Source organism: Streptomyces liliifuscus (assembly GCF_016598615.1).
In the GTDB taxonomy this organism is placed as follows: domain Bacteria; phylum Actinomycetota; class Actinomycetes; order Streptomycetales; family Streptomycetaceae; genus Streptomyces; species Streptomyces liliifuscus.
Map to the genome: position 1 here is coordinate 7,277,395 of NZ_CP066831.1, position 57,488 is coordinate 7,334,882.

Consider the following 57,488-nt stretch of genomic DNA (forward strand, 5'->3'; position numbering starts at 1 on the left):
TCGGCCGGCTCGACGGCCTCGCCCGGACCGGCTACCGCGCCGGCGCCCGGCGGCGGCTCGGCGTCGAGCCCCTGGCGTGGGACGCGGGTCTGTACGTCGACATCACCCGCCGCGGCTTCGCGTGCGGGATGCTCGGCGAGGCCGACGCGTGGACCGCGCTGAAGAACATCGTGCCGGCGGTGGTGAGGTCGTACGCCTCCTGGAACGAGTACGCCGAGCACTATCTGCTCGGCAGGATGGTCTGGCGGGACAATCTTGTGGGCACCCCGGACGCACCCGCCCCGCAGGCCGTCTCGGACGCCCATCTGAAGTCCCTGCTGGACCCCGCGAACCGGGCCAGCCCCTGGAACATGGCGCCCTGGCACGCGATCAGCCACCCCGACCGCACCCGCTGACTCCGTACGCGAGAATGGGCCCATGAGCCTGTTCCGCGACGACGGCGTTGTCCTGCGCACCCAGAAGCTGGGTGAGGCGGACCGCATCATCACGCTGCTCACTCGCGGTCACGGGCGCGTGCGGGCCGTCGCTCGGGGCGTCCGGCGGACCAAGTCGAAGTTCGGGGCGCGGCTCGAACCCTTCTCCCACGTCGACGTGCAGTTCTTCGCACGCGGGAGCGAGCTGATCGGCCGCGGGCTGCCCCTGTGCACGCAGAGCGAGACGATCGCTCCGTACGGTGGCGGGATCGTCGCCGACTACGCGCGGTACACCGCCGGGACGGCCATGCTGGAGACCGCCGAGCGGTTCACCGACCACGAGGGCGAGCCGGCCGTGCAGCAGTATCTGCTGCTGGTGGGCGGGCTGCGGACGCTCGCGCAGGGCGAGCACGAGCCGCACCTCATCCTCGACGCCTTCCTGCTGCGCTCCCTCGCCGTCAACGGCTACGCGCCGAGCTTCAACGACTGCGCGAAGTGCGGCATGCCGGGACCGAATCGGTTCTTCTCGGTCGCCGCGGGAGGTTCCGTCTGCGTCGACTGCCGGGTGCCCGGCAGCGTCGTACCCTCGGCGGGGGCCCTCGAACTGCTCGGCGCACTGCTGACGGGGGACTGGGCGACCGCGGACGCCTGCGAGTCGCGGTACGTCCGGGAGGGCAGCGGTCTGGTGTCGGCCTATCTGCACTGGCACCTGGAGCGCGGACTGCGCTCGCTGCGGTACGTGGAGAAATAGGCAAGCAGAGAAGTACCAGCAGAGAAGTACCCGTAGGCACGTCACGCAAGAGGAGACGAGAAGCACATGGTGGTACGCGGGATCCTGGGGCGCCAGCGCCGCGAGTACAAGACGCCGGAGCCGCACCCGTCCGGCGCCCGCTCGCCCAAGCTGCCCGGCGAGCTGATCCCGAACCACGTGGCGTGCGTGATGGACGGGAACGGCCGCTGGGCCAAGGAGCGCGGGCTGCCGCGCACCGAGGGGCACCGGGTCGGAGAGGGCGTCGTCATGGACGTCCTCAAGGGGTGTCTGGAGCTGGGCGTCAAGAACCTCTCGCTGTACGCCTTCTCGACGGAGAACTGGAAGCGGTCGCCCGAGGAGGTCCGCTTCCTGATGAACTTCAACAAAGACGTCATCCGGCGCCGCCGCGACGAGATGGACGAGCTCGGCATCCGGATCCGCTGGGTCGGCCGCATGCCCAAGCTGTGGAAGTCCGTCGTCCAGGAACTCCAGATCGCCCAGGAGCAGACGCAGAAGAACGACGCGATGACGTTGTACTTCTGCGTCAACTACGGCGGTCGCGCCGAACTCGCCGACGCGGCGAAGGCGTTGGCCGCGGATGTCGCCGCCGGGAAGCTCGACCCGGACAAGGTCACCGAGAAGACCATCCAGAAGTACCTCTACTACCCGGACATGCCGGATGTCGATCTGTTCCTGCGCCCGAGCGGGGAGCAGCGCACCTCCAACTACCTGATCTGGCAGTCCAGTTATGCCGAGATGGTCTTCCAGGACGTCCTGTGGCCCGACTTCGACCGGCGCGATCTGTGGCGTGCGTGCGTGGAGTACGCGTCGCGGGACCGCCGCTTCGGCGGAGCCGTCCCGAACGAGGACCTTCTGGCGATGGAAGAGGGCATGCGGGGGCGCCCCGAAGGGGCCTGAGCGAGCCTGAGCGATTTGTTGAAGGTGCGGCCCGGTGGGGGTTGTTCGCGCAGTTCCCCGCGCCCCCAAAAGACTGCGCAGTTCCCCGCGCCCCTGAAGTCCGCGCCGTCCCTGCCGCGCCTCAAAGATTGCGCAGTTCCCCGCGCCCCTTTTGGGGGCGCGGGGAACTGCGCGAACAACCCCCACCGGCCGGCAGTCGAAAACCGGCCGGACTTACCCCTAGCCGCGCGCAGCGCACTCCGCGCAGGTTCCGAAGATCTCCACCGTGTGAGCCACGTTCACATAGCCGTGCTCCGAGGCGATGGCCTCCGCCCACTTCTCGACAGCGGGCCCCTCCACCTCGACAGCCTTGCCGCACACCCGGCACACCAGGTGGTGATGGTGGTCGCCGCTCGCACAGCGGCGGTACACGGACTCGCCGTCCGACGTGCGCAGAACATCGACCTCGCCCGCGTCGGCAAGGGACTGCAGCGTGCGGTACACCGTGGTCAGCCCGACGGAGTCGCCCTTGTGCTTGAGCATGTCGTGCAGGTCCTGGGCGCTGCGGAACTCGTCCACCTCGTCGAGCGCCGCCGCCACGGCGGCACGCTGCCGGGTGGAACGGCCCCGAACGGGCGGTCCAGCGGTCGTCACCGTTGCCTCCAAACGTCTGCGGCTTGCCGGGCCATTGTGCCAGCCCGGACAGGGCGCAGTCAGACGCCGACCTTTCCGGGGGGTGTGCGCGTGGCCGGAATCGCGCACTCCGCCGGATCGCCGGCCTCCTGGGCCGCGGCCTGCGCGGCGGCCCGCGCCCTGCGCCGGGCCAGTGGTGTCGCCAACGCCGTGAGCAGGATGAACACGCCGATGGTCAGCAGGACGATCGTCGCGCCGGGCGGCACGTCCTGGTAGTACGAGGTCGCCGTGCCGCCGATCGTCACGCTGACGCCGATGGCCACGGAGATCGCGAAGGTGGCGGCGAAACTGCGGCTGAGCTGCTGCGCGGCGGCCACCGGCACCACCATCAGCGCGGAGACCAGCAGCAGGCCGACGACCCGCATGGCAACCGTGACGGTGACCGCCGCGGTGACGGCCGTGAGCAGGTTCAGGGCGCGCACCGGCAGCCCGGTGACCCGCGCGAACTCCTCGTCCTGGCTCACCGCGAACAGCTGCCGCCGCAGCCCGACCGTCACGAGCACGACGAAGGCGGCCAGGAGGCAGATCGCCGTCACGTCCTCCTCCGACACCGTGGAGAGCGAGCCGAAGAGATACGAGGTCAGGTTGGCGTTGGAGCCGCCGGGCGCGAGGTTGATGAACATCACACCGCCCGCCATGCCCCCGTAGAAGAGCATCGCCAGCGCGATGTCGCCGCGCGTCTTCCCGTACCAGCGGATCAGTTCCATCAGGATCGCGCCGACCACGGAGACGGCCGTGGCCATCCACACCGGGGACCAGGAGAGCAGGAAGCCGAGGCCGACGCCGGTCATCGCGACATGGCCGATGCCGTCGCCCAGCAGGGCCTGGCGGCGCTGCACGAGGTAGATGCCGACGGCGGGCGCGGTGATGCCGACGAGGACCGCGGCGAGCAGGGCCCGCTGCATGAAGGCGTAATCGAGGATTTCGAGGTTCATGGCGATCAGCTCAGCAGTCCCGTCCGGATCGGTTCGGCGTCGTGAGCCGCGTGGGGATGTACGTGGTCGTGGCCGGGCAGCGCGTGCTGGCCGAGCGCCTGCGGGGGCGGGCCGTCGTGCATGACGCAGCCGTCGCGCAGCACGACCGCGCGGTTGATCAGCGGCTCCAGCGGTCCCAGTTCGTGCAGGACGAGCAGGACGGAGGTGCCCTGGGCGACCTGCTCGCGCAGGGTCTCCGCGAGAACCTCCTGGCTGGCCAGGTCCACGCCCGCCATCGGCTCGTCCATGATCAGCAGCTCGGGCCCGGCGGCGAGGGCACGGGCGATGAGTACGCGCTGGTGCTGCCCGCCGGACAGCGCGTTCACCGAGTCCTTGGCACGGTCCGCGAGGCCGACCAGGGCGATGGCCCGCTGGACCGCCTCGCGGTCGGCCTTGCGCAGGACACCGAAGCGGGCACGGGACAGCCGCCCGGAGGACACCACCTCGGTCACCGTCGCGGGCACCCCGCCGGCGGCGGTCGTGCGCTGCGGTACGTAACCCACGCGCGACCAGTCGCGGAAGCGGCGCCGCGGGGTGCCGAACAGCTCGACCTCACCGGCGGTCACCGGGACCTGACCGATGACCGTACGGACGGCCGTCGACTTGCCGGAGCCGTTGGCGCCGAGCAGCGCGACGACCTCACCGCGGTTCACGGTGAGGTCGATACCGCGCAGGACGGGGCGCGAGCCGAGCTCGGCCGTCACACCGCGCAGGGATATGACAGCCGACGCGCCGGGCTCGTCCCTCGTGCCGCCGTCCTTCATGCCGCCACCCTCCGGGGGTTGGTCACTTCGCGCCCAGTGCCGACTGCAGCGCCTTGAGGTTGGACTCCATCACCTGGAAGTAGTCGTCGCCGCGGGACTTCTTCGTGATGCCCTCGATCGGGTCGAGCACATCGGTCTTGAGGTCCGCGTCCGCGGCGATGGTCTTCGCGGTCTTGTCGCTGACGAGGGTCTCGTAGAAGACCGTGGAGACGCCGTCGGCCTTGGCCATCTTCTCAAGGTCCTTGACGCGGTTGGCGCTGGGCTCGCTCTCCGGGTCCAGGCCGTTGATGGCCTCCTCGGTGAGGCCGTAGCGCTCGGCGAGATAGCCGAAGGCGGCGTGCGTGGTGATGAAGACCTTCGTCCTGGTGTTCTTGAGGCCGTCCTCGAACTGTGTGTTGAGGCCGTCCAGCTTCTTCACCAGGGCCGCGGTGTTCTTCTTGTAGTCCGCCGCGTTGTCCGGGTCGGCCTTCTCGAAGGCCTTGCCCACACCCTCGGCGACCTCGGCGTACTTCACAGGGTCGAGCCAGATGTGCGGGTCCTCGCCGGCGCCTTCCTCGCCCTCGTGGTCGTCGTGCTCGGCCGCGTGGCCGCCGACCTCGTTGCCGTGCTTCTCCAGGCTGGTGAGGGTGGCCGCGTCGATCTTCGTCTTGATCTCGGACTGGGCGACCGCGTCGTCGACGGAGGGCTGGAGGTTCTTCAGATAGAGGGCCACGTCCGACTCCTGGAGCTGCGCGGTCTGCTTGGCGCTGATCTCCAGGTCGTGCGGCTCCTGGCCGGGCTCGGTCAGCGTGCTCACACTGACGTGGTCGCCGCCTATTCGCTCGGCTATGAACTGCAACGGGTAGAACGACGCCACGACGTCGAGCTTCCCGCTGTTGCCGTCGGCCGCGTTGGACTCGGACGAGCAGGCGGAGAGGAGCCCGAGACCCAGGGCGGTGGCCGCGGTGACCGCGGTGCCGGTTACAAGACGTCGTCGTACGTTCATGACACCCATTTTCAACAAGTCTGGAAACGGTTGTCAATAACGCGCCTTGTGATCTGGGCTTCATCCCGGTATGGGAGGGGTGTGACGGGGGAGGTGGGGACGGTGGGTGGCCAGGACCCCAACCGATTTGATCCGGGGGGCGGGGCCGCCGGTAATCTGAAGCATTCGCTCTGAAGCATCGCTGTGAAGCAACCGCCCGCCCGTCTCCCGACCACCACCCCTCATCGAGGCGCTTCGCGCCGCACCAGTCAATTTTCGCCCGTCGTCGTAATGAAGAGAGCACCGTGGCCGCCGACAAGATCGACACCATCGTCAGCCTGAGCAAGCGCCGTGGCTTCGTCTACCCGTGCAGTGAGATCTACGGCGGCCAGCGAGCCGCCTGGGACTACGGGCCGCTGGGTGTCGAGCTCAAGGAGAACATCAAGCGCCAGTGGTGGCGCTACATGGTGACGTCGCGCGAGGACGTCGTCGGTATCGACTCGTCCGTGATCCTGGCGACGGAGGTCTGGGTGGCCTCCGGTCACGTCGCCACCTTCACCGACCCGCTCACCGAGTGCACCTCGTGTCACAAGCGCTTCCGCGCCGACCACCTTGAAGAGGCGTACGAGGCCAAGCACGGCAAGCAGCCCGAGAACGGCCTCGCGGACGTCAACTGCCCGCACTGCGGCAACAAGGGCCAGTTCACCGAGCCCAAGCAGTTCTCCGGCCTGCTCTCCACGCACCTCGGCCCCACTCAGGACAGCGGCTCCGTCGCCTACCTGCGCCCCGAGACCGCGCAGGGTATTTTCACCAACTTCGCCCAGGTCCAGCAGACCTCGCGCAAGAAGCCGCCGTTCGGCATCGCGCAGATGGGCAAGTCCTTCCGCAACGAGATCACGCCCGGCAACTTCATCTTCCGCACCCGCGAGTTCGAGCAGATGGAGATGGAGTTCTTCGTCAAGCCGGGCGAGGACGAGAAGTGGCAGGAGTTCTGGATGCAGGAGCGCTGGAACTGGTACACCGGCCTGGGCCTCCGCGAGGAGAACATGCGCTGGTACGACCACCCGGCCGAGAAGCTCTCGCACTACTCCAAGCGCACCGCCGACATCGAGTACCGCTTCCAGTTCGGCGGCAACGAGTGGGGTGAGCTGGAGGGCGTCGCCAACCGCACGGACTACGACCTCTCCGCGCACTCCAAGGCCTCCGGCCAGGACCTCTCCTACTTCGACCAGGAGGCCGGCGAGCGCTGGACTCCGTACGTCATCGAGCCCGCGGCCGGTGTCGGCCGCGCGATGCTGGCGTTCCTCCTGGACGCCTACGTCGAGGACGAGGCGCCCAACGCCAAGGGCAAGATGGAGAAGCGGACCGTTCTGCGGCTCGACCCGCGCCTTTCGCCGGTGAAGGTCGCCGTGCTTCCGCTTTCGCGGAACCCCGAGCTGTCGCCGAAGGCGAAGGGGCTTGCCTCCGCGCTTCGTCAGAACTGGAACATCGACTTCGATGACGCCGGGGCCATCGGTCGTCGTTACCGGCGGCAGGACGAGATCGGTACGCCGTTCTGTGTGACGGTGGACTTCGACACGCTCGACGACAACGCGGTGACGGTTCGTGAGCGGGACTCGATGAAGCAGGAGCGCGTGTCGCTGGACCAGATCGAGGGGTACCTGGCCAGCCGCCTCATCGGTTGCTAGTTCGTTCGCGGGTGGGCGTCTGCGTGGCTGGTCCTGGCTGCCGGCTGCGGGTTCGTCGTGGCTTGTCGCGCAGTTCCCCGCGCCCCTGAAAGCCAAAGCAGGCGGTTCGCCCCGGGCCTGAAGCAATGGGGGCCCGCGTCTCCGGAGAAGAGGCGTGGGCCCCTCTCAAATGCCCCGGTTCTGTCACGTCCGTAACGGATGTAATGGAACCGGGGTTTTTGCAATCCGGGGGGCGGGGGGTTCCGAAGGAGGGGGCAGACGGTCCGCAGGGGGCGGGCCGGCACCTTCACGGGGGTACGGATGCGCAAGCAAGCAGTCATGGGCGTACTGGCGATGGCGGTGGCGCTCGGGACGGTCGGTGCCGTCGGTGCCGGGGCGCTCGGCGGGTCGGCGGAGAAGGGGGCCTCCGGGTCCGGGATCGAGGCCAAGGGTGGTGGGGGCTCTCTGCCGGAGGCGCTCGCGCCCAGCGGGCTGCGGGCCGTCGGGCTCACGGCGGACCAGCGGCTGGTTCTGTTCCGCGTCGACCGGCCCGGTGCCGCGGTGCCGCTCGGCAAGGTCGCCGGGCTCAAGGGCGACCGGACGCTGATCGGTATCGACTACCGCGTCCAGAACAACAAGCTGTACGCCGTCGGGGACCAGGGCGGCATCTACACGATCCGTGAGGCGGGCGCCCGCGCCACCAAGGTCTCGCAGCTCAGCGTGGCCCTCCAGGGCAAGGCCTTCGGCGTCGACTTCAACCCGGCCGCCAACCGGCTCCGGGTCATCAGCGACACCGGCCAGAACCTCCGCCACAACCTCGACGACCCGGCGGGCGCACCGGCTCCCGGCACCACGGCCGTCGACGGCAATCTCACCAACCCGCCGGTGCCGCCGAACCCGGGTGCCACCGCACTCGGTGTGACCGGGGCCGCGTACACGAACAACGACCTCGACGCGACGACGGCCACCACCCTGTTCGACCTCGACACCACGCTGGACCAGGTGTCGGTGCAGTCGCCCGCCAATGCGGGCAACCTCGCGCCGACGGGCAAGCTGGGCGTGGACGCGCCCCTGAACTCCGGGTTCGACATCTACAGTTCGGCGCGGAACGGGACCAACACTGGTTACGCGGTGACGGGCAACAAGTCGTTCCGGGTCAACCTGCTGACGGGGAAGCTGACTTCGCTGGGCGCGTTCCCGCACGGGCGTCAGGTGGTGGATGTGGCGCTGCCGTTGAACCAGGGGTGACGGCAGCAACTGGCTTGTGAAAGGCGGCAGTTGACGGGTGGTGGTCGGCGGACCGTGAGGTCCGTCGGCCGCCACCCGTTCTGTTCTGCCCGGTCAACTTCCTTCGGTGGCGGGCTGCTTGGTGAGTTCCGTGGGCTGGGAGGGGAGGGCGTTCCCGCCCTCGGTGACGGGTGTCGGGGCGCTCACCGCCGCCTTCCGCGGCTCCTCCTGCTCCTCCTCCACGAACGGGAGTTCGCCGTCGAGCACCTTCCTGGCACGTGCCGAGTCCAGGGCACCCTCCCAGCGGGAGACGGCGAAGACGGCGACGCAGTTGCCGAGCAGATTGGTGGCGACGCGCATCGAGTCCATGATGCGGTCCACGCCGAGGAGCAGGGCGACGGCTCCCACGGGGATGACCCCGAGCGCGGAGGCGGTCGCGGACAGGGCGAGGAACGCCGAACCCGGTACGCCCGCCATGCCCTTGCTGGTCAGCATCAGGATCAGTACGACGGTGATCTGCTGGCCCAGGGAGAGGTCCACGCCGACGGCCTGGGCGATGAAGAGGGTGCCGACGGAGAGGTAGATCGAGGCGCCGTCGAGGTTGAAGGAGTACCCGGTCGGCAGGACCAGGCCCACGGCGTCGTCGCGGCAGCCGGCGTGGCGGAGCTTCTGCATCATGCGGGGCATGACGGTCTCGCTGGACGCGGTGCCTAGTGCGAGCAGCATCTCCTCGCGGGTGTAGCGGACGAACTTCCACAGGCTGACACCGGCGACCGCCTTGAGGGCGACGGCGAGCAGCAGCAGGAAGATCAGCGCGGTCGCGTAACAGACGAGGATGAGCTTGCCGTACGTGGACATCACGCCGACCCCGTACTGACCGACCAGGTGGGCCGTGGCGCCGAAGACCGCGAGCGGGGCGAGCTTCATGACGAAGCCGACGATCGCGAAGACGATCTCCTGGGCCTGCTGGACGGCGGGCAGGATCGCGGGCACCTTGGTGTGGCCGAGGTGGAGCACCGCGGCACCGGTCAGACAGGCCAGCACCAGTACCTGCAGCAGCGAGTTCTCGGCGAAGGCGCCGACCGCGCTGTCGGGCAGGGAGTGCAGGATGAACTCGCTGGTCGAGGGCAGCGAGCCGCCACCGGTCTTCTCGTCGACCGCCGAGGCGTCCAGCTTCGACGGGTCGACGTTCATACCGGCGCCGGGCTGGACGAGGTTCCCGGCGACCAGCCCGAACAGCAGGGCGAACGTGGTCGCGACCTCGAACCAGATCAGGGCCTTGAGTCCGATCCGTCCGAACGCCTTGAGATCACCGGCCTTGGTGATGCCGACGACCACCACGCAGAACACCAGGGGCGAGATCACCGCCTTGATGAGCCGGATGAACCCGTCGCCGAGGGGCTGGGCGGCCGTGGCGATGTCCGGCCACAGCTTTCCGACGAGGATTCCGAGGACGAGTGCGCAGGCGACCTGCGCGAACAGCGAGGTCCGCAGCTTGCGGACGGCGCGTCGCGGCAGGGACGGTACAGACGGTGGCACGGTGTTCCTCCAAGCGACTTCTGTCATACGGAAAAGAACTTCCGCATGGTGACCGTCGTCACTATGCCCCGCTCGTGTGATCCACAGAAGAACCCGGCCGCGGATCGGGCCAAATCTTGGATGTTGCTCCAAAAAACGGAGAGCGCGGCACGGCGGGGGTCCGGGTGGACCCCCGCCGCGCCGCGCTGTGACCGTGCCGGCCGGTGCTCCCTCAGCCTTCCGACGGATCCACTGTCGCCTGATGCGCCTCCGCGAGATGCTCCTCGGCCTTCAGCCAGGGCAGGAACTGGGCGGCCTTCCGCCAGCCGCAGGTGTCGCATCTGATCGTCCGCTGCACGCCCGAGCGTTGGACTCGGACGATGTGCTCGCGGCCGTGCTGGTCCCAGCGGCTCACCTTGCTGGTGTTGATCTGCAGCATGACGCCTCCTGGTGGTCGCGCTTTGCTTGCGCGCGCTAAGGAGTGTGCAGCAAGAACAACATCAACAGGGACACAACTGTGGTGAGTTGTGTGCGAATTCCGCGCACTGTTCCGTGTGTTCACGCGATGGTGCGAGGCAGTCGCAGGCTCAGTCCGGTGGTCAGGGCGACCCCGGCGAGCTGGACGAGAAGCGTCGTGACCAGGGCGTCCCGCATGCCGTGGCCCGGGGTGAGGGTGAGGAAGAGGGTGCCGAGGGTGGCCACGCCCAGAGCAAGGGCGGACTGCTGGGCCGTGATCATGACGCCGCTGCCCACGCCGGCGCGGGCCGGGGGCACCTCGGAGAGGATCACGCGGAAAAGGATGGGCAGTTGGAGGGCCTGACCGGCACCCGCGATGACCACGCCGGGCCAGAGTTCGAGACCGCCGACGTGGGGCCAGGAGCTCCACACCGTGAGGGCGAGGACGGCCACGCCGACCGCCTGGACCAGGCCGCCCGCGGTCACCACGCGCGTGCCCCACCGGGCCACCAGCCGCGGGCCCAGGAGCGAGACCACGAAGAAGGACACCGCCATCGGCGCCAGGGTGAGGCCCGCGCGGACCGGACTCAGGGTGACTCCCTGCTGCAGCGCCACCGCGATGACGAACATGAAGCCGCTGAAGCCGATCGAGAAGGGGAGGATCATCACCAGGCCCCGGCGCAGGGGGAGGTTCGAGAACAGACTCGGCGGGACCAGCGGGGTGCGGCCCAGACGCTCCGCCCGCCGCTCGACGAGATAGAAGGCCGTCGCCGCGACCGGGAACACCGCCAAGGACACCCACGTCCACAGGGGCCAGCCCGACGCCCGGCCCTCGGTCAGCGGGGCGAGCAGGGACACCAGGGCGATGGCCAGCAGGACCGTACCGGGGCCGTCCACCGGCGCGGGGTGCTGCGAGCGGGTCTCGGGCACGGCCTTGGCGGCCAGGAAGAGGCCCACCAGCACGACCGGCACGTTCACCAGGAAGACCGCGCGCCAGCCGGTGCCCGCGATGTCCGCCGCCACCAGGACGCCACCGAGGATCTGCCCGGCCACCATGGAGAGCCCGGCCGTGGCGCCGTACAGGCCCATCGCCTTGGCGCGGCGCGGGCCCGCGGTCGCCGACTGGATGGTGGCGAGGACCTGCGGGAGCATCGCCGCCGACGCCGCGCCCTGTGCGACGCGCGCCGCGACGAGCGTCCACGCGCTCGGCGCGAGCCCGCACGCCAGCGAGGTCAGCCCGAAGGCGATCATGCCGCCGAGGAACAGCCGGCGTCGGCCGAACATGTCGCCGAGCCGGCCGCCGAGGACGAGGAGCACGGCGTACGCGACTCCGTATCCGGCGACGACGAGTTCCAGGACCGCGTCGCCCGCGGCCAGGTCGTGGCCGATCGTGGGCAGGGCGACATTCACGATGAAGAAGTCGATGAGGGGCAGCGCCGCGCCGAGCAGCACGGTGAACAGCCCGAGCCCGCCGAGCACGGGTGGGGCGACGGGCGAGCGGACGGTACGGGAGGAGAGGGTTTCGGTCACGCTGTCGAGCGTGCTCCCCCTCTCAGACTGGTACCAGAGTCTCCTTATCCTGTTACAAGGAGTACCTGGAAACAGGGTCCGGGCGGCGGCACGCTGGAGGCATGACGACCATGACCGAGGAAACGGCGGTACGGGGGAACGGGGCGACCGGGTCCACCGGGGTGCGGGGGCGCGAGGCCCAGGCTCAGGGCGCGCCCGCGCGTGAGCCCGAGAGCGTGCGTGAGTCGGAGAGCGGGGCCTCGCGCGAGTCGGACATCCGGCGTCATGAGCTCGCCGCCTTCCTGCGGCACCGTCGCGAGCACCTCACGCCCGAGCAGGTGGGCCTGCCGCGCGGCCGCCGTCGGCGCACGCCGGGTCTGCGCCGGGAGGAGGTCGCACACCTCTCCGCGGTCGGCGTCACCTGGTACACGTGGCTCGAACAGGCCCGGGACATCCAGGTCTCCGTGCAGGTCCTCGACGCCCTCGCCCGCACGCTGATGCTCGACCAGAACGAGCGCGCCCACCTCTTCCAGCTGGCCGGTGCCGTCGATCCCACCCCGGCCTCGCGCTGCCCGACGATCACTCCGGCGCTGTTGCAGACGCTGGAGCAGCTGGAGCCTCTGCCGGCCTGCATCCAGAACAGCCGGTACGACGTCCTCGCGTACAACCGCACGTACGGGCGTCTGCTCTGCGACCTCGACGAGGTGCCGGCCGAGGACCGCAACTGCATGGTCCTCATCACGACGAACGAGCAGTGGCGTTCGTCGATCGTGATGCTCGACGAGTCGATCCGGCTGATGGCCGCCAAGTTCCGGGCCTCGATGGCCGGGCATCTCGCCGACCCCGCCTGGAAGATGCTGCTCAAGCGGCTGCGGGCGGAGTCGGAGGAGTTCCGTGAGGTGTGGGAGCGGCATGAGGTCGTCGGCTCGCGCAGCAAGACCAAGTTCTTCGACAACCAGTACGTGGGGCGGTTGACCCTGGTCCACACCGATCTGTGGCTCGGTCCGGGGGAGGGGCCGCGGATGGTCACGTACGCACCGGCGGACGAGGAGTCGCGGGAGCGGCTGGAGAAGCTGCATGCGATTGCTGTGGAGCGGGGTTGAGTGATTGTGGCGCGGGTTGAGTGTCTGCTGCGGGTGCGTGGGGGTTGCTCGCGCAGTTCCCCGCGCCCCTAAAAGCGGGCTGCGCCCCTGGCTTTTATCTTTTAGGGGCGCGGGGAACTGCGCGCTCAACCCCCACGGGCCGCACGTTCACACGACCCCTGCCGACTCCTTGATCTCCGGCGACTCCAGTCGCAAAGCCGTGCGCTCGGCCGTGCGCCGGGCCCAGGCCCCACTGGTGAGGGCGCCAAGCACCAGCACCGCCAGACCGCACGCGGCGATGATCCACCAGGCGGGGCGGGCCGCGGAGACGAACGTGTCCCGGTAGGAGGAGGAACCGACGCCGGAGGCGAGGACCGCGCCGATCACGGCGACGCCCAGCGTCTGGCCGATCTGACGGCTCGTGGAGGCGACGGCCGCGGCCACCCCGGCCTGGGCGCGCGGCATGCCGGAGACGGCGGTGTTGGTGATCGGGGCGTTGACGAAACCGAAGCCCAGACCGAAGAGGAAGTACCCGATGACGAGGGTCACGTTCTCCGTCTCGGCCTCGAAACCGGCGAAGAGCACACCGCTCGCGGTCATCGCCGTCCCCGCGATGAGAAGTGACAGGCGGGGGCCGCGGTTGCCGACCAGCCGCCCGGACAGGGGCGCGCAGACGAAGGTCATGACCGCCATCGGCAGCATCCACAGGCCCGCGTGGAGGGCGTCCAGGCCGCGGACGTTCTGGAGGTAGAGCGTCGAGAGGAAGAGGAAGCCGCCGAGTGCCGCGAACGCGCTGACCGCCACGACCGTGGCCCCGCTGAAGGGCGCCGAGCGGAAGAAGCGCAGATCGATGAGGGGTTCGTCGCGGCGGGGCTCGTACCAGAGAAGGGTGACGAGCGCGGTCAGCGCGATACCGCCGAAGGCGAGGGTCTGGCCGACGGCGGAGGAGGGCGCCTCGATGATCGCGTACGTGAGGGAGGCGAGCAGCGCGATCACCAGGAACTGGCCGACCGGGTCCGGGCGGCGGGCCTTCGGGGCGCGGGACTCGGGCACGTACCGGAGTGTGAGCAGAAGCGCGGTCAGGCCCACCGGCAGGTTGATCCAGAAGATCGAGCGCCAGCCGACCGAGTCCACGAGGAGGCCGCCGACCAGCGGGCCCGCGGCCATGGATATGCCGACCACGCCGCCCCAGACCCCGATCGCGCGGGCACGCTCGCGCGGGTCCGTGAAGGTGTTGGTGATGATCGACATCGCGACCGGGTTGAGCATCGAGCCGCCGACCGCCTGGATCATGCGGAAGACGACGAGCGATTCGAGGTTGGGCGCGAGCGAGCAGAGGACCGAGCCGATCGTGAAGACGACCACGCCGGCCATGAAGACCCTCTTGCGGCCGATACGGTCCGCCGTCGAACCGGCGAGCATCAGCAGCGCGGCGAGCACCAGGGTGTAGGCGTCGATCGTCCACTGCATGCCCGCCAGGCTCGCGTCCAGGTCCTTCTGCATGGCGGGCAGGGCGACATTGAGGATGGTGACGTCGAGGCTCACGATCAGCAGGCTCATACAGCAGATCGCGAGCACCAGCATGCGACGACGGTGGCTGAGCTCGGGCATGCCGACCAGGATACGCCCGCTTCGGTAGTGTGCCTAACTAATGAACGGAGCCGGTGGACCGGGCCGGCCGACCGCGGGCACGGGTGGCTTTCGTGGCACCGGTCGGCGTACGGGACAATGGGGGAATGTCCACGCCCACATCCACGCTGAACTCCGCCCTGCGGATCGGTCCGCACACCGTCCAGCCGCCCGTCGTCCTCGCGCCCATGGCCGGGATCACGAACGCGCCGTTCCGCACGCTGTGCAGGGAGTTCAGCGGGGGCAAGGGCCTGTTCGTCAGCGAGATGATCACGACTCGGGCGCTGGTCGAGCGCAACGAGAAGACGATGCAGCTGATCCACTTCGACGCGTCGGAGACCCCGCGCTCGATCCAGTTGTACGGGGTCGACCCCGCGACCGTCGGCAAGGCCGTCCGCATGATCGCGGAGGAGGGCCTCGCCGACCACATCGACCTGAACTTCGGCTGCCCGGTCCCGAAGGTCACGCGCAAGGGCGGCGGGTCCGCGCTGCCGTACAAGCGGCACCTGCTGCGGGCGATCCTCCGCGAGGCGGTGTCCGGGGCGGGCGACCTCCCCGTCACGATGAAGATGCGCAAGGGCATCGACGACGACCACATCACGTACCTCGACGCCGGGCGGATCGCCGTCGAGGAGGGCGTGACCTCGATCGCCCTGCACGGCCGCACCGCCGCCCAGCACTACGGCGGCACCGCCGACTGGGAGGCCATCGCCCGGCTCAAGGAGCATGTGCCGGAGATTCCCGTGCTCGGCAACGGCGACATCTGGTCCGCCGACGACGCGCTGCGGATGGTCCGGGAGACCGGCTGCGACGGGGTGGTCGTCGGGCGGGGGTGCCTGGGGCGTCCGTGGCTCTTCGGCGATCTGGTGGCCGCGTTCGAGGGGCGCGGGGGTGAGTACGCGCGTCCGACCCTCCGGGAGGTGGCGGGCGTGATGGTCCGCCACGCGACCCTCCTCGGGGAGTGGATCGGTGACGAGGCGCGCGGAGTCATCGACTTCCGCAAGCACGTGGCCTGGTACCTGAAGGGTTTCGCGGTCGGCTCCGAGATGCGCAAGCGCCTTGCGATCACGTCGTCACTGGCCGAACTCTCCGAGGGGCTGGAGGAGTTGGAGTTGGACCAGCCGTGGCCGACCGGCGCCGACGGGCCCCGTGGCCGCACGTCCGGCAACAACAGGGTTGTCCTGCCGGACGGTTGGCTCAAGGACCCTTACGACTGCGCCGGCATCAGCGAGGACGCGGAGCTGGACACGTCCGGGGGTTGAGGGTTCGGTGCGGGTGCGTGGGGGTTGCTCGCGCAGTTCCCCGCGCCCCTAAAAGCGGGGCTGCGCCCCTGGCTTTTGTCTTTTAAGGGGCGCGGGGAACTGCGCGACCAGCCCCCACCGGGCCCGCGCCCGAAGTCCGACCTCACGCACCCCCCACCGCGGTGAGCAACGCCAACGGAGCCGCCGCGGACCGGGATTCGCGGACGCACGCGTGCGGATACGGCACCGGCTCCGCATGCGTATCCCGCCCGTACCCCGCAAGAACCTCCGGCAGCCGATGCCCGGCCGCCGTCGCCGCGTCGACCAACGCATGGGCGACCGTACGAGCCTCGTCATGGAGCCCGTACCGCGCCAACCCCAACGTGATCAGCGCGTTGTCGTGGGGCCACACCGACCCCCGGTGGTAGGACAGCGGATGGTACGCGGGCTGGCCCGAGGCAACCGTGCGGACACCCCACCCGGAGAAGAAGTCCGGCTCCAGCAACCGCCGCCCCACCAGCTCCCCGTACTCCTTGTCCAGCAGCCCGGACCAGAGCAGATGCCCCGCGTCGGACGCCAGCGCGTCGACGTGGTTGCCGTCGCCGTCGAGGGCGAGTGCCGGGAAGGAGTGGTCCGGCATCCAGAAGTCCCGCTGGAACCGGTCACGGAGATCCCCCGCGGCCTGCTCCAGGAGCGCCGCGTACACCTCGTCGTCCCATACCGTCCGGGCCAGCTGCGCGGTCCGGCGCAACGCGTCGTACGCGTACCCCTGCGCGCCCGCGGCCATCACGGGGCCGGTCGGCCGCGAGCCGTCGCCGGAGCAGATGGCGCCGGGGGAGTCCTTCCAGTTCTGGTTGGCGAGGCCGCCCTCGTCCGCGCGGTAGACGAGATACCCGCGCGAGGTCAGCCCGCCGTGGTCCAGCATCCAGCCGATCGCCGCCCGGGCGTTGGGCTCAAGGCGGCGGGCGAGTGCCGTGTCACCCGTCTGTTCGACGTACGCGCCGAGGAGGACCAGGAAGAGCGGGGTCGCGTCGACCGAGCCGTAGTAACGCCCGTACGGCACCTGCCCGAAGTGGGCCAGCTCCCCGTGCCGCATCTCGTGCACGATCTTGCCGGGCTGGGCGACCGTGCCCACGCCGACCTCGGTCGCCTGGGCGGCGGCGAGCGCGGGCAGGGTGGCCGCGGCCAGCTGGGGGCGGTAGGGGAGCGCGAAGAGCGAGGTGAGGAGGGCGTCGCGGCCCAACAGGGTGAGGAACCAGGGGACTCCGGCCGCCGGGACACGAAGTTCCTCTCCGTCGGGGCCCGTTGCGGGCACCTGGAGCACGGCCAGGTCGGACAGGCCCCGCGCACAGGCCGCGGCCAGCTCGGGCCAGCCCGTCGGGAAGGGCACGCCCTCCGCGAACTCCCCTTCCAGCGAGAGGAGTCGGGCGTTGACGGCGGCCGGGGAGGGGGGCACCTCCGGGTGCGGCATACCGTGCGGGCGCGCCGCCACCCGGAGGGCCAGCTCGGCCGATTCGTGCGGCTGGAGTTCGAAGGTCCACACAAGGCGGCGCGCACCCGTGCCGGTCTCCTCCACGCCGTCCGGCGCGGGCTCGGAGGTCACGGTCGTACAGGACCGCCACTCCCCGCGCTGGTAGGTGAACTCCACGCCGTCGTCGAGGACTTGGCGGGAGCGGACCACACCGATCTTCGTGTACGTACGGTGGTCGGAGCGCAGCTCGAACTGGTCCGTGAAGTCGGCGTCAGCGGTGACCGCGATCCGGACCGTCGTCGGCGCAGGACGGTTGCTGGTGACGCGCAGCGACTCGACGAACGCCCCGTCCGCCACGGCCTGTTCACGGAAGATCGTGTACGCGGGCGGCTCCTGTCGGCCGCCACGCGGGACGAGCACACAGCGGGCCGTGTCGCCGTCCGCGACCGGCGTCAGCGCCTCGGGCACCGCCCCGTCGACGGTCAGCTGCCAGCGGCTCAGATGCCGGGCGTCGCGCACGAACAGCCCGTGGGGCGAACTGGCACCGCGCACCCCGTTGATGTCCCCGCCGTCGCCCACGGCCGCGAACGTCCCACCGTGCACGAGCAGATGATGCCGGTCCGTCATCGCCGGTCCCCTCCCTTGGCGCCCTTGCCGAACTCTTCCGTCGTGCTGTGCACCGCTTCGGGTGCCTCGTGCAGCAGGTCCAGCGTCAGCGCCGCGGTCCAGCTGAAACCGAGTGCTCCGCAGGCCTCGCCGGTGTACGGATCCACGTACTCCGCGAACCCGGACGTGTCCGCCGTCTCCAGCAGCGCGCCCCGCAGTTTCTCCGCGCGCGCGTGTTCCCCGTGCAGCCTGAGCCCGCGCTCCACCAGCCAGTTGGTGTTGAACCAGGCCGGACCGCGCCAGTACCGGTGCGGGTCGAAGGCGTGCCCGGTCAGGTCGTAGCTCGGGACGAGCCGGGTCGATCCGCCGAGCCCGAAGTGCGGCCCGTACAGCGTCCGTACGAGCGTGGCGGCCGTGTCGCGGGGGAGCGTGGGGAGCAGCAGCGGGACGAGTCCCGAGACGCCGCGCTCGGGGATCAGCTCGTCCGTGCGCACGTCCCGGCAGAAGAACATGCCCTCGGCCGGGTCCCACAGCCGCTCGACGAGCGCCGCGGTCAGCCGCTCCGCGCGCGCGTGCCGGGCCGTGCCCGTCGCGCCCAGCTCCCGCGCGATCCGCGCCAGGGCGTGCTCGGAGGCGATCAGCAGCGCGTTGAAGGCCGGGTCCTCCACCGCGAAGCCCGCGGTGCCGTCCGTGCCGTCGGCGTACCCGCCGTCCCGGTAGTCCGTCGCCAGCCGCACGTACCGTCCGTAGTCCAGGTCCGTCGGCCGGTCCTCCGCGGCGCCGTGGTCGAGGTCCGCGCGCCGGAAGGAGCGGGCCGGGGCGGGCGTCACACGGGACAGCGGGGCGTCCCAGCTCGGCGCGTTGTCCATGCCCTGCTCCCAGGGGTGGACCACCGAGGCGATGCCCCCGCCGCCCAGGTCCCGGCGGTGCAGCAGATAGCGGTGCCAGGCCGCAAGCCGCGGGTAGATCCGGGACAGGAAGGACCGCGCCCGGGACAGACCCGGGTCGGACACGTGCACCAGCCAGGCCGCGAGCGCGTGCACCGGTGGCTGCACGATGCCCGACGTCTGTACGGTGCGCGGGGCGCCCGCAGCGCGCCCCGCGGTCGAGGAGCGCCAGAAGTCGGGGCTCGGGAAGTACGCGTCGAGGGGGACGGAGGGGTTGAACACGATGTGCGGAATCCGGCCGTCGCCCCACTGCGCGTCGAGCAGGGTCTCCAGCTCGATCTGGGCCCGCAGCGGCGACAGATGGCGCAGGCCGATCGCGATGAACGCGGAGTCCCAGGACCACTGGTGCGGGTACAGACCGCGCGAGGGCACCGTGGACGTGCCGGTCCAGTTGCCGTGCAGTACCTCGGCCGCCCTGAGGTGCAGCGATCCCGCCGGGCGGACCGGATCGTATACGGCCACCCTGGAAGGGCCGATCTCACCGTGGCCGGAAAACGGCGGTGAGGTCGCGGTGCGTACGGGATCCGCGGTCCCGGTGCGACGGGCGGTGAGCTGGGTTGTGCGGTCCACTCAGGTCTCCCCGAAGACATGCGGCCGACCAGTTCGGCAGTAGCTACCGTAGGGTTACGTCTATTTAACACGCAAAACTCAATATGTAATGCAGAGTTGGTGAGCGCAAGGGGTTCGCATCACCGGAACCACAGGGAGTAGCGGAATGGCCACACGCGCCGGGAAGACCGGGAGCCAGGCGAGCTCCGGCGACCTGCTGGAGCTGGTGCGCAGCGGGCGCGCGACCACGCGCGGGGCCTTGCAGCAGGTCACCGGGCTGTCGCGGGCCACGGTCGGGCAGCGGCTCGACCGGCTCTTCCGGGCCGGCTGGCTGCGTGAGGGCGCCGCGGGCCCGGTGGACTCACCGCTCGGCGGCCGTCCCTCGGTCCGGCTGGAGTTCGACGACGCCCATGCCGTCGTCCTCGCCGCCGACCTCGACACCCGGCACGCCCGCGCCGCCGTGCTGTCCCTGACCGGCGAACTGCTGGCCGAGCACACGGGGGCGCTGCTGATCGAGGAGGGCCCGGACGCGGTCCTCGGCGAGCTGGGCCGCTGGTTCGCGGAGCTCCTGGAGAAGGCCGGACACCGGGCGCACGAGGTGTGCGGCATAGGGCTCGCCGTGCCGGGTCCCGTGGACAGCCAGACCGGCCGGGTCGTCCAGCCGCCGATCATGCCCGGCTGGGACGGCTTCGACATAAGGGGCCGCCTCACCCGCGCCTTCGCCGAGCACACGGGCGCCGGCGCCGTCCCGGTCCTCGTCGACAACGACGCCAACCTGATGGCGTACGGGGAACAGCGCACCGGCCACCCCGACTGCTCGGCGTTCGTGCTGGTGAAGGTCTCCACCGGTATCGGGGCCGGAGTGGTCGTCGGCGGTGAGATCTACCGGGGCATCGACGGCGGCGCCGGGGACATCGGGCACATCCGGGTCCCGGAGGGTGCCGACGCGCTGTGCAGATGCGGGTCGTTCGGGTGCCTCGCGGCCGTCGCGAGCGGTGGCGCGGTCGCCCGCAGGCTGGCGGAGACGGGTGTTCCGGCGGCGTCCGGCTCAGATGTGCGCGATCTGCTGGCCTCCGGGCACCCCGGCGCGGCCGCGCTCGCGAGGGAGGCCGGCCGGCATGTCGGTGACGTACTGGCGACCGTGGTGACGCTGCTCAATCCCGGCGTCCTGATGGTCGCCGGGGACCTGGCCGGGACCGCGTTCCTGACCGGCGTCCGCGAGCTCCTCTACCAGCGGGCCCTGCCCCGCTCCACCGCCCACCTGGACGTCGTCACCTCGCGGCTCGGCGAGCGGGCGGGTCTGGTCGGGGCGGGCGCGATGGTCGTGGAGCATCTGTACGCACCCGAGCGGGTCGAGGAGCGGCTGCTCGCCATGGGCGTGTGACGGTGACTCGCCGGTCGCTCGCGGTCACTCGCCGTCAGTCGCCATGGGCGTGTGACGGTCACGTTTCCGTCTCCGTACCGGTCCGCATGGTGAAATCCGGGCGCCGGAATCTGCGTGATTCTCGCCACGCCTGATCGGGGTTTCGCTCAGATGAGCGGATCTTGGGCGGCTGCACTTCTCAAAGGATGGCACTGAGTGCCACCCGTTGATCATTTACGGCGTGAACTCAGGCGTGCTGAGGGCCGCTCAGGTGAGCGATATTCCGGGTCTGGAGGTGTTGACTCGTTCAAGAAGTGAACGCGGTCGGGTCGTCCGGCTTGCCTCTCCTTGACTTTCGATCTGCTGGCGGACGAGTGGTTACAGCCGTATGACGCGCAAGTGGACGTACCCAGGCGCCTTCGATCTGGGTATGTTCCCCGTCGTCAGGGCAGCCACCGCGTCCTCGAGGAGTCGAGACCCGTGTCGGAAAACAAAGATCCCCACGTAGCTGAGAGCGGCGACAGCGGCGTCGCGGACGTGAAGTTCGTTTACGACTTCACCGAGGGCAACAAGGACCTCAAGGATCTCCTTGGTGGCAAGGGTGCCAACCTCGCCGAGATGACCAACCTCGGCCTTCCCGTGCCTCCCGGCTTCACCATCACCACCGAGGCCTGCAAGACCTACCTCGACAGTGGCGACGAGCCGGCGGCACTGCGTGACGAGGTGAGTGCGCACCTCGACGCCCTCGAAGCGAAGATGGGCAAGAAGCTCGGCCAGGCCGACGACCCCCTCCTCGTCTCGGTCCGTTCCGGGGCGAAGTTCTCCATGCCGGGCATGATGGACACCGTCCTGAACATCGGCCTCTCCGACAAGTCGGTGCAGGGCCTCGCCAAGCAGGCCGGTGACGACCGCTTCGCGTGGGACTCGTACCGCCGGCTGATCCAGATGTTCGGCAAGACGGTCCTCGGCGTCGAGGGAGAGCTCTTCGAGGACGCGCTGGAGGCGGCCAAGGACGCCAAGAAGGTCACCGTCGACACGGACCTCGAAGCGGCAGACCTCAAGAAGCTCGTCACCAAGTTCAAGAAGATCGTCAAGACCGAGGCCGGGCGGGACTTCCCGCAGGACGCGCGCGAGCAGATGGACCTCGCCATCCACGCGGTCTTCGACTCCTGGAACACCGACCGGGCCAAGCTCTACCGCCGCCAGGAGCGCATCCCGGGCGACCTCGGCACGGCCGTCAACGTCTGCTCGATGGTCTTCGGCAACCTCGGCCCCGACTCCGGCACGGGCGTCGCCTTCACCCGCGACCCGGCTTCCGGCCACCAGGGCGTCTACGGCGACTACCTGCAGAACGCGCAGGGCGAGGACGTGGTCGCGGGCATCCGCAACACGGTCCCGCTCGCCGAGCTGGAGCAGATCGACAAGAAGTCGTACGACCAGCTCATGCAGATCATGGCGACCCTGGAGAACCACTACAAGGATCTCTGCGACATCGAGTTCACCATCGAGCGCGGGCAGCTGTGGATGCTCCAGACGCGGGTGGGCAAGCGGACGGCGGGTGCGGCCTTCCGTATCGCCACGCAGCTCGTGGACCAGGGCCTGATCGACGAGGCCGAGGCGCTCCAGCGCGTCAACGGCGCCCAGCTCGCCCAGCTGATGTTCCCGCGCTTCGACGACGAGGCGAAGGTGTCGCAGATCGGCCGGGGCATCGCGGCCTCGCCGGGCGCGGCGGTCGGCAAGGCGGTCTTCGACTCGTACACGGCCGTGAAGTGGTCGCGTTCGGGCGAGAAGGTCATCCTGGTCCGCCGGGAGACCAACCCCGACGACCTGGACGGCATGATCGCGGCCGAGGGCATCCTGACCTCCCGCGGCGGCAAGACCTCCCACGCGGCCGTGGTCGCGCGCGGCATGGGCAAGACCTGTGTGTGCGGCGCGGAGGAGCTTGAGGTCGACACCAAGCGGCGCCGGATGACGGTGCCGGGCGGGCACGTGGTCGAAGAGGGCGACGTGATCTCGATCGACGGTTCGAGCGGCAAGGTGTACCTCGGCGAGGTCCCGGTCGTGCCGTCCCCCGTCGTGGAGTACTTCGAGGGCCGGATGCACGCGGGCGCCAACGACGCCGACGAGCTGGTCGAGGCCGTGCACCGGATCATGGCGTTCGCCGACCGCAAGCGCCGCCTGCGGGTGCGCGCCAACGCGGACAACGCCGAGGACGCGCTGCGCGCCCGCCGCTTCGGCGCCCAGGGCATCGGCCTGTGCCGTACGGAGCACATGTTCCTCGGCGACCGTCGGGAGCTGGTCGAGCGGCTGATCCTCGCGGACACGGAGGCCGAGCGCGAGGAGTCGCTGAAGGCGCTCCTGCCGCTCCAGAAGCAGGACTTCGTGGAGCTGTTCTCGGCGATGGACGGCCTTCCGGTGACCATCCGTCTCCTGGACCCGCCGCTGCACGAGTTCCTGCCGGACATCACCGAGCTGTCGGTCCGCGTCGCGCTCGCCGAGTCCCGCAAGGACTCCAACGAGAACGACCTGCGGCTCCTCCAGGCCGTGCACCGTCTGCACGAGCAGAACCCGATGCTCGGCCTGCGCGGTGTACGCCTGGGTCTGGTGATCCCCGGTCTGTTCACCATGCAGGTACGGGCGATCGCCGAGGCCGTCGCCGAGCGGAAGGCCGCCAAGGGCGACCCGCGCGCGGAGATCATGATCCCGCTGGTGGGCACGGTCCAGGAGCTGGAGATCGTGCGCGAGGAGGCCGACCAGGTCATCGCGGAGGTCCAGGCGGCGACCGGTACGGATCTGAAGCTGTCCATCGGCACGATGATCGAGCTGCCGCGAGCCGCGCTGACCGCCGGTCAGATCGCGGAGGCGGCGGAGTTCTTCTCCTTCGGCACGAACGACCTGACCCAGACGGTGTGGGGCTTCAGCCGGGACGACGTGGAGGCCTCGTTCTTCACCGCCTACCTGGAGAAGGGCATCTTCGGCGTCAGCCCCTTCGAGACGATCGACCGCGACGGCGTGGGCTCCCTGGTCAAGTCCGCGGTGAAGGCCGGCCGCGAGACCCGCCCCGACCTCAAGCTCGGCGTCTGCGGCGAACACGGCGGCGACCCGGAGTCCGTCCACTTCTTCCACGAGGTGGGCCTCGACTACGTCTCCTGCTCCCCGTTCCGAATCCCGGTGGCACGACTGGAGGCGGGGCGGGCGGCGTCGTCTTCACAGGGGAGCGACCACCGCTAGCGCGGGCTGCAGAACCCCGGCCCACCTTTGGGCCGGACTCGCGGAACCCCGGCCCAAAGGTGGGCCGGGCCCGCAGTACCCCGGGGCCGTCGTCCGCCATCCCACCCTCACCGACGGATCGCGGCTCCGGTGCACGAAAGACGAAGGGGCGGCGCCTTGTGCGGAGGTGCCGTCCCTTCGTGCATGCGCCCCACGCATCCAACTCCACGTAAATTCAAGGGACTTGAGCATTGGTCCGTCGTCGGTAACTGGGGGTTCTCCCCCCATGTGCCCCCACCGCTCCGCTCCTAGGGTCGATCACGGCAAGACCAGCCCGTGTTCATCAGGGGGAAGAGGAGGGGCATTGAAGACCTCAATGCGCAGAGCGGTACAAGCCGGTGTGACGACCATGGTTCTGGGTGCGGCGACGGTGCTGTCGGCCGGACAGGCGCACGCGGCGACCGGTGTGAGTGTGAGCACCGTTCGCATTTTCGTCACCGCCGTGGCGGGGAAGGCGAACGATCTTTCCATCACCCGGTCGCTCGACACCGTCACCATCAGCGACGCGGGCGACACCGTCACCGCGGGATCCGGCTGCACCCAGGTCGACGTCGACACGGTCCGCTGCCCGTACGGCGGCCGCACCCTTACCCTCGAAAGCGGGGACCTCGGTGACATCGTCACCGTGACGGGCGGTGTGCCCGCCATCATCAACGGTGGCACGGGCAACGACATCATCTCGATCGATTCCGCCGCCACCGCGGGGACCACCCTGAACGGTCAGGGCGGGCACGACACGATCTTCGGCGGGGGAGGGGTCGACTCCATCACCGGTGGCGCCGGAGACGACGTCATGTTCGGCAGAAACGGCAACGACCGCCTGGATGCCCTCGACTCCACGCAGGCCAACGACCGCTCCTTCGGGGACGCCGGCACCGACACCTGCACGGGGGACCTCAACGACCTGAAGGACAGCTGCGAGCGCTGAGCCCTTCGCCTCTCGGGCCCCCTGGGCAGAAGACGCGGCGGGGACCCTGTGGAGGGTCCCCGCCGCGTCCTCTGCGTCCGCCGACGCAACAGCGGACGTGCCGTCCGACGTGTCAGCGGGCGTCGCGGCGCTTGCGTGCCGCGAGCAGCATCCCGCCTCCCGCCAGGAGGACCACCGCACCGCCACCCGCGACGTACGGCGTGGCGCCGCTGCCGCCCGTCTCCGCCAGGTCGGTGTTCTTCCCCCCTGTGTTGGAGGCGGTGTTCTCGGTGCTCTCGTCGTCCTTGCCCTGGTCGTCCGCCGGGACGAAGTCCGAGGGCGGCTGGTCGCAGCCGACGCCGTCCTGGTCGCGGTCCAGGTCGTTGTCGTAGTGCTCGTCGCCCCTGGCGATGTCGGAGTACCCGTTCTCGTACGCCTCGGTGCAGTTCTTGAACGGGTGGTTGCCGTCGTGGGCCTGGGCGGTGGTGGCCGACAGGGCGGTGAGCGCCAGCGCGGCGACGGCAACGGCGGCGGGCTTGCGGAGCAACTTCACGAGAGCACCTCAGGTTTGGGTCGATATCCGTATGCATGATCACGGAGGGGCGATCAGTCGGATTTGAGGTGACGAAAGTATTAGGGGGCTGATGGTGCGGTGGCGGAATGACGGACCCGTGATGCGAACGTGACGTGACCGGACGGTAGCTCTCCGCTCATGGGTCCGTCATCTGTAAACCCGGTCCGGGTGCGTGCTGGTGCCCCGGGAGTGGCGGCTACGAGCGGAACGGGCCCCTCACCTCGTACGTGATGCCGCCGGACGAACTGCCGCTGGTGCCGCGCTGGCTGGAGAAGTACAGGCGGGTTCCGTCGGGGGAGAAGGCGGGGCCGGTGATCTCCGAGCCGGACTGGCCGTCGATGCGCAGGAACGGGGCGATCACGTCGTTCGGCGTGATGACGCAGATCTCCATGTTGCCGCCGTCCTCCGCGACGAACAGGTCGCCCGAGGAACTGCCGGTGATGTTGTCGACGCCGGTCAGCGGGGCCGTACCGGAGGTCACGAGCGAGTCGTCGTACGCCAACTCGTATGTGCTCGCGGCCAGGTTGAGCTGCCAGACGCGGTTGTCGCCCTTGGTGGTGAACCAGACCGTGTCGTCGGCGTAGTGGCAGCCCTCGCCGCCGTTGAACTTCTTCGAGCCGGAGACCTGCGTACGGGTCGTGGTGGGGGAGCCGTCCGGGTCGGGCACGTTCGCCCAGGTGAAGGAGCCGGAGGTGGCGGTCCCGGCGACCATGACCTGAAGGGTGCCGGCGGACAGGTTGCCCCAGGTGGTGGGGACGAAGCGGTAGAGGCAGCCGTTGGTCTCGTCCTCCGTCAGATACACCACCCTGCGCACCGGGTCGGCGGCCGCCGCCTCGTGCTTGAAGCGGCCCATCGCGTCCCGGCGGGTGCTCGCGTTCACGCCCCACGGGTCGGTCTCGTACACGTACCCGAGGGACACCTCCTCACAGGAGAGCCACGTGTTCCACGGCGTCTTCCCGCCCGCGCAGTTCTGCCTTGTGCCGGACAGGATGCGGTACGCGCCGGTGATCGCGCCCGCCGACGAGAACTTCACCGCGCTCGCGCCGCCCGAGGGGTTGATCTCCGAGTTGGAGACGTAGATCCAGCCGCTGCCGTCGGTGTAACAGGCCCCGCCGTCAGGGGCGTTGTGCCAGGTGTACGACGTGCCGGTGACCGTCTGGCCGGACCTGGCTATCACCCGGCTGGTGAAGCCGCTCGGCAGCCTGACGCCGTTCGCGTCCGCCGCGCCGAGTGCCCCGTACGGGCCGACGCCGGGCTGGGCGGGTGCGGCGTACGCGGCGCCGCGCCACAGGGTTCCGCCGAAGACGGCGGACGAACCGCCGAGTACGGCCGCGCGCAGGAGGGTACGACGTTCCACTGTCGCTCCAAGGGGGTGCTGTGACCGCCCCGTCCGCCGGTCGGCGACGGGGTCGCGCACCGCCGGAGCCTAGGAGTGCGGGGTGGACGCGCCATGGCCAGGCGGTGACGTGTACGCGTCACTGCCTGTTGTGCCCCGTACGCCTGTGCGTCATGCCTATCGCGGGCTGCGGGCTGCGGGCCGCACTAATCCGCCCGCGTCACACCTTCAGCGCGTCGTACGTGACACCCGTCAGCCGCTCCGACTCCTCCCAAAGCCGTTGCCCCGCCCGGTCGTTGAGGGTCCACCTGGCGCGCCGCGACTTCGCAGGGGAGCCACGGAAGCCGAGGATCGAGGGACCGGTGAAGGAGTCCGGGCGTACGCCGGGTGCCGTCGCCGCGTACAGGGTGGGGAGTGCACCGGCCTCCGCGGACTGGGCGACGAAGCGGCTGCCGATCTCCATGAACCGTTCGGAGTTCCTGCGGCCCTCCATCCTCGGGGCCACGGTCATGAGGTTGGTGGCGGCGTAGCCGGGATGCGCGGCCGCCGCCACGACATCGGAGCCGATGGCGGCGAGCCGGCGCGCCAACTCGTGCACGAACAGCAGGTTGGCCGTCTTCGAGCGCCCGTACGCGGTCCAACGCCCGTACTTCCGCTCGCTGTTGAGGTCGTTGATGTCGATGTTGGCCAGCGCGTGCATGAAGCTGGACACGCTCACCACGCGGGCGCCGGGCGCGGCGAGCAGCGCCGGCAGCAACAGCCCGGTGAGCGCGAAGTGCCCGAGGTGGTTGACCCCGAACTGCGTCTCGAACCCGTCCGCCGTGCGCCCCTGCGGCAACGCCATCACGCCGGCGTTGTCGACCAGCACGTCCAGCCGGTCGTACTTCCGCCCGTACGCCGCCGCGAACTCCCGTACGGAGTCCAGGTCCCCGAGATCGAGAGGCGCGAACTCCGCCTCCGCGTCCGGCACTTCGATGGCCAGCCGGTCGGCAGCCTCGACACCACGGCTCTCGCTCCGGCACGCGAGAACGACCCGGGCACCCCGCCGGGCCAGTTCCCGGGCAGTGACATACCCGATCCCACTGTTCGCCCCGGTGACAACGACGATACGACCACCCTGATCGGGAATGTCGTCCGTGTTCCAGCCGCTCATGGCTTTGGCTCCCTCCGCGTACGGGTGACTTCACAACGTAAGCACGCCCGAGGGGAAGCGGCCCCTTTAGGGGCGCGGGGAACTGCGCGACCAGCCACAACGAACCCGCACGTACGAACAACCCGAGCGGAGCTCACCGAGAGGCGTACTCCTCAGGCATGGGCCGCGTATCGAGATAGAACCACTCGGCGGTGGGCCCGGGCCCCTGTGCCGGCCCCGGGGCCGTGGGCGCGTACGGACGCCGGGGCAGCCCACTCCCGGTCGGCCGAGCCTGCTCACCAGCCAAGTCCACTACAGGCGTCGGCGCGCCAACCGGCTTCGCCGGACCGGGCATCAGCAGCTCCACCCGCAGCCCGAACCCCCGTTGCTGGGTGACGAACTCCTCCACCTGGTTGCGGCAGGCGTGGTCCAGGTGGGTCACGCCGGTCAGGTCGAGTCGGATGCGTGGCTTGCCCGCCTCCGCGGCGGCCTCCAGGGCCTCGATCAGCTGCGGCAGCCGCAGGAACGTGGCGTTGCCCGCCATGACGACCTTGGCGGTGTCCTCCTCCAGGTGCTGCTTGATGACGGTCTGCGACATGCGCAGCGCGGCCAGTACGATCCCGGCGGCGAGGCCGAAGAGGACCCCTTCGAGGAGCGCGGTCGCCACGATGACCAGCGTGGTGAGGGTCATGACCGCGAACTCGCCGCGGTCCTGGCGCCACATCTTCGGGAACTCCTCGGGGGCGAAGAGCTTCCAGCCGCTGTGCACGAGGACGCCCGCGAGGACGGCGATCGGGATCAGGGCGAGGACCTGGGGCAGGAGCAGTGCGAAGGCCAGCAGCCACAGGCCGTGCAGCGTGCGGGACAGCCGGGTCTTGGCGCCCGCCTGGACGTTCGCGGAGCTGCGGGCCACGACCGCCGTGATGGGCAGCGCGCCGAGGATGCCCGCCACGGTGTTTCCGGCGCCCTGGGCGATGAGTTCGGGGTTGTAGCGGGTGCGCGGGCCGCTGTGCATACGGTCCACCGCGGCGGCTGTGAAGAGGCTCTCCGCCGAGGCGATCACCGTGAAGGTGAGGATCGCCGTGATGATCCCGACGTCGGCCAGTCCCGCGAACTCGTTGGGGCCGGGGACGTTCACGGAGGCGAGCAGATTGCCCACCTGGAGCGTCTTCACGTCCACGCCCGGCAGTGAGGCGACCCCGATACCGATCCCGACGGCCACGAGCGCGGCCGGGATCTTCTTGACCGGGCCCGGCATCTTCTTCCACAGGAAGCTGAGGACGATGGTGACGACGCCGAGTCCCGCGGCGATCAGCGCCTGCGGGTTGGCCACGGTGTCGGCGATCAGACCGGGGATGCCCGCCATGTTCTCGATCGGGGTGCCCGGGGCCTTGGAGTCGGACATCGGGTACAACTGGCTGAACATCAGCGGCAGTCCGATGCCCGCGAGCATGCCCTGGACGACGGCCAGGGAGATCGCCTGGAAGATCCGGCCGAGACGGACCAGGCCCAGGACGATCTGCAGGATGCCCGAGCCGAGGACGATCACACCGAGCATGGCGACGCCGTGTTCGAGGACCGTCTCCGCCACGAGGGCCGCCAACCCGGCCGCAGGGCCGCTGACTTGGAGCGTACTGCCGCGTGCCGCGCCGACCACCAGGCCCCCGATGACGCCGGAGATGATGCCCAGCTCGGCGGGGACACCGGAGGCTACGGCCACGCCGATGCACAGGGGGAGCGCGACGAGGAAGACGACGAGGGACGCGGTGATCTCGGTGGCGAGGTCGGCCTTCGGCCCCTTGGCGGTCTTGCCCGCCCTGGCCGTCCTGTTCACCTCGTCCGTCCCGTTCGACTCGTCCGTCCTGGCCGTCGCGGCCGTCTTGTCCATCCGGGAGGTGGCCGGCGGTGTGATGTCCGGGGCGTGCGTGGGGGAGTGGGCGGGGGCGTTCGGCGCGGGGAAGTCCGGGACGGGCGGGGCGTCCGGGATCCTGGCGTGCGCCGGTACGCGTCCGCGTGCGTGCATCCCGCTCATACGGTGTGCACCCGGAAGCTGCCGTCCTCGTCCAGCTCGTGGACCTGGCCGGTGTCGACCTCGTAGTACCAGCCGTGCAGGCGCAGCCGTCCCGAGTCGAGCCGTGGCTTGGTCACCGGGTAACTCCGCAGCGCCGCAAGCTGGTTGACGACGTTGAGCTGGGCCACGGCCGGCATCGACGGGTCCTCGAAGGCCCCGTCGAGCAGCGGCGCGAGCTCCGGGCGGGCGAGGTCCAGCCAGGCGTCCACCCCGGGCAGCGCGGACAGGTCGTCGCCCGACTTCAGGGCGCCCATCGCACCGCAGTGGGAATGGCCACACACGACGATGTCCTGAACGCCGAGCACCTCCAGTGCGTACTCGATGGTGGCGGCCTCACCGGACGCGCCCTGACGTCCGTGCGGTGGAACGATATTGCCTGCGTTCCGCAGCTCGAATATCTCTCCGGGCCGTGCGCCTGTGATCAGGGCGGGTATGACCCGCGAGTCCGAGCAGGTAATGAACAATGCCTCCGGATATTGGCCTTCGGCCAGCTTCCGGTATTCGCCGCTCTCGAAATCGACGCGCCTCTTGAACGAGCGGGCGCGGTCCAGCAGTGCCTTCACGGTTCCTCCCGGCAGGGGGTTCGACCAGGGCTTTCCCGTCGTGCTCCCACCGTAGAGGGGCGACTGCCAGGCGAAGGTTAAGGGAACACTAGAGCGCGACCAGGAATGGCACATATTTCGTCCCGGGCAGCCCTCCACAGGCTCTGAATCAACGTCAACGAGCCATCCAGAGACGGTTTTTGAGCAGCCGGTCACATTACCTCGGGTATAGGCGACGTGCCCATGACGGCTCTTGTAGCGTGTCCCCTCCACGGCACGGAATTCGTGCTGTCCGGATTCATGGGGAGACAGGACCTATGGGCGTACGAGTGCTGCTCATCGAGGACGACGAGACGATCGCCGAGCCGCTCGCCGAGGGTCTGGGTCACTTCGGGCTGACGGTCGACCACGTCTCGACCGGGGCCGCCGGGCTGAGAGGGCCGTACGGCGATGTCGTCCTGCTCGACCTGGGGCTGCCCGACATGGACGGCATCGACGTCTGCCGGGGGATCCGGCAGTACTCCGACGTGCCCGTCATCATCCTCAGCGCGCGCGGCGAGGAGGCCGACCGCGTTCTGGGTCTGGAACTCGGCGCCGACGATTATCTGGCGAAACCTTTCAGCCTGCGCGAGCTGGTGGCCCGGATACGGGCGGTCACCCGGCGCACCCAGCAGGGCCGCGGTCTCCAACAGGGCCTGACCGAGGGCGAGTTCATGGCGACACCGCCGGGCGGGACGCCTGTGGTGGGCCCGTTCGGCACGGGAACACCGGGCACGGGCCCGCTCGGATCGGGTCCGGTCGGCACGGGGACCCTCGGGGCGGGGGTGCGGGTGGCGGGCCTGCTCGGCGACGGGCCGACTGCCGCCGCCGCAGGGACGCGTGGCGCCGGGTCTCCGGATGCCGGGTCCTCGGTTGTCGGGTCTTCCGATGCCGGGTTCCTGGGTGCCGGGTTTTCGGGTTCGGGGTCTCCGGGTCAGGGGTCTTCGGACGTCGGCTCGTCCGACTGGGCGTCCCGTTCCGAGGGGGCGTACGAGTCGGGGTTCTCCGCGAGTCACGGGGCCTCCGGCGAACGGCCCCGGGATGCGGAACCGCGGGCCGCGGAGTCGCGGGACGAGAAGCCGTTCAGGGGCGAGTCGTTCGGCGGTGAGCCGTTCGCGGGTGAGTCGTTCTCGGCGGGGCCGGCCGTCGAGGGGGCGGAAGCCGCATCGGCCCCGCGGTCCTCGTACGACCGGAATGACGACACAGTCACCGGCACAGGCACAGGCACAGGCACCGGCACCGGTACGCGTTCCTCGTGGGATCAGTCGGACGGCACCGGCACGCGCTCCTCGTACGGATCCGCCGGAGGCACCCGTGCCGCGGACCCGTACGACCTGCCGTCCGGCGGCGCCGCCCGGTCCTCGGACGCGTACGACCCGGACGATCGCTACGGCCGTCACGGCCGCTACGGCGGCCAAGACCAGTCGCCCGGTGTCGGGCGGCGCTTCGACGACTCGTCGCGCTCCTTCGAGGCCGGGACGGGCTTCGAGTTCGCGCCGCCGGTCCCGGCCGGGCGGCCGCGACGGGGGGCGTCGACGGGGCCCGTCGAAGGAGCATTCCGTGACGAGCCGGAGACGGATCCGGAGCCGGTCGCCGAGACGGCGCCCGCGCCCGGCCCCCTCGTCGTCGACCGCCGTACGCGGCAGGTCTGGGTCGGGGACTCGCCGGTCTCGCTGACGCCGAAGGAGTTCGAACTGCTCGCGCTGCTCACCGAGGACCCGGGGGCGGTCTACTCGCGGCAGCAGATCCTGGACCGGGTGTGGGACCCGCACTACCAGGGCCCGACCAAGACGCTGGACGTCCATGTCGCCACGCTGCGACGGAAGTTGGGCAACTCGGCGTGGATCCAGACCCTGCGCGGGGTCGGCTTCAGACTCGCCGTGCAGAACCGGCCGCCCTCGGCGGGCGGGGCCTCGGGCGGAACCCTGGGCGGGGCGACGGGCGGCGCGTACGGGGAGCAGCCCGGCAGACGGAACGGCTCGTACGGCTCGTACGGCGCTTCCGGTTCGAACGCTTCGACCGGTTCGACCGGTTCGTTTGAGTCTTTTGAGTCGTTCGGGTCGAGCGGCGCGTACGACGATCTCCCGGACGGTGGATCCCATGAAGCCCGGCCGGCGGCCTTCCGGTGACGCGTCGCCTGCTGCTCAGTTATCTGACTCTCGCCGTGCTGCTCCTGCTCTGCCTGGAGATCCCGCTGGGCTTCGTCTACTCCAGGGGCGAGCGGGAGCGGGTCACCAACATGGCGAAGGACGAGGCGGAGTCGGTCTCCGCGTACGCCTCGCTGGCCCTCTCCATGGGCGGCCGCGCGGAGCGGGACCTGCCGGGCAGGGTGAGCCGCTGTGCCGAGCGCATCGGCGGCAAGGTCGTGATCGTCGACCGGTCCGGCGCGCTGGTCACCAGCTCGCACACGCTGTCGGCGACGGAGACCCAGGGCCTCGCAGCCCGTCCCGGGATCGCGGCGGCGCTGCGGGGAACCGCCACGCAGGACGTCCGCACCTCCACCATCGGAGGCGTCCAGTACCTGTCCGTCGCGGCGCCGATCGCGCACGGCTCGTACAAACAGGGTGCCGTGTGGATCACGCTGCCCACGCAGATGGTGCACGCCCGGGTGCACCACGTGTGGCTGCTGCTGGCCCTCGGCGGGCTCGCGGCCCTCACCGCCGTCGCGGTCATCGGCTTCGCCATCGCCCGCTGGACCGGTCGCCCCATCCGTGAACTGGAGCTCGCCACCCACGAGTTGGCCGACGGTGGCCCCTCGACGCCGGTGGCGATCACCAAGGGACCGCCGGAGGTACGAAGTCTCGCGGCCACCTTCAACCGTACGGCCGCCCGTCTCGAACACCTCCTCGCCTCCCAGCGCGCCTTCGCGGGCGAGGCCTCGCACCAGCTCAAGACGCCCCTCGCCGCGCTGCGGCTGCGCCTGGAGAACCTGGAGTCCGACATCGCCCTGCACGCCCGGGGCAACCTGACCGCCGCGATGACCGAGACCGACCGGCTCGCCAGGATGGTCGAGGGGCTGCTGGCGATGGCCCGGCTCGACGAGAGCGCCGCCGTGCGCGAGCAGGTGGACCTGGACCGGGTCTGTGCGGAGCGGCACCGGGCCTGGGCGCCGATGTTCGAGCAGCACGGGGTGCAACTCGTGCTGCTCGGCGACTACGGCGGGCCGGTCCTCGCCCTGCCCGGCGCGGTCGAGCAGATCCTGGACAACCTGCTGTCCAACTCGCTGCGGGTGGCGCCCCGTCACTCCACCGTCTCCATCGACCTGCGCAGGCCCGAGACCCATGAACGCCGCTTCGGTCACCGGCCCGCGGGGCCGGCCCGTGTCGAACTCCATGTCATGGACGAGGGTCCCGGTATGACCGAGGAACAGCGGCGGCGCGCCTTCGACCGCTTCTGGCGCGCTCCCGACGCGCCGAAGGGTGGTACGGGGTTGGGGCTGGCCCTTGTCCAGCGGTTGGCGCACGCGAGCGGTGGGGATGTGTTGCTGCGTCCCGGTGCGCGGGGTGGGCTCGACGCGGTGGTTCGGCTGCCGTGGGGCGGGGGCGGGGGCCGGCGGTAGCGGCTGCGGGGGCCAGGTCGTTGGAGAGTGTGCCTCAGCGGGTGTCGTGAGTGTGCGGGCCGGTGGGGGCTTGTCGCGCAGTTCCCCGCGCCCCTTAAAGGCAGGGGCGCGGGGAACTGCGCGATCAGCCCCCACCGGCCCGCACACGACGTCATCGCCCGTCCCCCACTACAGCGACGCACCCCCGTCGATCACCAGGTCGGTGCCGACCATCGATGCCGCCGCGTCGGAGGCCAGGTAGAGAACGGCCGCGGCCACCTCCTCCGTCGAGGAGACACGGCCGAGCGGTGACTCCTCCTTCATCCGCGCGGCCCGGTCGGTCTCGGTCTCGCCGGGCCGCAGGGACATGGCGGTCGCGGCGGGACCGGGGCTCACGGCGTTGACGCGGATGCCGTCGGAGATGTGGTCGAGCGCGGCGCCGGCGGTGAGCGCGGACACGGCGGCCTTGGAGGCGGCGTACGCGGTGGTGCCGGGCCACTGCTTGTGCGCGCCCAGGTTGGAGGAGACGTTGACGATCGCCCCGCCGCCCGACTGGGTCCGCATCTGCCGGACCTCGGCCTGCAGGGCGAGGAGCACCCCGGTGACGTTGATGTCGAGCAGGGTCCGCCAGTCCTCCTCGGGGAGGTCGGCGACGGGCTGTCCGCCCCGGAAGACGCCCGCGTTGTTCACGGCGACGTCGAGAGAGCCGAAGCGGTCGACGGCCGTGCGGACGAGGGCCTCCACGTCCGCGGCGCGTGCCACGTCGGCGACCTGTGCGACCGCGGTGCCACCGGCCCGTTCGGCGAGGGCGACGGTCTCGTCGAGCGCCGCCCGGCTGCGGCCCGCCACGACGACGGAGGCGCCCTCGGCGGCGAACGCGAGCGCGACGGCCCGCCCGATTCCGGTTCCGCCCCCGGTGACGAGGACGGTGCGGTGCGAGAAGCGGGTGCGGTTCATGAGTGACTCCCTTTCGGACATGGTGAGTTGGGGAACGAGAATCCGAGGTTCGGAGGTGCGTGAGGAATCAGCGGCCGACGTGGGATCGGGCGGGGGATCAGGCGCGGGCGAGTCGCAGGGCCAGGGCCGCGGTGCCGAAGAGGGCCGCGGTCACCGCGAGACTCGCCGTGTCGCCGCCCACGCCGAGCACCAGGGCGAAGACGACGGTCGGCCCGGTCTCCATCGCCGTGTTGTGCACTCCGCCCGCGAGCCCGGTCCGTTCCGCCGGCACCCGGTCGGTGGCCAGCACGGCGGCCCCGGCGAAGGAGGCGGCGACCCCGGCCGCCAGCAGGACGAACCCGGGGAGAAGCCCGTACGCGTACGGGACCGTGTCGTTCATTCCGGGCAGCGCGAGGAGTACGAGTCCCGCGGCGCCGACGGCCAGCCCGGCACCGGTGACGGCGGGTGCCCCCCGCCGGCCGATGAGCCGCCCCGCCACCCGGCTCGACGCGAGGAGCGCCACGGCGAACGGCACGAACGCTGTCGACGTCCGCAGCGCCGACCAGCCGCGTTCGTCCTGGAGATGGAGCGAGAACAGCACGAAGACGGTGGCGGTCCCGGCCGCGGTCAGTGCGGTCGCGGCGAGCCCGAGCGCGCGCCGCCGGTCGAGCAGGAAGCGGGGCGGGAGCAGCGGATCGGGCGCCCGCCGCTCGACCCCGACGAACAGGACCAGCAGTACGACTCCGGCGACCAGCGGCCCCAGCACCCGGCCGGACGTCCAGGGCCACGCGTCGGTGAGCACGAGCCCGTAACTGGCGGAGGCCAGCCCGGCCGTGGCCAAGAGGGCGCCGGGCAGGTCGAGACGGGGCCGGGCGGGATGCCCGGGGCCGTTCCCGGCGGAGTGCGGTTCGACCGCCGGTGGCAGCACCCGGGGTGCCAGCGCGAGCGCCGCCACCGTCACGGCGAGCGGTACGGCGAAGGCCCAACGCCAGGACAGGAGCGCGGAGATGACCCCGGAGAGCAGATTGCCCGCCGTGGCGCCGAGGATGGACAGACCTCCCCAGGTGGCCATCGCACCGCCGTACGCGGCGGAGGAGGGGAACACCGTCCGCAGCACCGCCATGGCGGCCGGCGCGATCACGGCCGCGCCGGCACCCTGGGCGAACCGGGCCGCGAGCAGCGCGTCGTACCCGGGAGCGAGCGGGGCGGCGGCCGACGCGACCCCGAAGACCAACAGTCCGGCGGTGAGCGCCCGACGCCCGCCGTACCGGTCGGCGAGCCGCCCCCCGAACAGCAACAGCCCGGCGAAGGTCAGCCCGTACGCCGCACTGAGCAGGATCAACTCCTCGCGCCGCACCCCGAATTCCACCCCGATCCCCGGCAAGGGGACGGCGACAGCGGCCAACGTGAAGATCAGGGTGACCTGCACCCCACCGAGCAACACGAACGCGGCTCGACTGGAGCGAGGAGGCGCCATTGTCACGGCCACAAGTTCCCCCTAATTAGACCGATCGTTTCAATATAAGAGCAAGCAAAACGAGCCCCTTCAGGGGCGCGGGGAACTGCGCAATCTTTTGGGGGCGCGAGGAACTGCGCGACCAGCCCCCACTCACCCGCACACACCGAACGACCCGGGCCGAACCGAATCAATCCAGCAAGGTCAGAGCCTGCTCCGCCGCATCCCGAACCCGCCCGGGATCGGCCGACGCCTTGCCGACCACCCGAAGCCCCTGCATCAACACCAGCAACATCCGAGCCAATGCCCGAGGATCCCGATCCTCCGCAAGCTCCCCCTGCGCCTGCGCCCGCACGAGCGCCGAGTGCATCAGCGTCTCGACGTGATCCCAGCTGTGCTCCACGCGAAGGGCCGCCGCGGCATCGTGAGGCGCGAGCTCGGCCGCCGTGTTGGTGACGAAGCAGCCCGCCGCCCGGCGGGCGTCGTCCGCGGCCTCGGCGGCGAACCGCCGCACCAGCGCCCGTACGGCGGGCAACGCGGCCCCCGCCTGCGACAGCTCGTACAGCATCAGCGCGTCGCGCGACTCCCCGTACCGGTCCAGCGCCTTCAGGTACAGCGCGTGCTTGTTGCCGAAGGTCGCGTAGATGCTGGCGCGCCCGATGCCGAGATGCTCGACGAGATCCGCCATCGACGTCGCCTCGTAGCCGCGCCGCCAGAACAGCTCCAGGGCCGACTGCAGCGCGGCGTCCGGATCGAACTCCTTGGTCCTGGCCACGTACCGCAGCCTAGACCTTTCTGAAACGATCGGTCAATATCAAACCCGCCGCCTCGCCGGGCAAGCCCTAGAGCGCCCGCACCTCGTACGTCGCCACCCGCACCGTCTCGTCGTCCAGGCACTGCCCCGACTCCAGGTCGAACCGCTGCTTGAGGAGCGGCGAGGCGACGAACGGGCGCCCCTGATGCGTGCCCGTCAGCCCGCGGGAGAGAACGGCCGCGCCGGAGAACGGGTCGCGGTTGTCGATCGCGTACATGCGGCCCGTGCGGTCCAGGAAGAGCGCGACCTGGTGGCCGTCCGGGAGCAGTGCCGCCACCCCGCGGCCGGGCATCAGCAGGGACAGGTCGCAGACCGTGAACCAGCCGTCCGTCAGCTGGAGTTGGACCGTGGTGGCGGTCGTCGTGGTCGTCTCGGGGGCGAGGGTCATCGCTGGGCGCTTCCTTCCAGGGGGCGCGTGCCGATGGTCAGCAGCGGCAGGTCGGGCTTGATCTGGTCGCGCTCGGGGACGAAGCCCACGACCGGGTCGGGGGTGTCCGGCGCGTTCACGAAGGAGACGAAGCGGGAGAGCTTCTCCGGGTCGTTGATGGTCTCGGCCCACTCGTCGCGGTAGGCCGCGACATGCGCCGTCATCAGGGACTCCAGCTCCTCGCAGATGCCCAGTGAGTCCTCCACGACCACCTCGCGGATGTGGTCGAGGCCGCCCGGGATCCGCTCCAGCCAGGTCGAGGTGCGCTCAAGACGGTCGGCCGTGCGGATGTAGAACATCAGGAAACGGTCGATCAGGCGGATCAGTTCGGCGTCGGAGAGGTCCTGGGCGAGCAGGTCGGCGTGGCGCGGGGTGGCGCCGCCGTTGCCGCCGACGTACAGGTTCCAGCCGTTCGCCGTGGCGATGATGCCGAAGTCCTTCGACTGGGCCTCGGCGCACTCGCGGGCGCAGCCGGAGACCGCCGACTTGAGCTTGTGCGGGGAGCGCAGACCCCGGTAGCGCAGCTCCAGGTCGATCGCCATCCGCACCGAGTCCTGGACGCCGTACCGGCACCAGGTCTGCCCGACACAGGACTTGACCGTCCGCAGCGACTTTCCGTACGCGTGCCCGGACTCGAAGCCCGCGTCCACCAACCGGGCCCAGATCAGCGGCAGTTGCTCGACGCGCGCGCCGAACATGTCGATCCGCTGACCGCCGGTGATCTTCGTGTAGAGGCCGAAGTCCCGGGCCACCTCGCCGATCACGATGAGCTTCTCGGGGGTGATCTCGCCGCCGGGGATGCGCGGCACGATCGAATAGGAGCCGTTCTTCTGGAGGTTGGCGAGGAAGTGGTCGTTGGTGTCCTGGAGCGAGGCCTGCTCGCCGTCCAGGACATAGCCGTCGGCGCCGATCGTGGGCGCCAGCGAGGCGATGATCGAGCCGACCGCGGGCTTGCAGACCTCGCAGCCGTCGCCGCCCCGGGCGCCCTCACGCCCGTACCGGTCAAGGAGCTGCCGGTACGAGGTGATGCGCAGGGCGAGGACGATCTCGTACAGCTCCTCGCGGGTCTGGGAGAAGCAGCCGCACAGGCCCTTGTCGACCTCGACGCCGCTCGCCTCCAGTTCGGAGGTGACCAGCTGGCCGAGGACCTTGACGCAACTGCCGCAGCCCGTACCGGCTTTGGTGCACTTCTTGACCTCGGGCACGGTCGTGCACTCGTGGTCGGTGACCGCTCCGCGGATCGCGCCCTTGGTGACGTTGTGGCAGGAGCAGATGATCGCCTCGTCCGGCAGCGAGGACGGGCCGAGCTGGACGGGCGCGCCGGCGCCGGCCGGGAGGACGAGCTGTTCCGGGGAGATCGGCGGGACCGAGCCGGTGAACGCGCGCAGCGTGCCGTACGCCTCCGCGTCGCCGACCAGGATGCCGCCGAGCAGTTCGCCGTTGCGGCCGATGACCAGCTTCTTGTACGTGCCGGAGCGGGAGTCGGAGTAGACGACGTCGAGGCAGTCCTCGGCCGTGCCGTGCGCGTCGCCGAAGGACGCCACGTCCACGCCGAGCAGCTTCAGCTTGGTGGACAGGTCGGCGCCGGTGAAGGACGCCTCGTCGGTGGCGATGGTCGCGGCGGCCGTCTCGGCCTGCTCGTAGCCGGGCGCGACCAGGCCGTACACCCGGCCGTCCGCCGCGAGCGCGCACTCGCCGATCGCGAACACATGCGGGTCGTTCACGGTCCGGCACTGCTCGTCGACCGTGATGCCGCCGCGCTCGCCGACCGTCAGACCGCAGTCGCGGGCGAGCTGGTCTCGGGGGCGGACACCGGCCGAGAACACCACCAGGTCGGTGGCGAGTTCGGAGCCGTCGGACAGCTTCATACCGGTCACGGCGCCCGAGGCGTCCGTGACGATCTCCTGCGTACCCACCCCGGTGTGGACGCTCAGGCCCATGTCCTCGATGGTGCGCAGCAGGGCCGCGCCACCCCCGTCGTCGACCTGTACGGGCATCAGGCGCGGCGCGAACTCCACGATGTGGGAGGTGAGTCCGAGCCTCTTCAGGGCGCCCGCCGCCTCCAGGCCGAGCAGACCGCCGCCGACCACGGCACCGGTCGTCGCCCTCGACTTCGCGTACTCCTCGATCGCGAGGAGGTCCTCGATCGTGCGGTAGACGAAGCAGCCCTCGGCGTCCTTGTTCGGCACCGGCGGCACGAAGGGGTAGGAGCCGGTGGCGAGGACGAGCGTGTCGTAGTCGACCGCCAGGCCGGAGCGGGCCGTCACCCTCTTCGCGGCCCGGTCGACCGTCTCGGCCGGGTCGCCGATGTGCAGCTCGATCCCGTGGTCCTTGATGAACTCCATGTCCGTCATGGACAGTTCCTCGGGAGTGGTCCCCGAGAAGTACGAGGTCAGCTGCACGCGGTCGTACGCGGGGCGTGGCTCCTCGCACAGCACGACCACGCGGTGCGTGGCGGTCAGGCCGCGCTCGGCGAGCGCTTCGAGGAAGCGCTGGCCGACCATGCCGTGGCCGACGAGCACGATCGTGGGGGTGGCCTCCGTGGCCTCCGGGGTGGCGGTCATCAGGAGCCTCCATCGTTGGTGAGCAGGTGGAGCAGGGGGCCGCCGTCGGAGGGCAGCGGCTCTGCTCCCTCCCAGGCGCGGGCGAGCGCGCCGACGGTGCCGAGCTCGCCGACGAGCACCCCGCCGACCAGGCGGTCGTCGCGGACGACGACCTTGCGGTAGGTGCCGCGGGTGGCGTCGGTGAGCTGGATGACGTCGTCGCCGGGAAGCGGGGTGTGCTCCCCGAAGGCGGCGAGGTCGAGAGGGGTGCCGGAGGCGAGGGCGGGGCGGGCGAGGGTGAGACGGGTGAGGGCGCGGGTGCCGGTGTAGCCCGCGGGGGCCCCGGCCGAGCCCGCACCCGGGGCCGCGTCCCTGTCCGCGTCCGGGTCCGCCGTGGCCAGCAGCTCGGCCAGGACATCGGCCTGTTCGAGGGCGGGCGCGGCGAGACCGTAGACGTTTCCGTCGTGCTGCGCGCAGTCGCCGATCGCCCGGATGCGCGGGTCGGAGGTGCGCAGCTCGTCGTCGACGATGACGCCCTTGTGCACGGCGAGCCCCGCGTCCTGGGCGAGGCCCACCCTCGGGTGCACCCCGCAGGCCAGTACCACCAGGTCGGCGTCGAGCGCGTACCCGTCGGCCATCTCGACCGAGCGGACCGCTCCGCCGACACAGCGCACATCGCGCACCCGGCACTCGGTGTGCACCTCGACGCCGAGGTCCTTGAGGTGCCGGAGCACCAACTTGGACGCGGACGGGTCGAGCTGACGCTCCATCAGCCGCTCGGACTGCTGGGCCAGCACCACCTGCGCACCACGCTCGGCGAGCGCGCGGGCCGCCGAGACACCGAGCAGTCCGCCGCCGATGACGACGGCCCGGGTGTCCGGCCGTACGGCCTTGGACAGGCCGAGGCAGTCGTCCATCGTGCGGAACGCGTGGACGCCTTCCGGCAGTTCGTGCCGGTCGGGACCGAACAGGCCGCGCAGGGGCGGAAGTACCGGGTTGGAACCGGTGGCCAGAACCAGCGTGTCGTATGCGATCACCGAGCCGTCGGCGAAGTGCACCAGCCGCTCCGCGCGGTCGATGTGCACCGCCCGGCCGCGGGTCAGCCGCTCGGGCGTCGGCAGCGCGATGACCTCGGGGGCGTACCGCCCGGCCAGGACCTCCGCGAGCAGGACCCGGTTGTACGGGGTGTGCTCCTCGTCGCCGACGAGCACGGCGGACATGCCGAGCTCTCCGAGCCTGCGGGCGAGCCGTACGCCCGCGAGGCCGGCGCCGATCACCACCACACGCGTATTCGAGGTCATGCATCGCAGCGTGCGGTGCCGGTGTTACCCGGTCGCATCACCACTGTTTCCCGCGGGGAACGCTGCCCTCAGCGGGGCCGGGGCGCGGATGTGAGGGTTCTCGACGGGCGGGGCGGGGGCACGGTGAGGTCGCCCGGCACGGGCCCGGGGGTGCGGGTATCCCCACCCCCGGGCTCCGTGCGAGCACCATCGACCTCCGGCTCCGGCCGCGGCAGCCTTGAGAGGCCCGACCCCGGGTCGATGTGATGGCCGACCGTAGGTTGACGACATGCGCAGACCGACCGCCGCGCTCGCGCTCGACGTCCTGAGGCGTCCGGCCGCCGCCTTCGCCCCGAAGGCCCTCGCCGTACTCCTCCACGCCCTGATCGCGCTCCCGCTCGCCCTCGTCGGCTTCGTGCTCACGCTCGTGGGGCTGGTCGTCGGCGGAGCCCTGTCCGTAACCACGCTGGGCCTGTGGCTGCTGGCGCTGACCGTGCGGGGGGCGCTCGCGCTCGGTTCGGTCCAACGGGCCCTGGCGCGAAGCCTGTTGGGGCTGGACATCGAGGAGCCGCCGACTCCTCCCGCGCGGGGCGTACTCGGCAGACGGCGGGCCCTGCTCCTGGGCCGGGCCGGCTGGCGGGCCGTCGGCTGCGCGCTGGCCACACCCTTCACGGCCGTCCTCGGGTTCGCCGCGGTCCTCGGCGCGTACGCGTACGGAGCCCAGACCGCCCTGCACCCGCTGCTCAAGCGCTGGAACCACCACACCGTGCGCGACGGCGACTCCGTACGGCACGTGTCGATCGAAGTCCTCGGCGTCCAACTCGACTCCTGGCCCCGGTGGTTGATCCCGATGGTGGCCGGACTCGCCCTCCTGGCCGCCGCCCCCTGGCTGCTGCGGCACGCCCTCGCCCCGCACCGCGCGCTGCTCGCCGCCACGCTCGGCCCGAGCGACGCCGAGCGTCGCATCCGCACACTGGAGGAGACACGCGCCCAGGCCGTGGACGACGCGGCGGCGACCCTCCGCCGTATCGAGCGCGACCTGCACGACGGCACACAGGCCCGGCTCGTCGGGCTCGCGATGCATCTGACGATGATCCGGGAACTGGTCGGAGCGGACGCCGACCGCGAACGGCTCCTCGCCGTCGTCGACACCGCGCAGGGCAACGCCAAGCAGGCCATCGCCGACCTGCGCCACCTCGTCAAGGGCATCCACCCTCCCGTACTGGACCAGGGCCTGGACACGGCCCTCGCCACCCTCGCCGCCGACAGCGCCCTGCCCGTCGAGGTCGTCACGGACATCGAGGCCCGCCCCGCGCCCGCCGTCGAGTCCATCGCCTACTTCTGCGCCGCGGAACTCCTCGCCAACACGGCGAAACACAGCGGGGCGGCCGGCGCCACGGTCACGGTGACCGCCCGCGCCGGGCTGCTGCGGCTCACCGTCCACGACGGCGGACGCGGCGGCGCGGCGATCGGCGCGGGCTCCGGACTCACCGGCCTGCTGACCCGCGTACGGACCGTCGACGGCACGCTCACCTGCGACAGCCCGCCGGGAGGCCCTACGGTGGTCACGGTCGAGCTGCCTTACTGATCACGGGGGCCACATGCGCGTTGTCATCGCCGAGGACTCCGCCCTGCTGCGCGACGGGCTGGCCCAGCTCCTCCAGCTGCGGGGCGTCGAGGTCGCCGCGGCCGTCGGGGACGCCGACGCGCTGCTGGCCGCCGTGGCCGAGCACCGCCCGGACGCCGCCGTCGTCGACATCCGGCTGCCGCCGACCCAGACCGACGAGGGCCTGCGGGCCGCCGTACGCCTGCGCGCGGACCACCCCGGCACCGGGGTGCTGATCTTCTCCCAGTACGTCGAGACGAAGTACGCCGCACAGCTCCTCGGCACCAACCCGGGCGGCGTCGGCTACCTGCTCAAGGAACGGGTCGTCGACATCGGGGAGTTCGTGGACGCGCTGGAGCGGGTCGCCGCCGGCGGTACCGCCCTCGACCCGGAGGTCGTCGCCCAGCTCTTCGGCGCGAGCCGCCGCGCGAGCGCCCTGGACGCCCTCACGCCCCGCGAACGCGAGGTGCTCGCGCTGATGGCCGAGGGCCGTACGAACCACGCCGTCGCCACGTCCTTCGGCGTCTCGGAACGGGCCGTCGAGAAGCACATCGCCAACATCTTCACCAAGCTCGGCCTGCTGCCCTCCGACACGGGGAACCGACGGGTACTGGCGGTCCTGCGCTACTTGGAAACGGCGGGCTGACCCCTTCGTCCACCGTTGCCCCGAACCTCTGAAGATCCTCAAGGTTCACAGGATTCATGGACGGCACATCTACCTCGTCCATAGGGTCGCGATCATGCCCGACATATCGCTGACCATGGTCGTCGTCCTGTGCCTGACCGCTCTCGCGGCGGGCTGGATCGACGCGGTGGTGGGCGGCGGCGGTCTCCTGCTGCTCCCCGTACTGCTGCTCGGGCTGCCGAACTCGGGCTCGGCCGCCCAGTACGCGCTCGGCACCAACAAGGCCGTGGCGATCGTCGGCACCACGGGCGCGGCGGTGACGTACGCGCGCAAGGCGCCCGTGGACGTCGGCACGGCCGTACGGATCGGCCTCGCGGCGCTCGCCGGGTCGTCGGCCGGCGCGCTGGTCGCCGCCGGGATGAGCACCGACGTGCTGAAGCCGGTGGTCATGGTCGTCCTGCTCGGCGTCGGCGCCTTCGTGATCCTGCGGCCCGCCTTCGGCACCGCGCCCTCGACCGCGCCCGTCACCCCGCGCCGCGTCCTCGCCGCGATCGGCCTCGCGGGCCTCGGCATCGGCTTCTACGACGGGCTCGTCGGCCCCGGCACGGGAACGTTCCTCGTGCTCGCCCTGACCGCGCTGCTGCACCTCGACCTGGTGACCGCCTCCGCCACCGCGAAGATCGTCAACTGCTGTACGAACGCGGGAGCGCTCGCGATGTTCGCCTGGCAGGGCACGGTGTACTGGCAGCTGGCCGCCCTGATGGCCGTCTTCAACCTCGTCGGCGGGATGGTCGGGGCGCATACCGCCCTCAAGAAGGGCAGCGGGTTCGTCCGGGTCGTGCTGCTGACGGTGGTCTTCGCACTGGTGGCGAACCTGGCGTACCAGCAGTGGCTGGCGTGATTCACCGGTGGCGTGTCCGCCGGCGGCGAGATCGACCGGTGGCGTGATTCGGCGATGACGTGATGGGGCGATGACGTGACTCAGCGGCTGCCCGTCAGGTGGGCGAAGACGACCACGTTGCCCTGGTAGCCCGTCGCCTCCGAATAGCCGCCGCCACAGGTGATGACACGCAGCTCGGGGCGGTGCGCGGCCCCGTACACCTTCTCGTCCGGGAAGTCCCGGGCGTCGTACGCCTCGACCGCGTCGACCGAGAAGAGGGCGACCGTGCCGTCGCGGCGCTCGACCTCGATGGTGCTGTCCTTCTCCAGGGCGCCGAGACGGTAGAAGACGGCGGGTCCCTCGGCGTTGTCGACATGGCCGGCGACGATCGCGGTGCCCGTCTCGCCCGGCGCGGTACCGGCCTCGTACCAGCCGGCCAGGTTCGCCCGGTCGGACGGCGGCACGTCGAGGCTGCCCTGCGGGGTGAGGCCGAGGCCCAGGAGGGGGGCGTCCACCCGGATCGAGGGGATACGGACACGGTCGGGCGCGGCGGGCGGCAGCGCGGCGGCCGCGGGCCGGTCCAGATGGGCGCCGGCGCGCCCCTGCGCGGCCGAGGGCTGCGGCGGGGCATGCGTCTGCGCCCCACTGCGCAGCAGCCAGGCACCGGAGAGGAGGGCGACGAGGGTGACGGCGACCATCGAGATGGTGGCGAACCGGTGCACGTACGTCTCCTCTCCTGGGTGCCTCGGTGACAGGGGGCTCGGGGGCTGAGGGCTGGGAGGGTCTGGGGGGCTGGAGGCTCCCGGGATCCTCGAATCTTCCCTGTCCCGTGTCCCCCTCCGGGACGCGAGGGGCGTCGGGCCCGGAGGGGGAGGGGACGGCGGTACCGGCGGACGGACAGCGGAGGGTGTCCGTCAGATCCCGTCGCCTCTCGCCCGGCGATGCAGGAGCCAGGTACCGCCCGCGGCGGCGACGGCCAGGGCCGCCACTCCCGCCGCGGTCTGCACGGGGTCGGGGCCCAGTGCGCCGCCGACCCCCGTCTTCACGCTTCCTCTCGGATGGACCTGCTGCCCGCTCTCCTCGGTGGAGGTGAGCGTGACCACCAGGTCGCCGGTCATCCGCTTGCCGCTCGAACAGCGCGCGACGATCTCGTACGTGCCGGGCTGGGCGGACGGCGGTACCCGGAACTGCCCGACCGCGTCGCCCTCGTGCGCGCTGGGCAGCAGCGTGAAGGCACCCGCGCCGACGGCACCGGCGTCACCCGACACCGCGTCCGTCGCGCCGCACGCCGCCGTGTTCACCGTGACTTCGGCGCCGGGCGCGACCGTGGCGGGGTACAGCTCGATGGACCCCGTTCCGACGCCGTACGCGGGGGCGGCGGTGAGGGCCACCGCGGCGACGGCGAGCGCGGTACCGGTCAGCGGACGGGCTGTGCGCATCGTTGCTTGCTCCTCCGAGAGGGCACGACCCGCGGCACCCCCATGTGCCGCTGCGTCGGTCATGCCCCTGCCCTACCGAGGAAAGTGGCAGTCGGGGACCCACGCCTCCTGATGAGGCGTCAGAATTGATGTGAACGGGTGTCAGGTGGAGGTTCCGAGCGGGCCGTCCGGGGATGTTTCGGCAGGTCATCGGCGTGTCGCCACCACATCCGCAAAAAGAACCCGAACGGAACGGGCGGCGCGTGTGAACGGGTGACCGGTCGCCGCGGGCGGCCACCCGACCGGCCGACTTGACCTGAAGTTTGGTTGAGGTATGAGGCTGGGTCGCATGAACTCCACCACAGAGGTACCAGTCCCCCTCCCCGCGCCCGCCTCCCTCCCGGCGGCCGTGTCCCTCCCCGAGCCCCTGAGGATCGCCGTGATCGTCGGGAGCAACCGGGAGGGCCGGTTCGGTCCGGTCGTCGCGGAGTGGCTGCTGAGCCGGATCCGGGACCGGGCCGACCTCGCGGTGGACGTCGTCGACACCGCCGACGTACACCTGCCGACGGCCCTCTCCCACTCCCCGTCCGCCGAGGTGACCGCCGAGCTGGGCAAGGTCACCCCCCACCTGGCCGCTGCCGACGCCTTCGTCGTCCTCACCCCCGAGTACAACCACTCCTTCCCCGCGTCCCTCAAGACCCTCATCGACTGGCACTTCCACGAGTGGCGCGCCAAGCCTGTCGCCTTCGTCTCCTACGGCGGGCTCTCGGGCGGCCTCCGCGCCGTCGAACAGCTCCGCCAGGTCTTCGCCGAACTCCACGCCGTCACCGTCCGCGACACGGTGTCCTTCCACAACGCGGGCGCGTCCTTCGACGACAAGGGCCGCCACAAGGACCCCTCCGCGCCGGACGCGGCGGCGAAGGCGATGCTGGACCAGCTGGCGTGGTGGGCTCTGGCACTGCGGGAGGCGAAGTCGGTCCGGCCGTACGGGGGCTGACCGGAACCGAGTCTCAGAGCCGGGCCCCGCCCTCAGCGCTGGTCCCGGCCCAGGGCTCGTGTCTCAGGACCCGGCCCCGTACTCGGCCAGCGCCTCCGCCACCGCCCGGTGCGCCACGGTGGCGAGTACGGGATTCGTTACCCGGTAGTGGTGCTCCGCGACCAGGCCGAAGCACAGGGCCCAGCCCCGTCCCCGTGCCCAGGTCGCGTCGTCGACCTCGGCCGCCTCGCGGAACAGGCCGCGGGTCTCCGGGGTGAAGACGGCCCAGGCGGCGAGTACGTCGGCCGCCGGGTCGCCGACGCCGAGGCCGCCGAAGTCGATGACCGCGCCGAGGCGGCCTCCGTGGGCGAGCAGGTTGCCCGGCAGGAGGTCGCCGTGGAGCCAGACCGGGTCGCCGTCCCACTGGGGGAGCCGCAGCGCCTCCTCCCAGGCGGCGGTCGCGAGGTCCGCGTCCAGCGTGCCGGCCGCGCCCAGGTCGCGGATCGCGGCACGGACGTCGTCCTCACCGTCGTCGGTGAGTGGCCCGCCACGCCAGGACGGCGGCCCGCCGGTGGCGTCGACCTTCCGCAGCGCCGCGACGAACCGTCCCAACTCGACGGCGGCGTCGGCGAGTTCGGCCCGACCGCTGAGAGGAGCGTCGTAGATGTTGTCGCCGTCCAGCCAGCGGAACACACCCCACGGCAGCGCGTACCCCTCGCCGGGCGTCCCCTTGGCGAGCGGTACCGGAACGGCCAGCGGAAGGTGCGGCGCCAGCAGCGGCAGCCACCGCTGCTCCTTGTCCACCTGCCGGGCCCCACCGGGCAGCCGCGGCAGTCGTACGACCATGTCCTCGCCCAGCCGGTACATGGCGTTGTCGGTTCCGGCGGAACGGACCTCCCGGACGAGCAGCTCCGCCCACTCGGGGAACTGCTCCGCCACCAGTCGGCCGACGAGCGCAGCGTCGATGTCGAGTTCGTCGGCGTGCATCTTCGTCTTCGGTGGCATGGGTCTCCGTAGGTCGGGCGTGGGCAGTCGTGATCGGCAGTGATCAGTCGTCGGGCAGTCTTCAGGGGCGGAGCGGTCAGGAGACGAACAGGCCCTGGCCGGCGCCGATCCGGTGGATCTCCTCCACCGGATACGGGGTTCGCCTGCTCTCGTTCTGGAGTGTGCGGCTGAAGTCCGCGAACACCGTCGCCAGCGGCGCGTATCGCGTCACGATCGCCGCGGCGGCAGCGGGGAGTTCGGCGGGGTGCGCACCCTGGGCGCAGGCGCGGATCATTTCCTCGCGGTCGTCCCTCCCGTACTCGTAGACGGCGGTGATCAGCCATTTCACCAGGTAGGTGATCGTGTAGCAGCGGTCGTACGTCCGGTGCCGCTCGAAGAAGCGGGTGTGTTCCGGGGAGAGGCCGAAGCCGGAGGACAGGGCCAGGCCGTAGTCCGCGAAGTACAGGCGGCGGCCGTCGGTCAGGATGTTCTCGAAGTGGGCGTCGAAGTGGATGAGCCCGCGCGAGTTCATGAAGGACGTGCCCGCGTGCAGGGCCTCGTCCACCCAGGAGCACGCCCGGTCCGCCGACTCGCCGCCCTCCCGGATCCGTTCGTCGAGCCACTGGTGCAGGGTCCGCGGCACGTACTCCAGGAAGAGGGTGAGGCTCGCCGAGGCCCCTCGGAGCCCTTCGAGCCGATGACGCACCTCCGGGCTGCCGTCCCAGAACGCGACGACCCGGTCGACGTCGGCCAACTCCTCGGGCAGAGCAGACGGGTCGTCCGATTCGCCCGAGTTGTCCGGGTCGCTCGCATAGTCCGGCAGTACGCGCCAGTGGTACGTCAGCGGAAAGCCCTGGAAGTCGTTCGCGAGCACCCAGTTCGTGGTCATCTCGTGCACGGCCAGTTCCTGCCAGGCTCCGAAGCCGGGCCCGCCGATGCCGTAGTGGCAGATGGCGGGCAGCCCGTAGACGTTCGCGGTCGACCGCACGTTCTTCGGCAGCGTGTCCGCCGCGGTCAGGGGCACGCGTTTGACGAAGACCTGGGTGCCGTCGACATCCAGGAGCGCCGACCGTCCGCCGATGCCGGAACCGAGAGGTGCCGCCCCGCGTACGAGGGCGTTCAGTTCGTCGTCGCCGTACTCGGCCAACGAGGCGGAAACGGCGCTGTACGTGGCCAGGCGCACGCCGTGCGACCTGCTGGATGTGTCACTCCGGTACCGGGAATCGGGCATTGGATCAGAGTTCCACAGGGGCATGGCCGGGGACACCGGAAATCGCCACGGGATGATCTCGGGGCCCGGACCGCTCTATGTTGCTTGGACAAAGGGCGGAGGGGCCGGTCTCGCGGGCCTCAACAAGGCCGCGCAGGCGAGGAGTTGGATATTGGACATGGGCGCGCAGGACAGGCCGGACGTACGGGATGCATCGGACGTATCGGATGCGCCGGGTGCTTCAGACGCATCGGGTGGACCGGACGCGCAGGACACGGCCAAGAGGCTGCGGGCGATCGGTGACGAGCTGTCGGACCGTTTCTACGAGCGGGCCGACGTGGTGCGGACGCTGGTGGTGACGTTGCTGGCCGGACAGCACTCGTTGGTGCTGGGCCCGCCCGGGACGGCGAAGTCCGAGCTGGCCCGGGAACTCACGGGCAGGTTCGAGGGGGCGGCCTACTGGGAGATCCTCCTGTCGAAGTTCACCGCCCCGACGAGGATGTTCGGCCCCGTCGACGTCGCCGCGCTGGCCCGGGGCGAGTACCGCCAGGTCTACGACGGCCGTGCCACGACCGCGCACATCGCGTTCATCGACGAGATCTTCAAGTGCTCGACGGCGGCGCTGAACGAGACGCTGGGCTTCCTCAACGAGCGGATCTACCACCCCGAGAGCGGCGGCGAGCCGATCCGCTGCCCCCTGATCGGGGCCATCACGGCGAGCAACGAACTGCCGAGCGGGGAGGACACGGCCGCGATCTACGACCGGCTGCTGGTGCGGATCGAGGTGGGCTACCTGGCTGACCCCTCGAACTTCGCCGCGCTGGTCCGCTCCGCCGTGGGCCGCCCGGCGGCAGCGCCCCGGACCACCGTCGGACTGGCCGCGCTGCAGCACGCCGTGACCCGGGCCGTCCCGGCCGTGGATGTCCCCGACGTGATCGTGGACGCCGTGTGCACCCTGCGGGCCGCCCTGCGCCGCAAGGAACTCGTCGCCTCCGACCGCCGCTGGCGACAGGCGGTGGGCCTGCTCCAGGCGTCCGCGTACCTCGACGGCCGCCCGGCGGTCGCCGAGACCGACCTGTCGGTGCTGACCCATGTGCTGTGGGACTCCCCGGCCGAGCGCCCGACCGTCGAGCGCGAGGTGCTGCAACTGGTCAACCCCGACGCCAAGGAGGCGCTCGACCTGGCCGACGACATCGAGGAACTGGAGGCCCAACTCGACGCCATGGCAGGGCAGTCCCGCGAAGCGCTGAGCGAGTGGGTCATCAAGAAGGCCCACAACAAACTCGCCATGGCGGGCAAGCGGCTGGAGAAGCTGCGCGAGGAGGCCGCGGGCGCCGGCCGCTCCACCGCCGCCATCGACCGGGTCACCGGCCGCCAGCGCGCCGTCCGCGCCCGCGTCCTCACCGAGGCCCTCGGCATGGACGCGAGCATGGTTCAAGCGCAGCTCTGAACACCGGGGGAGGGGTCAGGACGACCATGGGTGAGGCACCGAGCACGCTCGACGAACTGGCCCGCCGGGCCGGGAAGTGGCTGAGCCTGTCCGCCGCCGCTACCCAGCGGCACACCGCGGCCGTGGCCGCGGACCGGTTCGACCGGATCACCTGGCGCGACACCTACGAGCAGTCGGCCGCACTGCGCGAACTGGCCGAGGAACTGAACGAGCGGTACGACCACACTCACCGGGACGTCTACGACCACACTCACCGGGACGCCTACGGCCGAACGCACCAGGACGCCCACGGCCGCAGCCGCCAAGACGCCCACGGCCGCCCCTCCGCCCGCCCCTCCACCCACACCACGGACCTCCTGACCGACGTGTTCCTGGCCGCGTACAAGGTCAACCCGCGGTTGCGCGAGCGCACGGAGATGGACGCCTCCCGGCTGGTAAACCACCAGGTCATCACGTCACTGGTGGAGTCACCGGAGTTCGCCGAACTGCGCCGGGAAACGGCCGGCGACCCCTACGCCGCCGCCATGGCCGTCCTCGCCCAGGCCACCGCGCTGCGCCGGATGCTGGAGGCCACCCGGGACGCCCAGGACAAGGCCGAGCAGGCGAGAGAAGCCCAGCAGGACACCGAACGCGCGGCGACCACCGTCGCCGAGGCACTCCAGCAGGCAGCCGCCGAGACCGCCGAGACCGCCGGGGCCGCCGAGGCCGACGAGGACGGCGCCGCGCCGACCCCGGACGGCGCCGCCGCCGTACAACGGACGATCGAAGCCGCCGAGGCGGCCCAAGCCGCCGCGGGGCAAGCAGCCCAAAGCGCCGCACAAGCCCTCACCACAGCAGCCCCCGGTATCCGCGCAGCCGCGCGGCACGCGGCGGCGAAGGCAGCTGAGGGCGCCCGCGCCGAGGCCGCGCTGATGCGGGCATGGGGCGTCGGCCCCGGCGAACTTGAGCGGATGCCGTTCGACCGACGGGCCCGCCTCGCCGAGCGGTTGCGCACCAGCCGTCTCGCCGAGTGGGCCGAACTCATCGGCCGTTTCCGGCAGATGGCCGACGGCGAGCGCGCCCGCAGGGTGGAGAACGCGACCGGCGAGCTGGTCGGTGTCACGCTCGGCAACGACCTCTCCCGCGTCATCCCCTCCGAGCTGGCCAACCTCGGCCTGCCCGCCCTGCGTGCGGTGTTCGCCGCGCGCTACGCCGCCGGGGAGCTGATGCTCTACGACAGCCAGGGGGAGCAGACCACCGGCCGGGGCGCGATCATCGCGTGCGTGGACACCTCGCACTCCATGTACGAGGCAGGGCCCGGCGGAATCACCCGGGAGGCCTGGGCCAAGGCGTGCGCCCTGGCACTCCTCGACCAGGCCCGCCACGCGGGGCGTGACTTCGTCGGCATCCTGTTCTCCGCCGCCGACAAGCTCAAGGTCTTCCGCTTCCCGGCCGACCGGCCCGCAGACATCGCCCATGTCCTCGACTTCGCGGAGACCTTCCTCGGCGGCGGCACCAGCTACCAGAGGCCGCTGTCGGCGGCCGGCGGCCTGCTGGAGGAGGAGTTCAACGACGCCGCCCGTATGCGCGGTGACATCGTGATGCTCACCGACGACGACTGCGGCGTCACCCAGGAGTGGATGCGCGGCTGGAACGACGCCAAGCACCGGTTGGGCTTCCGGGTCTTCGGCGTGGCCATCGGCGCCCCGCGCGTCGCGGAGGCCGACTCGGTCCTGGACGCCCTGTGCGACAACCTCCGCGCCGTCGAGGACCTCACCGACGTCCACGCCGCCGCCGACCTCTTCCGCGTGATCTGATCTTCTCTGGCCGTCAGGGACGGGCGTACGGCCGGGTCATGATCTCCATGTTGTGGCCGTCCGGGTCGGCGAAGTAGGCGCCACGGCCGCCGAACAGGTCGTTCGTCCGGCCGGGTTCGGTGTGGCTCGGGTCCGCGTAGTACGTGACGCCGAGGACATCCAGGCGGGCGATCATGGCGTCGAAGCGGGTGTCGGGCACGAGGAACGCGTAGTGCTGGGGCTGGATGGGCCCGTCCCTGAACGCGTAGTAGTCGAGGGTCACGCCGTTGCCGAGGTCGATGGGCAGGAAGGGCCCGAAGGGGGCGCCGACCTTCAGCTCCAGGACCGCGGCGAGGAACTCCGCCGACAGGTGCCGGTCCGTCGCGTGGACGACGGTGTGGTTCAACTGGACTGTGGTCGTGGGCAGTTCGGAGGTGTTCGGGTGCCGCTGGGCATGTGACATCGGTGAGGTGTCTCCGGGTCTTTTGAGTGCGCGTCGAAGGGCGCGTGTGAACTGGCCCATGGACGCTCAGGGACATGGCGCACGCCTGGGCGGCGCGGCTGCTGCAAAGACACGGAGAAAGGGCGGGGCTCTGGCCCGCCTCGCGCTCACGCCGAGGCCGGGAACCCCACTCGTGCATGGCTCAAGGCCGACCCGGCAGTCACCCGACCGACCTTAGTGTCGGGCCGGGGGCGGGGCAACGCGGTTTCTCGTCCGAGCCACAGGGGGCTCCCACCTCTTACCGCGCTGCCTCGCCCCGCCCCGCTCCACGGGCCCGGTGTCAGTTCACGGACACCGCCGACCAGGCCGCCCCCACCGCCCGGTACTCCGCACTTCCCGCCCCGTACAGATCCTTCGCCGCGCTCAGCGTGGCGACCCGCGCGCCCGCGTACTTCGTCGACGACGTCATGTAGACCGTCAGTGCCCGGTACCAGATCGCGCCGAGCTTGGCCTTGCCGATGCCGGTCACCTTCGCGCCGTTGCACGTCGTGCCGTTGTGGGCGACGCCGCCGATGGTCTTCGGGCCGCTGCCCTCCGCGAGCAGGTACGCGAAGTGGTTGGCCACGCCCGAGGAGTAGTGGACGTCCAGGTCACCGACCGCGGAGGTCCAGCAGTCCGCGGAGTTGCCGTCCTTGGAGGGCTGGTCCATGTAGCGCAGGGCGGAGCGGCCGAAGCCGGACTTCACGATCTTCTCGCCGATCCGCCAGTCCCCGGGGTCGGCGGGGTTCTTGGCGTAGAACTCCACCAGCGTGCCGAAGATGTCCGACGTCGCCTCGTTCAGACCGCCGGGCTCGCCCGAGTACGTCAGCGCCGCCGTCTTGGACGTCACGCCGTGCGACATCTCGTGCCCGGCCACGTCCAGGGACACCAGCGGCCCGAAGGTCTTCCCGTCACCGTCCCCGTACGTCATGCAGAAGCAACTGTCGTCCCAGAACGCGTTGTTGTACGCGCTGCCGTAGTGCACCCGGTTGTACGAGCCCTTGCCGTCGCCCGCGATACCGGTGCGCCCGTGGACGTTTTTGTAGTAGTCCCAGGTGGTGTCGGTGCCGTACTGCGCGTCCACCGCCGCCGAGGCACGGCTCGAAGTCGCCCCGGTTCCCCAGTGGTTGTCGGTGTCGGTGAGAACGGGCGCGGGAGCACGCTGGTAGCAGATGATGAGGATGCAGGAGTCCGTCTTGTTCTTCGTGTCGCCCGTGTACGTGTTTCCCCGTGTGGGGTCGGAGAGTTGGTACGTCGAACCGGACCGTGTCGTCTCCAGCGGGACCTTGCCGCTGTAGAGGGAGCGGCCGTCACCGGTCGCCGTCTCGATGCTGTCCCAGGCGTCGATCTGCTTGCCGGTCACCGCGTCGGTGAGGACCACGCGGGCGACGGGGTTGCCGAGCGAGTCCTTGCCCCCGGCCTCGGTGCGCCAGGCCAGCCTGGGAGTGCCGTGCAGGGCGTCAACGACCAACTGGGGCTTGGCCGTTATCCTGCGAAGCGTCTCGCCGACGTTCGCCAGGCGCAGTGCCGCGGCGGCCAGGTCGGCGGCCTTCGGGGCGGACACCGAGGGTGTGATGCTCGCGAGGGAGAGCGGACGCGTGGTGGCCCGGTCGGCGGCCCGGTAGTCGCCGTCCGCCGTCAGGTGGACCACGAAGTCGCCGCCCAGCACGGGGAGTTGGCGGTACGTCCGGTCGTAGCGCACATGCTGTGTGCCGTCCGCGTCGACGACCACGTCACGGGCCTCGGTGTCCTGTGCGGAGGTGAGGCCCAGTCGGGCGGCCTGGTCGGCGAGCACCGCCGCCGCGTTGCCGAGGACGGTGTCCCGGGTCGGTCCGTCGGCCGTCACCGCGCTCGGGGCCAGCGCCCCCGCCAGCAGAGTGGTGGCCGCCGCCGATATACCGACGGTGGCGAGGCGCGAGCCTCGGATGTGCCGTGTCCGACTCATCGAACTCCTCGGGAAGGCACGCGAAACGCGTGGTGGTGGGGGGAGTGGGGAGTGGCTGGTGGGGGGTGTCCGCACAGTTCTAGGTGGCCCGGACCTGGCATGTCCATAGCGGACTGCCGGGGGATGTGTGAGGGGTGAGAATCGTTTCTGCAAAGGTCCGGGCACGCCGGGAGAGCCCGGTGGGAGCAAGCCCGGAGAGACCGGGGAGAGCAAGCCCGGAGACACCGGGGAGAGGAGACCACCGGGTGAGCGGCCGACTGCCCTTCTTCGTCTACGGGACCCTGCGCCCCGGCGAGCACAACCACGACCTCTTCCTGCGCGGCCGTACGCGCTCGGAGGTGCCGGGGCGGCTCACCGGCGCGGTGCTCTACGACGGTCCGGGCTATCCGTACGCCGTCGAGGAACCCGGCGGCGTGGTGTGCGGGGAGCTGGTCACGGCCGACCCCGACCAGTACGGCCAACTCCTGGGCGTCCTCGACCGGTTGGAGGAGTACGCACCGGGCGACCCCGGCAACCTCTACGAGCGCGTGGCCAGAGAGGTGACCCGCGAGGACGGCACGGACGTACGGGCCTGGGTGTACGTGGCGGCCCCCACGGTTGCGGCAGCGCTGCGGGCGCGGGGCAGGCGCATCGACGGGGGCGACTGGCGGACACGCTGAGGCCCCGGCCGGACGCGGCCGCCCGAACCGCCCCCGGACTCAGCAGTCCGGGCGCCGGTCTCCAGAACGGAACACGGCGTCGGCCTCCAGGGACGGAGCTGCGCGCCGGTCTCCAGAACGGAACACGGCGTCGGCCTCCAGGGACCGATCCGGGCGCCGGACCCTAGGGACGCAGCCGTGCCGCCAGTACCGCCACATCGTCCTCCGCCGTGCCGCCCGGGACGAGACCGGCCAGGAGGACGGCCAGCTGGTCTTCGAGTGAGCGGCTGCTGGGGAGGCGCTGGCGGGTGAGGCGGCCCAGCCACTCGTCGACGTCCTGTTCCCGGCGCTCCACCAGGCCGTCGGTGTAGAGGAGCAGGGTCCGGTCGGGAGCGCAGCAGCCGGTGACCGTCTCGTAGCCGCCGAACCCGGTGCCCAGGGGCGGGCCCACCGGGACGGGGAACAGGCTCACCCTGTCGTCGGCGTCCAGGATCGCGGGCGGCAGATGGCCGGCGCTGGTGTACAGGCACTCACCGCTCGGCGGATCGGCCAGGACGAGCAGACAGGTGGCGGGACGGTCGGTGCCGGAGCGGGTGATCAGTTCGTCGAGGTGTTCCAGCACGGTGTGCGGCGGCAGGTCCTCGGCGGCCACGACGCGCAGCATGGCCCGGTAGTGGCTCATGGCCACGGCGGCCTCGACGCCGTGGCCCATCACATCGCCCATGGCGAGCAGCGTGCGACGCCGGGGCATCGGTATGACGTCGTACCAGTCACCGCCCACCAACGCGCTGTCCCCTGCGGGCAGATAGCGCGTGGCCACCTCGATCCCGGGGTGGGGGCACAGCCCTTCGGTGAGCAGCGCGCGTTGCAGTTCCACCGCGATGCCGTGCTCACGGGCATAGCGGCGGGCGTTGTCGAGGCCGATCGCGGCGCGCCCCACCAGGTCCTGGGCCATCACCACGTCCTGGTGCTCGAAGGGCGGCGAGTCCCCGACCCTGACGAGCACGACCACTCCCATCAGATTGCCGCGGGCGGTCAGCGGCACGACGAGGTCGGAGTGGACGCCGACCGCACGATGGGCCGGAAAATGCTCCATGTCCGGTATGGAACGGCTCAGTTCCTCGGCGCTGAGCTGGTTCTCCACCACCGGACGGCCGCCCGCCAGACAGCGCTGGACGCTCGACCCGTGCCGGTAGCGCAGCTGTTCGCCCACGATCGCGCTGATCTCCACCAGATAGTCCTGGAGATGGGGCACGGCCGCGACCCCCGCCATACGCAGCAGGATCGGACCGTGCCGCTCGGGCGGCGGACGGTGTTCGGGGAGGTGCTCCGAGCCGTGCGGGGCCGGGTACATCATCACCGCGGCCATGTCGGCGAGCTCCGAGGAGAGGAAGTCGGCCAGCTCGGCGCAGGTGTCGTCGACGCGGAGCGTGGTGCCGATGCGGGTGGCGGCGCGGTCCAGCAGCGCCAGCCGTTTCCGTACCCGCTCCAGCTCCCGGTGCTGATGCCGTACGCCGTTGATCACCATGATGACCACGGCCACGCCCACGACGTCCCCGTCGGCCTCGAGCCGGTGGTACGCGCCGCGCCAGCTGTGGTGTTCCAGGCCCGCCCCGGAGAGCGTCACGCCGTCGTTGATGCCCTCGCGGGAGCGCCCGTCGGCGAGCACCTCACGCAGTACGCCCTTGCCTCGGCCGGTGAACGGAAGTACCTCCTCGACGGCCCGGCCCAGGTGTTCATGGGCCGGCTTCCCGCTGAGTCGGGCCAGCGCCGGGTTGACGTACAGATAGCGGAGTTCGGGATCGAGGATGCCGACACAGGCGGGGGTCGCGTCCAGCACCCCCAGCAACAGTCCGTCACCCAGGCGGTCCATGCCCCCATCCTGAACCGAGGCGGACACCCGCGCACGTCGGA

General features: G+C 70.9%; 46 protein-coding genes and 2 pseudogenes (1 of these 48 running past the window's edge). 20 read left to right on the forward strand and 28 right to left on the reverse strand.

What is annotated here, in order from left to right; genetic code table 11:
- The 3 genes from JEQ17_RS31350 to JEQ17_RS31360 form a co-directional block, all read left to right on the forward strand.
- Positions 1-395, forward strand: the 3' portion of a protein-coding gene (locus JEQ17_RS31350) for a DUF1266 domain-containing protein (RefSeq protein ID WP_200398267.1). The gene continues 220 nt to the left of window position 1, outside the view; the window shows 395 of its 615 coding nt (coding positions 221-615); its start codon lies beyond the left edge, outside the window; its stop codon occupies positions 393-395.
- A gap of 22 nt (positions 396-417) precedes the next feature.
- Positions 418-1,164, forward strand: a complete 747-nt coding sequence (gene recO, locus JEQ17_RS31355; protein ID WP_200398268.1) for a DNA repair protein RecO — start codon at positions 418-420, stop codon at positions 1,162-1,164.
- Positions 1,165-1,230: 66 nt separating this feature from the next.
- Positions 1,231-2,082 (forward strand): isoprenyl transferase, encoded by an 852-nt coding sequence (locus JEQ17_RS31360; protein ID WP_200398269.1) that lies wholly within the window; start codon positions 1,231-1,233, stop codon positions 2,080-2,082.
- Positions 2,083-2,301: 219 nt separating this feature from the next.
- On the opposite strand, the gene JEQ17_RS31365 is transcribed toward JEQ17_RS31360, so the two are convergent.
- Genes JEQ17_RS31365 through JEQ17_RS31380 form a run of 4 tightly spaced genes read right to left on the reverse strand, consistent with a single transcriptional unit; the run spans position 2,302 to position 5,477 of the window.
- Entirely contained in the window at positions 2,302-2,715 is a 414-nt protein-coding gene (locus JEQ17_RS31365) for a Fur family transcriptional regulator (RefSeq protein ID WP_200398270.1), read from the reverse strand.
- Positions 2,716-2,774: 59 nt separating this feature from the next.
- Positions 2,775-3,689, reverse strand: a complete 915-nt coding sequence (locus JEQ17_RS31370; RefSeq protein WP_200398271.1) for a metal ABC transporter permease — start codon at positions 3,687-3,689, stop codon at positions 2,775-2,777.
- A 5-nt stretch (positions 3,690-3,694) separates the two neighbouring features.
- Entirely contained in the window at positions 3,695-4,492 is a 798-nt protein-coding gene (locus tag JEQ17_RS31375) for a metal ABC transporter ATP-binding protein (protein WP_200398272.1), read from the reverse strand.
- 22 nt (positions 4,493-4,514) lie between these two features.
- The gene (locus tag JEQ17_RS31380; RefSeq protein ID WP_200398273.1) at positions 4,515-5,477 is read right to left on the reverse strand and encodes a metal ABC transporter substrate-binding protein; all 963 of its coding nucleotides are present in this window, start codon (positions 5,475-5,477) and stop codon (positions 4,515-4,517) included.
- 284 nt (positions 5,478-5,761) lie between these two features.
- On the opposite strand from JEQ17_RS31380, the gene JEQ17_RS31385 reads away from it, so the two are divergent.
- Positions 5,762-7,144 carry a glycine--tRNA ligase gene (locus tag JEQ17_RS31385; RefSeq protein WP_200398274.1) on the forward strand — a complete coding sequence of 461 codons (1,383 nt, stop codon included), beginning with the start codon at positions 5,762-5,764 and terminating at the stop codon, positions 7,142-7,144.
- Positions 7,145-7,444: 300 nt separating this feature from the next.
- On the forward strand, positions 7,445-8,371 hold the full coding sequence (locus JEQ17_RS31390) for a DUF4394 domain-containing protein (RefSeq protein WP_200398275.1): 927 nt from the start codon (positions 7,445-7,447) through the stop codon (positions 8,369-8,371).
- A 93-nt stretch (positions 8,372-8,464) separates the two neighbouring features.
- Here the strand turns inward: JEQ17_RS31390 and JEQ17_RS31395 are convergent, their stop codons facing one another.
- From JEQ17_RS31395 to JEQ17_RS31405, 3 genes are all read right to left on the reverse strand, one after another.
- On the reverse strand, positions 8,465-9,889 hold the full coding sequence (locus tag JEQ17_RS31395; RefSeq protein ID WP_200398276.1) for a cation:dicarboxylate symporter family transporter: 1,425 nt from the start codon (positions 9,887-9,889) through the stop codon (positions 8,465-8,467).
- Positions 9,890-10,100: 211 nt separating this feature from the next.
- Positions 10,101-10,307: a hypothetical protein gene (locus tag JEQ17_RS31400; RefSeq protein ID WP_200398277.1), complete on the reverse strand. Its 207-nt coding sequence runs from the start codon at positions 10,305-10,307 to the stop codon at positions 10,101-10,103.
- Between the two features lie 119 nt (positions 10,308-10,426).
- Positions 10,427-11,854 carry an MFS transporter gene (locus JEQ17_RS31405; RefSeq protein WP_200398278.1) on the reverse strand — a complete coding sequence of 476 codons (1,428 nt, stop codon included), beginning with the start codon at positions 11,852-11,854 and terminating at the stop codon, positions 10,427-10,429.
- A gap of 101 nt (positions 11,855-11,955) precedes the next feature.
- Here JEQ17_RS31405 and JEQ17_RS31410 point away from each other — a divergent pair, with 101 nt between their 5' ends.
- Positions 11,956-12,936 (forward strand): helix-turn-helix transcriptional regulator, encoded by a 981-nt coding sequence (locus tag JEQ17_RS31410; protein WP_234048446.1) that lies wholly within the window; start codon positions 11,956-11,958, stop codon positions 12,934-12,936.
- Between the two features lie 147 nt (positions 12,937-13,083).
- On the opposite strand, the gene JEQ17_RS31415 is transcribed toward JEQ17_RS31410, so the two are convergent.
- Positions 13,084-14,526, reverse strand: a complete 1,443-nt coding sequence (locus tag JEQ17_RS31415; protein ID WP_200398279.1) for an MFS transporter — start codon at positions 14,524-14,526, stop codon at positions 13,084-13,086.
- A gap of 125 nt (positions 14,527-14,651) precedes the next feature.
- Here JEQ17_RS31415 and dusB point away from each other — a divergent pair, with 125 nt between their 5' ends.
- Complete coding sequence (dusB, locus tag JEQ17_RS31420) at positions 14,652-15,806, forward strand: tRNA dihydrouridine synthase DusB (RefSeq protein ID WP_200398280.1); 1,155 nt, start codon at positions 14,652-14,654, stop codon at positions 15,804-15,806.
- A gap of 142 nt (positions 15,807-15,948) precedes the next feature.
- On the opposite strand, the gene JEQ17_RS31425 is transcribed toward dusB, so the two are convergent.
- Together JEQ17_RS31425 and JEQ17_RS31430 are read right to left on the reverse strand one after the other, a co-directional pair.
- A complete protein-coding gene (locus JEQ17_RS31425; RefSeq protein ID WP_200398281.1) occupies positions 15,949-17,883 on the reverse strand; it encodes an amylo-alpha-1,6-glucosidase in 1,935 nt (644 codons plus the stop codon).
- Positions 17,880-19,379, reverse strand: coding sequence for an MGH1-like glycoside hydrolase domain-containing protein (locus tag JEQ17_RS31430; RefSeq protein ID WP_200398282.1), 1,500 nt, complete (start codon positions 19,377-19,379; stop codon positions 17,880-17,882). The genes JEQ17_RS31425 and JEQ17_RS31430 overlap by 4 nt, the downstream gene beginning before the upstream one ends.
- 145 nt (positions 19,380-19,524) lie before the next feature.
- On the opposite strand from JEQ17_RS31430, the gene JEQ17_RS31435 reads away from it, so the two are divergent.
- From JEQ17_RS31435 to JEQ17_RS31445, 3 genes are all read left to right on the forward strand, one after another.
- Positions 19,525-20,742 carry an ROK family protein gene (locus JEQ17_RS31435; RefSeq protein WP_200398283.1) on the forward strand — a complete coding sequence of 406 codons (1,218 nt, stop codon included), beginning with the start codon at positions 19,525-19,527 and terminating at the stop codon, positions 20,740-20,742.
- Positions 20,743-21,201: 459 nt separating this feature from the next.
- A complete protein-coding gene (gene ppdK / locus JEQ17_RS31440; protein WP_200398284.1) occupies positions 21,202-23,952 on the forward strand; it encodes a pyruvate, phosphate dikinase in 2,751 nt (916 codons plus the stop codon).
- A 343-nt stretch (positions 23,953-24,295) separates the two neighbouring features.
- On the forward strand, positions 24,296-24,919 hold the full coding sequence (locus tag JEQ17_RS31445) for a calcium-binding protein (RefSeq protein WP_200398285.1): 624 nt from the start codon (positions 24,296-24,298) through the stop codon (positions 24,917-24,919).
- Between the two features lie 112 nt (positions 24,920-25,031).
- On the opposite strand, the gene JEQ17_RS31450 is transcribed toward JEQ17_RS31445, so the two are convergent.
- The 5 genes from JEQ17_RS31450 to JEQ17_RS31470 form a co-directional block, all read right to left on the reverse strand.
- The gene (locus JEQ17_RS31450; protein WP_200398286.1) at positions 25,032-25,451 is read right to left on the reverse strand and encodes an LAETG motif-containing sortase-dependent surface protein; all 420 of its coding nucleotides are present in this window, start codon (positions 25,449-25,451) and stop codon (positions 25,032-25,034) included.
- Positions 25,452-25,668: 217 nt separating this feature from the next.
- Positions 25,669-26,829 (reverse strand): alkaline phosphatase PhoX, encoded by a 1,161-nt coding sequence (locus tag JEQ17_RS31455; RefSeq protein ID WP_200398287.1) that lies wholly within the window; start codon positions 26,827-26,829, stop codon positions 25,669-25,671.
- Between the two features lie 199 nt (positions 26,830-27,028).
- Positions 27,029-27,961, reverse strand: coding sequence for an oxidoreductase (locus JEQ17_RS31460; protein ID WP_200398288.1), 933 nt, complete (start codon positions 27,959-27,961; stop codon positions 27,029-27,031).
- Positions 27,962-28,094: 133 nt separating this feature from the next.
- The gene (locus JEQ17_RS31465; protein ID WP_234048447.1) at positions 28,095-29,972 is read right to left on the reverse strand and encodes a SulP family inorganic anion transporter; all 1,878 of its coding nucleotides are present in this window, start codon (positions 29,970-29,972) and stop codon (positions 28,095-28,097) included.
- Positions 29,969-30,574 (reverse strand): carbonic anhydrase, encoded by a 606-nt coding sequence (locus tag JEQ17_RS31470; protein ID WP_200398289.1) that lies wholly within the window; start codon positions 30,572-30,574, stop codon positions 29,969-29,971. Before JEQ17_RS31470 ends, JEQ17_RS31465 begins: the two co-directional genes overlap by 4 nt.
- Before the next feature lie 296 nt (positions 30,575-30,870).
- On the opposite strand from JEQ17_RS31470, the pseudogene JEQ17_RS31475 reads away from it, so the two are divergent.
- The 3 genes and pseudogenes from JEQ17_RS31475 to JEQ17_RS31485 form a co-directional block, all read left to right on the forward strand.
- A pseudogene (locus tag JEQ17_RS31475) lies at positions 30,871-31,143 on the forward strand (response regulator); the annotation flags it as partial.
- Positions 31,144-32,193: 1,050 nt separating this feature from the next.
- Positions 32,194-32,487: pseudogene (locus JEQ17_RS50900) on the forward strand (winged helix-turn-helix domain-containing protein); the annotation flags it as partial.
- Positions 32,488-32,717: 230 nt separating this feature from the next.
- On the forward strand, positions 32,718-34,151 hold the full coding sequence (locus tag JEQ17_RS31485; RefSeq protein ID WP_200398290.1) for a sensor histidine kinase: 1,434 nt from the start codon (positions 32,718-32,720) through the stop codon (positions 34,149-34,151).
- 168 nt (positions 34,152-34,319) lie between these two features.
- Here JEQ17_RS31485 and JEQ17_RS31490 read toward each other — a convergent pair whose 3' ends face one another.
- From JEQ17_RS31490 to JEQ17_RS31515, 6 genes are all read right to left on the reverse strand, one after another.
- A complete protein-coding gene (locus JEQ17_RS31490; RefSeq protein WP_200398291.1) occupies positions 34,320-35,087 on the reverse strand; it encodes an SDR family NAD(P)-dependent oxidoreductase in 768 nt (255 codons plus the stop codon).
- A gap of 97 nt (positions 35,088-35,184) precedes the next feature.
- On the reverse strand, positions 35,185-36,543 hold the full coding sequence (locus JEQ17_RS31495) for an MFS transporter (RefSeq protein ID WP_200401826.1): 1,359 nt from the start codon (positions 36,541-36,543) through the stop codon (positions 35,185-35,187).
- A gap of 169 nt (positions 36,544-36,712) precedes the next feature.
- On the reverse strand, positions 36,713-37,297 hold the full coding sequence (locus JEQ17_RS31500) for a TetR/AcrR family transcriptional regulator (RefSeq protein WP_200398292.1): 585 nt from the start codon (positions 37,295-37,297) through the stop codon (positions 36,713-36,715).
- Positions 37,298-37,364: 67 nt separating this feature from the next.
- The gene (nirD, locus tag JEQ17_RS31505; RefSeq protein WP_200398293.1) at positions 37,365-37,724 is read right to left on the reverse strand and encodes a nitrite reductase small subunit NirD; all 360 of its coding nucleotides are present in this window, start codon (positions 37,722-37,724) and stop codon (positions 37,365-37,367) included.
- On the reverse strand, positions 37,721-40,327 hold the full coding sequence (nirB, locus tag JEQ17_RS31510) for a nitrite reductase large subunit NirB (protein WP_200398294.1): 2,607 nt from the start codon (positions 40,325-40,327) through the stop codon (positions 37,721-37,723). The genes nirD and nirB overlap by 4 nt, the downstream gene beginning before the upstream one ends.
- Complete coding sequence (locus JEQ17_RS31515; RefSeq protein ID WP_200398295.1) at positions 40,327-41,607, reverse strand: NAD(P)/FAD-dependent oxidoreductase; 1,281 nt, start codon at positions 41,605-41,607, stop codon at positions 40,327-40,329. Before JEQ17_RS31515 ends, nirB begins: the two co-directional genes overlap by 1 nt.
- A gap of 268 nt (positions 41,608-41,875) precedes the next feature.
- On the opposite strand from JEQ17_RS31515, the gene JEQ17_RS31520 reads away from it, so the two are divergent.
- The 3 genes from JEQ17_RS31520 to JEQ17_RS31530 all read left to right on the forward strand — a co-directional run bounded on the left by JEQ17_RS31520 (position 41,876) and on the right by JEQ17_RS31530 (position 44,718).
- Entirely contained in the window at positions 41,876-43,174 is a 1,299-nt protein-coding gene (locus JEQ17_RS31520) for a sensor histidine kinase (RefSeq protein WP_200398296.1), read from the forward strand.
- A gap of 13 nt (positions 43,175-43,187) precedes the next feature.
- Entirely contained in the window at positions 43,188-43,838 is a 651-nt protein-coding gene (locus JEQ17_RS31525) for a response regulator transcription factor (protein ID WP_200398297.1), read from the forward strand.
- A gap of 94 nt (positions 43,839-43,932) precedes the next feature.
- Positions 43,933-44,718 (forward strand): sulfite exporter TauE/SafE family protein, encoded by a 786-nt coding sequence (locus JEQ17_RS31530; RefSeq protein ID WP_200398298.1) that lies wholly within the window; start codon positions 43,933-43,935, stop codon positions 44,716-44,718.
- An 80-nt stretch (positions 44,719-44,798) separates the two neighbouring features.
- Here the strand turns inward: JEQ17_RS31530 and JEQ17_RS31535 are convergent, their stop codons facing one another.
- Together JEQ17_RS31535 and JEQ17_RS31540 are read right to left on the reverse strand one after the other, a co-directional pair.
- Positions 44,799-45,395, reverse strand: a complete 597-nt coding sequence (locus tag JEQ17_RS31535; protein WP_200401827.1) for a class F sortase — start codon at positions 45,393-45,395, stop codon at positions 44,799-44,801.
- Positions 45,396-45,611: 216 nt separating this feature from the next.
- Complete coding sequence (locus JEQ17_RS31540) at positions 45,612-46,136, reverse strand: hypothetical protein (RefSeq protein ID WP_200398299.1); 525 nt, start codon at positions 46,134-46,136, stop codon at positions 45,612-45,614.
- Between the two features lie 328 nt (positions 46,137-46,464).
- On the opposite strand from JEQ17_RS31540, the gene JEQ17_RS31545 reads away from it, so the two are divergent.
- The gene (locus JEQ17_RS31545; RefSeq protein WP_234048448.1) at positions 46,465-47,112 is read left to right on the forward strand and encodes an NADPH-dependent FMN reductase; all 648 of its coding nucleotides are present in this window, start codon (positions 46,465-46,467) and stop codon (positions 47,110-47,112) included.
- A 63-nt stretch (positions 47,113-47,175) separates the two neighbouring features.
- Here JEQ17_RS31545 and JEQ17_RS31550 read toward each other — a convergent pair whose 3' ends face one another.
- Positions 47,176-48,096 carry an aminoglycoside phosphotransferase family protein gene (locus JEQ17_RS31550; RefSeq protein WP_200398301.1) on the reverse strand — a complete coding sequence of 307 codons (921 nt, stop codon included), beginning with the start codon at positions 48,094-48,096 and terminating at the stop codon, positions 47,176-47,178.
- Between the two features lie 76 nt (positions 48,097-48,172).
- Positions 48,173-49,306 carry a protein kinase family protein gene (locus tag JEQ17_RS31555; protein ID WP_200398302.1) on the reverse strand — a complete coding sequence of 378 codons (1,134 nt, stop codon included), beginning with the start codon at positions 49,304-49,306 and terminating at the stop codon, positions 48,173-48,175.
- 157 nt (positions 49,307-49,463) lie between these two features.
- Between JEQ17_RS31555 and JEQ17_RS31560 the strand changes: the two genes are divergently transcribed.
- Both JEQ17_RS31560 and JEQ17_RS31565 read left to right on the forward strand, forming a co-directional pair.
- The gene (locus tag JEQ17_RS31560) at positions 49,464-50,735 is read left to right on the forward strand and encodes an AAA family ATPase (RefSeq protein ID WP_234048449.1); all 1,272 of its coding nucleotides are present in this window, start codon (positions 49,464-49,466) and stop codon (positions 50,733-50,735) included.
- Positions 50,736-50,761: 26 nt separating this feature from the next.
- The gene (locus JEQ17_RS31565; protein WP_234048450.1) at positions 50,762-52,531 is read left to right on the forward strand and encodes a VWA domain-containing protein; all 1,770 of its coding nucleotides are present in this window, start codon (positions 50,762-50,764) and stop codon (positions 52,529-52,531) included.
- Positions 52,532-52,544: 13 nt separating this feature from the next.
- Here the strand turns inward: JEQ17_RS31565 and JEQ17_RS31570 are convergent, their stop codons facing one another.
- Together JEQ17_RS31570 and JEQ17_RS31575 are read right to left on the reverse strand one after the other, a co-directional pair.
- A complete protein-coding gene (locus JEQ17_RS31570; protein WP_200398303.1) occupies positions 52,545-52,973 on the reverse strand; it encodes a VOC family protein in 429 nt (142 codons plus the stop codon).
- Positions 52,974-53,292: 319 nt separating this feature from the next.
- Positions 53,293-54,936 carry a M4 family metallopeptidase gene (locus tag JEQ17_RS31575; RefSeq protein WP_200398304.1) on the reverse strand — a complete coding sequence of 548 codons (1,644 nt, stop codon included), beginning with the start codon at positions 54,934-54,936 and terminating at the stop codon, positions 53,293-53,295.
- 245 nt (positions 54,937-55,181) lie between these two features.
- Between JEQ17_RS31575 and JEQ17_RS31580 the strand changes: the two genes are divergently transcribed.
- The gene (locus JEQ17_RS31580) at positions 55,182-55,595 is read left to right on the forward strand and encodes a gamma-glutamylcyclotransferase family protein (RefSeq protein WP_200398305.1); all 414 of its coding nucleotides are present in this window, start codon (positions 55,182-55,184) and stop codon (positions 55,593-55,595) included.
- A gap of 163 nt (positions 55,596-55,758) precedes the next feature.
- Here JEQ17_RS31580 and JEQ17_RS31585 read toward each other — a convergent pair whose 3' ends face one another.
- Positions 55,759-57,447 (reverse strand): SpoIIE family protein phosphatase, encoded by a 1,689-nt coding sequence (locus JEQ17_RS31585; protein WP_200398306.1) that lies wholly within the window; start codon positions 57,445-57,447, stop codon positions 55,759-55,761.
- Positions 57,448-57,488 lie beyond the last annotated feature (41 nt).

Excerpts from the sequence above, each read along its gene's own strand:
- JEQ17_RS31560 (WP_234048449.1), top strand. The coding sequence starts at position 49,464 with ATGGGCGCGCAGGACAGGCCGGACGTACGGGATGCATCGGACGTATCG.
- JEQ17_RS31390 (WP_200398275.1), top strand. The coding sequence starts at position 7,445 with ATGCGCAAGCAAGCAGTCATGGGCGTACTGGCGATGGCGGTGGCGCTC.
- JEQ17_RS31585 (WP_200398306.1), bottom strand. The coding sequence starts at position 57,447 with ATGGACCGCCTGGGTGACGGACTGTTGCTGGGGGTGCTGGACGCGACC.
- JEQ17_RS31435 (WP_200398283.1), top strand. The coding sequence starts at position 19,525 with ATGGCCACACGCGCCGGGAAGACCGGGAGCCAGGCGAGCTCCGGCGAC.
- JEQ17_RS31380 (WP_200398273.1), bottom strand. The coding sequence starts at position 5,477 with ATGAACGTACGACGACGTCTTGTAACCGGCACCGCGGTCACCGCGGCC.
- nirB (WP_200398294.1), bottom strand. The coding sequence starts at position 40,327 with ATGACCGCCACCCCGGAGGCCACGGAGGCCACCCCCACGATCGTGCTC.
- recO (WP_200398268.1), top strand. The coding sequence starts at position 418 with ATGAGCCTGTTCCGCGACGACGGCGTTGTCCTGCGCACCCAGAAGCTG.
- nirD (WP_200398293.1), bottom strand. The coding sequence starts at position 37,724 with ATGACCCTCGCCCCCGAGACGACCACGACGACCGCCACCACGGTCCAA.
- JEQ17_RS31520 (WP_200398296.1), top strand. The coding sequence starts at position 41,876 with ATGCGCAGACCGACCGCCGCGCTCGCGCTCGACGTCCTGAGGCGTCCG.
- JEQ17_RS31465 (WP_234048447.1), bottom strand. The coding sequence starts at position 29,972 with ATGAGCGGGATGCACGCACGCGGACGCGTACCGGCGCACGCCAGGATC.
- JEQ17_RS31565 (WP_234048450.1), top strand. The coding sequence starts at position 50,762 with ATGGGTGAGGCACCGAGCACGCTCGACGAACTGGCCCGCCGGGCCGGG.
- JEQ17_RS31535 (WP_200401827.1), bottom strand. The coding sequence starts at position 45,395 with ATGGTCGCCGTCACCCTCGTCGCCCTCCTCTCCGGTGCCTGGCTGCTG.
- JEQ17_RS31525 (WP_200398297.1), top strand. The coding sequence starts at position 43,188 with ATGCGCGTTGTCATCGCCGAGGACTCCGCCCTGCTGCGCGACGGGCTG.
- dusB (WP_200398280.1), top strand. The coding sequence starts at position 14,652 with ATGTCCACGCCCACATCCACGCTGAACTCCGCCCTGCGGATCGGTCCG.
- JEQ17_RS31490 (WP_200398291.1), bottom strand. The coding sequence starts at position 35,087 with ATGAACCGCACCCGCTTCTCGCACCGCACCGTCCTCGTCACCGGGGGC.
- JEQ17_RS31530 (WP_200398298.1), top strand. The coding sequence starts at position 43,933 with ATGCCCGACATATCGCTGACCATGGTCGTCGTCCTGTGCCTGACCGCT.
- JEQ17_RS31555 (WP_200398302.1), bottom strand. The coding sequence starts at position 49,306 with ATGCCCGATTCCCGGTACCGGAGTGACACATCCAGCAGGTCGCACGGC.
- JEQ17_RS31415 (WP_200398279.1), bottom strand. The coding sequence starts at position 14,526 with ATGCCCGAGCTCAGCCACCGTCGTCGCATGCTGGTGCTCGCGATCTGC.
- JEQ17_RS31540 (WP_200398299.1), bottom strand. The coding sequence starts at position 46,136 with ATGCGCACAGCCCGTCCGCTGACCGGTACCGCGCTCGCCGTCGCCGCG.
- JEQ17_RS31495 (WP_200401826.1), bottom strand. The coding sequence starts at position 36,543 with ATGGCGCCTCCTCGCTCCAGTCGAGCCGCGTTCGTGTTGCTCGGTGGG.
- JEQ17_RS31425 (WP_200398281.1), bottom strand. The coding sequence starts at position 17,883 with ATGACGGACCGGCATCATCTGCTCGTGCACGGTGGGACGTTCGCGGCC.
- JEQ17_RS31575 (WP_200398304.1), bottom strand. The coding sequence starts at position 54,936 with ATGAGTCGGACACGGCACATCCGAGGCTCGCGCCTCGCCACCGTCGGT.
- JEQ17_RS31400 (WP_200398277.1), bottom strand. The coding sequence starts at position 10,307 with ATGCTGCAGATCAACACCAGCAAGGTGAGCCGCTGGGACCAGCACGGC.
- JEQ17_RS31515 (WP_200398295.1), bottom strand. The coding sequence starts at position 41,607 with ATGACCTCGAATACGCGTGTGGTGGTGATCGGCGCCGGCCTCGCGGGC.
- JEQ17_RS31545 (WP_234048448.1), top strand. The coding sequence starts at position 46,465 with ATGAACTCCACCACAGAGGTACCAGTCCCCCTCCCCGCGCCCGCCTCC.
- JEQ17_RS31375 (WP_200398272.1), bottom strand. The coding sequence starts at position 4,492 with ATGAAGGACGGCGGCACGAGGGACGAGCCCGGCGCGTCGGCTGTCATA.
- JEQ17_RS31370 (WP_200398271.1), bottom strand. The coding sequence starts at position 3,689 with ATGAACCTCGAAATCCTCGATTACGCCTTCATGCAGCGGGCCCTGCTC.
- JEQ17_RS31410 (WP_234048446.1), top strand. The coding sequence starts at position 11,956 with ATGACGACCATGACCGAGGAAACGGCGGTACGGGGGAACGGGGCGACC.
- JEQ17_RS31570 (WP_200398303.1), bottom strand. The coding sequence starts at position 52,973 with ATGTCACATGCCCAGCGGCACCCGAACACCTCCGAACTGCCCACGACC.
- JEQ17_RS31550 (WP_200398301.1), bottom strand. The coding sequence starts at position 48,096 with ATGCCACCGAAGACGAAGATGCACGCCGACGAACTCGACATCGACGCT.
- JEQ17_RS31460 (WP_200398288.1), bottom strand. The coding sequence starts at position 27,961 with ATGAGCGGCTGGAACACGGACGACATTCCCGATCAGGGTGGTCGTATC.
- JEQ17_RS31360 (WP_200398269.1), top strand. The coding sequence starts at position 1,231 with ATGGTGGTACGCGGGATCCTGGGGCGCCAGCGCCGCGAGTACAAGACG.